Source organism: Acidovorax sp. FJL06 (assembly GCF_003852545.1).
Taxonomy (GTDB): domain Bacteria; phylum Pseudomonadota; class Gammaproteobacteria; order Burkholderiales; family Burkholderiaceae_C; genus Acidovorax.
Map to the genome: position 1 here is coordinate 1 of NZ_QAJR01000034.1, position 51,857 is coordinate 51,857.

The 51,857-nt window shown below is 65.7% G+C and carries 43 protein-coding genes, 2 tRNA genes and 1 other RNA gene; 25 read left to right on the top strand and 21 right to left on the bottom strand.

The window, feature by feature from the left end; genetic code table 11:
* Positions 1-247: 247 nt before the first annotated feature.
* The 6 genes from DBV10_RS18435 to ompA all read right to left on the bottom strand — a co-directional run bounded on the left by DBV10_RS18435 (position 248) and on the right by ompA (position 5,930).
* The gene (locus DBV10_RS18435; RefSeq protein ID WP_124515061.1) at positions 248-1,579 is read right to left on the bottom strand and encodes a hypothetical protein; all 1,332 of its coding nucleotides are present in this window, start codon (positions 1,577-1,579) and stop codon (positions 248-250) included.
* 358 nt (positions 1,580-1,937) lie between these two features.
* On the bottom strand, positions 1,938-3,197 hold the full coding sequence (locus tag DBV10_RS18440; protein WP_124515062.1) for a site-specific integrase: 1,260 nt from the start codon (positions 3,195-3,197) through the stop codon (positions 1,938-1,940).
* Positions 3,198-3,415: 218 nt separating this feature from the next.
* Positions 3,416-3,802, bottom strand: a transfer-messenger RNA (tmRNA) gene (gene ssrA, locus DBV10_RS18445).
* A gap of 12 nt (positions 3,803-3,814) precedes the next feature.
* Positions 3,815-4,480, bottom strand: coding sequence for an HAD family hydrolase (locus DBV10_RS18450; RefSeq protein WP_124515063.1), 666 nt, complete (start codon positions 4,478-4,480; stop codon positions 3,815-3,817).
* Between the two features lie 10 nt (positions 4,481-4,490).
* Entirely contained in the window at positions 4,491-5,201 is a 711-nt protein-coding gene (gene ubiG / locus DBV10_RS18455; RefSeq protein WP_124515064.1) for a bifunctional 2-polyprenyl-6-hydroxyphenol methylase/3-demethylubiquinol 3-O-methyltransferase UbiG, read from the bottom strand.
* Between the two features lie 90 nt (positions 5,202-5,291).
* Positions 5,292-5,930 carry an outer membrane protein OmpA gene (gene ompA / locus DBV10_RS18460; protein ID WP_124515065.1) on the bottom strand — a complete coding sequence of 213 codons (639 nt, stop codon included), beginning with the start codon at positions 5,928-5,930 and terminating at the stop codon, positions 5,292-5,294.
* A 224-nt stretch (positions 5,931-6,154) separates the two neighbouring features.
* Between ompA and gyrA the strand changes: the two genes are divergently transcribed.
* The 16 genes from gyrA (at position 6,155) to mnhG (ending at position 25,199) form a co-directional block, all read left to right on the top strand.
* On the top strand, positions 6,155-8,830 hold the full coding sequence (gyrA, locus tag DBV10_RS18465; RefSeq protein ID WP_124515066.1) for a DNA gyrase subunit A: 2,676 nt from the start codon (positions 6,155-6,157) through the stop codon (positions 8,828-8,830).
* Positions 8,831-8,936: 106 nt separating this feature from the next.
* Positions 8,937-10,046 (top strand): 3-phosphoserine/phosphohydroxythreonine transaminase, encoded by a 1,110-nt coding sequence (serC, locus tag DBV10_RS18470; RefSeq protein WP_124515067.1) that lies wholly within the window; start codon positions 8,937-8,939, stop codon positions 10,044-10,046.
* 54 nt (positions 10,047-10,100) lie between these two features.
* Positions 10,101-11,198 (top strand): prephenate dehydratase, encoded by a 1,098-nt coding sequence (gene pheA, locus DBV10_RS18475; protein ID WP_124515068.1) that lies wholly within the window; start codon positions 10,101-10,103, stop codon positions 11,196-11,198.
* A gap of 12 nt (positions 11,199-11,210) precedes the next feature.
* Positions 11,211-12,083 (top strand): prephenate dehydrogenase/arogenate dehydrogenase family protein, encoded by an 873-nt coding sequence (locus tag DBV10_RS18480; RefSeq protein WP_124515069.1) that lies wholly within the window; start codon positions 11,211-11,213, stop codon positions 12,081-12,083.
* Between the two features lie 134 nt (positions 12,084-12,217).
* Complete coding sequence (locus DBV10_RS18485) at positions 12,218-14,254, top strand: bifunctional 3-phosphoshikimate 1-carboxyvinyltransferase/cytidylate kinase (protein ID WP_124515070.1); 2,037 nt, start codon at positions 12,218-12,220, stop codon at positions 14,252-14,254.
* Positions 14,255-14,433: 179 nt separating this feature from the next.
* Positions 14,434-16,134 carry a 30S ribosomal protein S1 gene (rpsA, locus tag DBV10_RS18490; protein WP_305010437.1) on the top strand — a complete coding sequence of 567 codons (1,701 nt, stop codon included), beginning with the start codon at positions 14,434-14,436 and terminating at the stop codon, positions 16,132-16,134.
* 112 nt (positions 16,135-16,246) lie between these two features.
* A complete protein-coding gene (locus DBV10_RS18495; protein WP_370451200.1) occupies positions 16,247-16,597 on the top strand; it encodes an integration host factor subunit beta in 351 nt (116 codons plus the stop codon).
* 120 nt (positions 16,598-16,717) lie between these two features.
* The gene (locus tag DBV10_RS18500) at positions 16,718-17,056 is read left to right on the top strand and encodes a lipopolysaccharide assembly LapA domain-containing protein (protein WP_124515071.1); all 339 of its coding nucleotides are present in this window, start codon (positions 16,718-16,720) and stop codon (positions 17,054-17,056) included.
* Entirely contained in the window at positions 17,046-18,203 is a 1,158-nt protein-coding gene (gene lapB / locus DBV10_RS18505; protein WP_124515072.1) for a lipopolysaccharide assembly protein LapB, read from the top strand. The genes DBV10_RS18500 and lapB overlap by 11 nt, the downstream gene beginning before the upstream one ends.
* Positions 18,204-18,246: 43 nt before the next feature.
* A complete protein-coding gene (locus DBV10_RS18510; RefSeq protein WP_124515073.1) occupies positions 18,247-18,696 on the top strand; it encodes a helix-hairpin-helix domain-containing protein in 450 nt (149 codons plus the stop codon).
* A gap of 116 nt (positions 18,697-18,812) precedes the next feature.
* A complete protein-coding gene (locus DBV10_RS18515; protein WP_124515074.1) occupies positions 18,813-21,776 on the top strand; it encodes a monovalent cation/H+ antiporter subunit A in 2,964 nt (987 codons plus the stop codon).
* Positions 21,767-22,132 (top strand): Na+/H+ antiporter subunit C, encoded by a 366-nt coding sequence (locus DBV10_RS18520; protein WP_124515075.1) that lies wholly within the window; start codon positions 21,767-21,769, stop codon positions 22,130-22,132. Before DBV10_RS18515 ends, DBV10_RS18520 begins: the two co-directional genes overlap by 10 nt.
* A 160-nt stretch (positions 22,133-22,292) precedes the next feature.
* On the top strand, positions 22,293-24,008 hold the full coding sequence (locus DBV10_RS18525) for a monovalent cation/H+ antiporter subunit D (RefSeq protein ID WP_124515076.1): 1,716 nt from the start codon (positions 22,293-22,295) through the stop codon (positions 24,006-24,008).
* Entirely contained in the window at positions 24,005-24,535 is a 531-nt protein-coding gene (locus DBV10_RS18530) for a Na+/H+ antiporter subunit E (protein ID WP_124515077.1), read from the top strand. Before DBV10_RS18525 ends, DBV10_RS18530 begins: the two co-directional genes overlap by 4 nt.
* The gene (locus DBV10_RS18535; protein WP_124515078.1) at positions 24,532-24,810 is read left to right on the top strand and encodes a K+/H+ antiporter subunit F; all 279 of its coding nucleotides are present in this window, start codon (positions 24,532-24,534) and stop codon (positions 24,808-24,810) included. Before DBV10_RS18530 ends, DBV10_RS18535 begins: the two co-directional genes overlap by 4 nt.
* The gene (gene mnhG, locus DBV10_RS18540) at positions 24,807-25,199 is read left to right on the top strand and encodes a monovalent cation/H(+) antiporter subunit G (protein WP_124515079.1); all 393 of its coding nucleotides are present in this window, start codon (positions 24,807-24,809) and stop codon (positions 25,197-25,199) included. Before DBV10_RS18535 ends, mnhG begins: the two co-directional genes overlap by 4 nt.
* Before the next feature lie 51 nt (positions 25,200-25,250).
* Here the strand turns inward: mnhG and DBV10_RS18545 are convergent, their stop codons facing one another.
* Together DBV10_RS18545 and DBV10_RS18550 are read right to left on the bottom strand one after the other, a co-directional pair.
* Entirely contained in the window at positions 25,251-28,901 is a 3,651-nt protein-coding gene (locus DBV10_RS18545; RefSeq protein ID WP_124515080.1) for a hydantoinase B/oxoprolinase family protein, read from the bottom strand.
* Positions 28,902-29,015: 114 nt separating this feature from the next.
* Positions 29,016-29,546, bottom strand: coding sequence for a winged helix DNA-binding protein (locus DBV10_RS18550; protein ID WP_124515081.1), 531 nt, complete (start codon positions 29,544-29,546; stop codon positions 29,016-29,018).
* 439 nt (positions 29,547-29,985) lie between these two features.
* Between DBV10_RS18550 and DBV10_RS18560 the strand changes: the two genes are divergently transcribed.
* From DBV10_RS18560 to DBV10_RS18580, 5 genes are all read left to right on the top strand, one after another.
* The gene (locus DBV10_RS18560; RefSeq protein WP_124515082.1) at positions 29,986-30,969 is read left to right on the top strand and encodes a TRAP transporter substrate-binding protein; all 984 of its coding nucleotides are present in this window, start codon (positions 29,986-29,988) and stop codon (positions 30,967-30,969) included.
* Between the two features lie 27 nt (positions 30,970-30,996).
* Positions 30,997-31,506 (top strand): TRAP transporter small permease, encoded by a 510-nt coding sequence (locus DBV10_RS18565; protein ID WP_124515083.1) that lies wholly within the window; start codon positions 30,997-30,999, stop codon positions 31,504-31,506.
* Between the two features lie 21 nt (positions 31,507-31,527).
* Positions 31,528-32,832, top strand: coding sequence for a TRAP transporter large permease (locus DBV10_RS18570; protein WP_124515084.1), 1,305 nt, complete (start codon positions 31,528-31,530; stop codon positions 32,830-32,832).
* Between the two features lie 276 nt (positions 32,833-33,108).
* Positions 33,109-33,492 (top strand): fluoride efflux transporter CrcB, encoded by a 384-nt coding sequence (gene crcB, locus DBV10_RS18575; protein WP_124515085.1) that lies wholly within the window; start codon positions 33,109-33,111, stop codon positions 33,490-33,492.
* A 127-nt stretch (positions 33,493-33,619) separates the two neighbouring features.
* Entirely contained in the window at positions 33,620-34,483 is an 864-nt protein-coding gene (locus tag DBV10_RS18580; RefSeq protein ID WP_124515086.1) for a TIGR00730 family Rossman fold protein, read from the top strand.
* 61 nt (positions 34,484-34,544) lie between these two features.
* On the opposite strand, the gene DBV10_RS18585 is transcribed toward DBV10_RS18580, so the two are convergent.
* The 9 genes from DBV10_RS18585 to DBV10_RS18625 form a co-directional block, all read right to left on the bottom strand.
* On the bottom strand, positions 34,545-35,507 hold the full coding sequence (locus DBV10_RS18585; protein WP_199740179.1) for a FecR domain-containing protein: 963 nt from the start codon (positions 35,505-35,507) through the stop codon (positions 34,545-34,547).
* 62 nt (positions 35,508-35,569) lie between these two features.
* Entirely contained in the window at positions 35,570-36,907 is a 1,338-nt protein-coding gene (locus DBV10_RS18590; protein ID WP_124515087.1) for a surface lipoprotein assembly modifier, read from the bottom strand.
* A 51-nt stretch (positions 36,908-36,958) separates the two neighbouring features.
* Positions 36,959-38,158 carry an MFS transporter gene (locus tag DBV10_RS18595; RefSeq protein WP_124515088.1) on the bottom strand — a complete coding sequence of 400 codons (1,200 nt, stop codon included), beginning with the start codon at positions 38,156-38,158 and terminating at the stop codon, positions 36,959-36,961.
* Positions 38,155-39,879 (bottom strand): DNA recombination protein RmuC, encoded by a 1,725-nt coding sequence (gene rmuC / locus DBV10_RS18600; RefSeq protein ID WP_124515089.1) that lies wholly within the window; start codon positions 39,877-39,879, stop codon positions 38,155-38,157. Before rmuC ends, DBV10_RS18595 begins: the two co-directional genes overlap by 4 nt.
* Before the next feature lie 72 nt (positions 39,880-39,951).
* Positions 39,952-40,941: a D-glycerate dehydrogenase gene (locus DBV10_RS18605; protein WP_124515090.1), complete on the bottom strand. Its 990-nt coding sequence runs from the start codon at positions 40,939-40,941 to the stop codon at positions 39,952-39,954.
* Positions 40,942-41,098: 157 nt separating this feature from the next.
* A complete protein-coding gene (locus tag DBV10_RS18610) occupies positions 41,099-42,511 on the bottom strand; it encodes a sodium:proton antiporter (protein ID WP_124515091.1) in 1,413 nt (470 codons plus the stop codon).
* Positions 42,512-42,584: 73 nt separating this feature from the next.
* Positions 42,585-43,805, bottom strand: a complete 1,221-nt coding sequence (gene pncB / locus DBV10_RS18615; protein ID WP_124515092.1) for a nicotinate phosphoribosyltransferase — start codon at positions 43,803-43,805, stop codon at positions 42,585-42,587.
* Between the two features lie 172 nt (positions 43,806-43,977).
* Positions 43,978-44,469, bottom strand: coding sequence for a thioesterase family protein (locus DBV10_RS18620; RefSeq protein ID WP_124515093.1), 492 nt, complete (start codon positions 44,467-44,469; stop codon positions 43,978-43,980).
* Complete coding sequence (locus DBV10_RS18625) at positions 44,466-45,404, bottom strand: histone deacetylase (protein ID WP_124515094.1); 939 nt, start codon at positions 45,402-45,404, stop codon at positions 44,466-44,468. The genes DBV10_RS18620 and DBV10_RS18625 overlap by 4 nt, the downstream gene beginning before the upstream one ends.
* Before the next feature lie 199 nt (positions 45,405-45,603).
* On the opposite strand from DBV10_RS18625, the gene DBV10_RS18630 reads away from it, so the two are divergent.
* From DBV10_RS18630 to DBV10_RS18640, 3 genes are all read left to right on the top strand, one after another.
* Positions 45,604-46,152 (top strand): phasin family protein, encoded by a 549-nt coding sequence (locus DBV10_RS18630; protein ID WP_124515095.1) that lies wholly within the window; start codon positions 45,604-45,606, stop codon positions 46,150-46,152.
* Positions 46,153-46,482: 330 nt separating this feature from the next.
* A complete protein-coding gene (locus DBV10_RS18635; protein WP_124515096.1) occupies positions 46,483-47,535 on the top strand; it encodes an extracellular solute-binding protein in 1,053 nt (350 codons plus the stop codon).
* A gap of 137 nt (positions 47,536-47,672) precedes the next feature.
* Entirely contained in the window at positions 47,673-48,431 is a 759-nt protein-coding gene (locus DBV10_RS18640; protein ID WP_124515097.1) for a 3-hydroxyacyl-CoA dehydrogenase, read from the top strand.
* Positions 48,432-48,557: 126 nt separating this feature from the next.
* On the opposite strand, the gene DBV10_RS18645 is transcribed toward DBV10_RS18640, so the two are convergent.
* Positions 48,558-49,814: an MFS transporter gene (locus tag DBV10_RS18645; protein ID WP_124515098.1), complete on the bottom strand. Its 1,257-nt coding sequence runs from the start codon at positions 49,812-49,814 to the stop codon at positions 48,558-48,560.
* Positions 49,815-49,825: 11 nt separating this feature from the next.
* Entirely contained in the window at positions 49,826-50,461 is a 636-nt protein-coding gene (locus DBV10_RS18650) for a GNAT family N-acetyltransferase (protein WP_124515099.1), read from the bottom strand.
* 75 nt (positions 50,462-50,536) lie between these two features.
* On the opposite strand from DBV10_RS18650, the gene DBV10_RS18655 reads away from it, so the two are divergent.
* Positions 50,537-51,415, top strand: coding sequence for a LysR family transcriptional regulator (locus DBV10_RS18655; protein WP_124515100.1), 879 nt, complete (start codon positions 50,537-50,539; stop codon positions 51,413-51,415).
* Positions 51,416-51,621: 206 nt separating this feature from the next.
* Here the strand turns inward: DBV10_RS18655 and DBV10_RS18660 are convergent.
* Together DBV10_RS18660 and DBV10_RS18665 are read right to left on the bottom strand one after the other, a co-directional pair.
* A tRNA-Asp gene (locus DBV10_RS18660) sits at positions 51,622-51,698 on the bottom strand.
* Between the two features lie 53 nt (positions 51,699-51,751).
* Positions 51,752-51,827: transfer RNA gene (locus DBV10_RS18665), tRNA-Glu, on the bottom strand.
* Positions 51,828-51,857 lie beyond the last annotated feature (30 nt).

Sequence of the window (51,857 nt, forward strand, 5' to 3'; positions counted from 1 at the left end):
TGCACTGGCGCTAACAAGCCGGGCGATTCATGCGGACACATACGCCTCGCGCACAAGTACGCCAATGTCGGCAGTTCGTGCACGGCCGGACAGCGGGTCGGTCGACCAATGCACCCAATGAGCGACCGAAACCTGAACGACATCGTGATCTCGCCATTTTAAGTCGACCGACGGCCTCCGCTGCATGGCGGCAAATCGCTGTGCGTTAGAGACCAAGGCTGATCTGCGTCATGTGCGGCGACGGCGATTAGCACTTGCGTAAAGCCACATAGGCTCGAAGGAGCGCGGCAATGGCCGGTGGTTTTACGGTCACAGCCATTGAATTCATCGCTGCGGCAAGAAACTTAGATAGATCTTCGATGTTCACGCCATCAACGGCAGAGCATGGCACCGCTGCTGCAGGCAGCGGTGCTTCGACTGCCTGCACTGCTTCCGCCAACGGAATTTCTACGGCCAGCGCATCAGGGGGTCTTACATCCAATGTAAAAGGCGCTAGGAGGCCATACAGCCACGCATCCTCATGCAATGCATAGGCCTGCACAGCAGCCTCTAAGGCATCACCTCGTTCAAGGGCTGCGTCTAGCTTCGCAACTCGCTGCTCAAATTGACCGCCCCAGTGCTGGTAAAACGATCCCGTGGGCGAGTCCATGATGATATGTTTATCCACCCCAGCCTGATGTATGACCTTCTCTGCCAGCGTAGGGTGTGAATGGTCTCTAGGCCATTGCCTGCCAACCTTTGCAGCGTGGAGTTCAGTGGCGAGGATCGGTTTGTGCATTAGGAAGATGCTGAAGCCCCTATTCTTCGCAGGGCGGCTCGTGGTGATTTCCAGCTGAACAGCCGATGCGAACTGCGTCAGCTCTGCTTTGATCCTGTTTCGAAGCAACGGTATTTGCTGCCTCAATGCGCCGAGCAGACGCTCGCGCCTGTCCGCCATGTACGGGTGCTGATCCGCAGTAGCGGGACTGCGCTTGACCCAACTTCGAATTTCGACCTCTGACGCCGGCGTCAACACCTCTGATCGCGGAGAGTCCGACAACAAGAGATCTCTATATCGACATGCCTGGCATACGATTTCCCATCGTCGGGGCGCTCTCGTGCCATGGGCCTCGCCACGTAGGTGAACGGAGATACATGCTGCGGCTCCGCAGTTGGGGCATTCGATCTCCGCGACGACGGGGCATTGAGCAAGACCCTCGTCTATCCACGCCTTCCTAGCTAAGTTCTTCGCCTTTCCTCGCAGTTGCAATTCGCCCGCAAAAACGAAGAACGCCACAGCAGCCCCCCACGACGGCTTGCTTCCCGGCATTGTTCGTTCAACCAAATCCCGTAGAGCGTTCGCCCCACTTAAGGAAAAGGACTTCGCTAAGGCCTCGAGTCCTTGCTGGAGAGTTGGGTCAAGCCTTGCCAACAGCTTCGTCGCCTCGCTCTGAACCAACGCCTTGAAGGCCGATGAATCCATCAGCGCATAAATCTGATTTTCCGTTGCCTCGTCAGCGATGAATCCCGCAACACGCTTCTCAGTTTCACTGGCCAAGTAACCGTCGTGGTTTGGGGTGTAGAGGATCTTGATAGCCACGCGGTCGGTGGACCTTGCCTCCACCCGAGGGGAACCTGCGCTTGAAAGGGGCCGCCTTGACTGCTTCATCGATCGCTCCACCTAATGTTGGCCGCCAGATCGTGGCCAGAGTATGCGCGTGAATTATCCGCTCTCGGTATAGCTCACTCACCTGAAGTTCAGGCAGGCAGCGCCGGTTGAGTGGCAGCTTTTGAGCGGCGATTTCTGTTTCTTGACTGGCAGCAATCGCCCTGCAGAACGGCCTTTCACACCGCCAAGCTCACACTCTTTGCCGACAGGGTCTCAACATCAGTTGGAGAGAAACTGCCATCGATTCATGGCAAACCACCACAGCGACCAAGCCCGGCGAAACGGCAGATCAGGTATTTGCATTGCCAAGAGTTTTGGAAGACGTCTTGCCTGCTGCTTTGCCTTCCCTCAGCCTATCCAGATAGTCTGCCCACCGCTGCATCATTTTCGTCCGATGGGCTAGGTACTGGGTCCTGTTGTAAGCGCGCCCATTTGCATCCTTCACGGCGTGAGCCAGTTGCGCTTCGATGACCAGCGGGTCAACATCCAATCGCTCCGCCAACATGGTTCGCGCCGTGGCTCGAAAGCCATGCCACGTCTGGATCTCCGGCGTATAGCCCATGGTGATGAGCGCGGTGCGCACCGAGTTCTCTGAAATAGGCCGACTGTAGTTGCGCTCACCGGGAAACACCAAGGCGCTGTGGCCCGTCAACGGATAGAGCTCCCGCAACACTCTTACAGCCTGGGTTGAAAGAGGCACCAGATGTGGATCCCCGTTTTCCTTCCCGTCTTTGCCCCGCTTCATCCGGGCAGCCGGAATCGTCCAGAGGGCAGCATCCAGGTCCACTTCGGCCCAAGCCGCACCGCGCAATTCGCCGGGTCGCTGGAACAGCAAGGGCGCCAACTGCAATGCTGCCCGCACAATGGGCCCGCCCTTGTAAGCTTGGATGGCCCGCAGCAACTCAGCCAGCTTGACCGGTTCGGTGATAGCGGCAAAGTGCTTGCCGCGATACGGAGACAACGCGCCTTTGAGGTCTCCCGTGATGTCCCGCCCTACCCTGCCTGTCGCGACGCCATAACGCCAGACCTGGCGAGCCAGCATCAATCCACGATCAGCAGTCTCTACAGCCCCGCGCTCTTCTACCTTGCGCAGTGTTGCCAGCAATTCCACCGGCTCAATCTCAGCTAGGCGACGCCCCCCTAGCCACGGAAAGAGATCACGTTCGAACTGGCGCAGCGAGCGCTCAGCATGAGAATCACTCCATAGAGGCTTCTGTTTGTCGTACCACTCCAGAGCGACAGCTTTGAAGGTATCCCCGGCACTGGCAGAAGCCTTCAGCCTTTCCATCTTTCTGGCATGCACAGGATTTACTCCTGTCGATTTCTGCAGCCTGGCGGTATCACGAGCCTTGCGAGCTGCCGTCAGGCTGACCGAGGGATAGCTGCCCAGAGCCATGCGCCCTTCCTTGCCCTCATGCCGATACTTCCAGAACCAGCGCCTCGATCCCCCGGGAGCGACCTCCAGGTACAAGCCTCCCGAGTCCGACAAACGCTCCCGCTTCGATGCGGGGGAACAGACGGCATTGCGGCACTGTGCATCGGTCAACATAGGGGAACACCTTCAGAGGTTTCACAAGGGTTTCTCCTCGGAAACGGGGGAACAAATGCCGCCAGTCTACCCTTTTCGGATTTTGTTCCCCCGTCTGTTCCCCCGCCTCAGCCTGGCTGCCAGGAGATCGCTCCGGACGCCCCCACACCGTAACCCATTGATTTACCAAAGAAAAAGGGCGTTCACCGGATTTTGGTGAACGCCCTTGGACGTCGTAATGGTGGAGCTGGCGGGAATTGAACCCGCGTCCGTAAGCCTTCACCGGGCAGATCTACATGTTTAGCGGTCTGATTTGAATCTCACCGCCTGTGTCGCGCAGTCGCACGCTACACAAGCCGCCAGCACCCTATTTTCTTACCCCAACCCAAGGTACCCGGATCGAAGCCAGCCCATGTAATTATCCTTGCAGCCGGGAGGCCCTGATTGCTCAGAACCCCCTTGCCCAGCCCATCGGCCAACTGTTGCAAGGCTCACTGGCAATTAAGCAGCGAGTGCGAAACGTTCGTCGTTTGCAGTTAGTTTGTTAAATCGAGATTTACGAGCGTGACTCAAGCTCGACATGCACCACACCGATTCCGAACCCACGTCGAAACCAGGACAGCCCCAGACTCTCTATTTTAGGTGCACGCCAGCAATTGCAAGAGCTCGGAGGGAGATTTAATTGCAGCATGCGCACCCCACGCACCGGGATCGGTCTTGGCGCCAAGGTAACCATATGTAGCAGCGACCGTGCCCATGCCCGCAGCCAGGCCCGCAGCGATGTCCCGTTCGTCATCGCCCACGTAGATGCACTGCCCCGGGGGCAGCTTCAAGCGGGATGCCGCCTCCAGCAAAGGGGCGGGATGGGGCTTTGCATGGGGCGTGGTGTCACCACTGACCACGGCTCCCGCCGTCTCAAACAGCGGAATCGCCCGGGTCAGCGGTTCGGTAAACCGCGCGGCCTTGTTGGTCACCACCCCCCACAACAGGTTGCGCTGCAAAAGCTGGTGCACCAGTTCGGGAATGCCTTCAAAAATGGTGGTGCGCTCCGTCATCCGCGACTCATAGTTCACGAAGAACTCTTCGCGCCAGACCGCAAAATCAGGGTGGTCCGGGGTCATGCCAAAGGCCTCCCCCAGCATGCCACGCGCTCCCGCACCCGCCATCGGCCGGTAGCGGGCCAGGGGCAAGGAGGGCAAACCTCGATCAGTGCGCATCTTGTCGGCGGCGGCGCCCAGATCGGGTGCGCTGTCGATCAACGTTCCATCCAGGTCAAACAGGACTGCACGAATGTCATGAAACATGGGCACCGCCTCAACCCGCGCGCCGCGTGGCGAACAAGTAATTCACGCTGGTGTCTTCACTCAGCCAGTAGCGCTTTGTCAGGGGGTTGTGCTCAAGCCCCTTGGTATGAAGAACATCCAGTTGGGCGCTGCGGCAACTGGCCGCCAATTCGCTGGGGCGAATCATCTTGGCATATTCGTGGGTGCCCCGGGGCAGCATGTTCAGCACATACTCCGCGCCCACAATGGCCAGCATGAAGGCCTTGGCGTTGCGGTGGATCGTGGAGAAAAACACCCACCCGCCCGGTTTGACGAGCTGGGAACAGGCGCGGACCACGGAGGCGGGGTCCGGGACATGCTCCAGCATTTCCATGCAGGTCACCACATCAAAACTCGCCGGCTGCTCCTGCGCCAGCGCCTCCACGCTGATTTCCTGGTAGCGGATATTGGGGGTACCAGCCTCCAGTGCGTGCAATTGCGCCACACGCAACGCCTTCGATGCCAGATCAATGCCCAACACGTCCGCGCCTTTGCGCGCCATGGAGTCAGCCAAAATACCGCCCCCACAACCGACATCCAGCACCCGCTTGCCAGGCAACGCACACAAGCCATTGATCCAATCCAGCCGCAGCGGGTTGATCTGGTGCAGTGGACGAAACTCGCTGTCCGGGTCCCACCAGCGGTGGGCCAACTCTGAAAATTTGGCCAGTTCGGCCGGATCTGCATTGACGGTGTCGCTCATGCTGGCAATTGTCCCTGAACCTGGTGAATGAAAGACTCCAGACGCAAAAAAGCCCCGTCACCGGGGCTTTTTTGTGAAGCAATCCGAAGATTACTTGGAAGCGCGGGTACCGACCACTTCGATTTCCACGCGGCGGTTCTTGGCGCGGCCTTCGGCGGTCTTGTTGTCAGCCACGGGTTGCTTTTCGCCCTTGCCTTCGGTGTACACGCGGTTCTTTTCGATGCCCTTGGACACCAGATAAGCCTTCACGGCTTCGGAACGACGCACCGACAGCTTCTGGTTGTAAGCGTCAGAGCCCACGGAGTCGGTGTGACCCACAGCAATGATGACTTCCAGGTTGATGCCCTTGACCTTGGAGACCAGGTCGTCCAGCTTGGCCTTGCCTTCTGCCTTCAGCACCGACTTGTCGAAGTCGAAGAATGCGTCAGCGGCGTAGGTCACCTTGGTGGCCACGGCAGGAGCGGGAGCGGGAGCGGGAGCTGGTGCAGGAGCGGCGGCAGGAGCGGGAGCAGCGGCTGGAGCAGGAGCGGCAGCAGCAATAGCGCCATCGCAGCCAGCGGCGGCCGTAGCAGGCGTCCAGTTGGCATCGCGCCAGCAGTATTCGTTGGTGCCGTTCTTCCAGACCAGATCACCGCTGGCATTGCGCCAGTTGTCAACGGTTTGTGCGCCAGCGGCGGTTGCGAGCGCTGCAGAGGCAAACAACATCGCCACTTTGTTCAGTTTCTTCATGGTTCTCCTCTTGGGGAAAAAGCCGCAGCCGCGCTGCGAATCAGGACGCTTGGGATGACCACCACCCGAAGCGTTCAAACAATTGTGCCATACGTAACAGGGCAAAAGCGGTGGTGACGCGCCGAGGCCCGTAGGACAAAACCGGAATTGCTTCGATATGTTGCGCGGTCGCTACACGGTCTTAGCCCTAAAATGACCCTCCTTTGCCGCCACCGCAGCCCCCAATGACCCAGTTTGCCAAAGAAACCCTGCCCATCAGCCTCGAAGAGGAGATGCGGCGCAGTTATCTCGATTACGCGATGAGCGTGATCGTCGGCCGGGCCCTGCCCGACGCGCGCGACGGCTTGAAGCCTGTGCACCGCCGAGTGCTGTTTGCAATGCACGAGCTCAACAACGACTGGAACCGGCCTTATAAAAAGTCGGCCCGTATCGTGGGCGACGTGATCGGTAAATACCATCCGCACGGCGATTCGGCGGTGTATGACACCATCGTTCGCATGGCACAGGATTTTTCACTCCGCCACATGCTGGTGGACGGCCAGGGCAATTTCGGATCGGTGGATGGCGACAACGCCGCAGCCATGCGGTATACCGAAATCCGCTTGGCCAAAATCGCCCACGAAATGCTGGGCGACATCGACAAGGAAACCGTCGATTTCGGACCCAATTACGACGGCAGCGAAAAAGAACCGCTGGTATTGCCCAGCAAACTGCCCAATCTGCTGGTCAATGGCTCGGCCGGTATTGCGGTGGGCATGGCCACCAATATTCCACCGCACAACCTCAACGAGGTGGTGGATGCCTGCCTGCACATGCTGCGCAACCCCGAGACCACCATCGACGAGTTGATGGAAATCATCCCGGCACCCGACTTCCCTACTGCCGGCATCATCTACGGCATCAATGGCGTGAAGGACGGCTACCGCACCGGCCGCGGCAAGGTCGTGATGCGCGCGCGCTGCCATTTCGAGGACATCGACCGTGGCCAGCGCCAGGCGATCATCGTGGACGAGCTGCCTTACCAGGTCAACAAGAAGACGCTGCAGGAGCGCATGGCCGAGCTGGTGCACGAAAAGAAGATCGAGGGCATCAGCCACATCCAGGACGAGTCGGACAAATCCGGCATGCGCCTGGTGATCGAGCTCAAGCGCGGCGAAGTGCCCGAAGTGGTGCTCAACAACCTGTACAAGCAGACGCAGCTGCAGGACACCTTTGGCATGAACATGGTGGCGCTGGTCGATGGCCAGCCGCGCCTGTGCAACCTCAAGGACCTGATCGTCGTCTTCCTGCAGCACCGTCGCGAAGTGGTGACGCGCCGCACGGTGTTCGAACTGCGCAAGGCGCGCGACCGGGGCCATGTGCTGGAAGGCCTGGCCGTGGCCCTGGCCAACATCGACGACTTCATCGCCATCATCCGCAACGCGCCCACGCCACCCGTGGCCAAGGCCGAGCTGATGGCCCGCTCGTGGGACAGCAAGCTGGTGCGCGAGATGCTCACCCGCACACGCGCCGACGGGGGCGTGATCAACGCCGACGATTACCGCCCCGAGGGCCTGGAAGTCGAGTTCGGCATGGGCCAGGACGGCCTGTACCGCCTGTCGGAAACCCAGGCCCAGGAAATCCTGCAGATGCGCCTGCAGCGCCTGACCGGCCTGGAGCAGGACAAGATCGTGGCCGAGTACAAGGAAGTCATGGCGGTCATCGAGGACCTGCTGGACATCCTGGCCAAGCCCGAGCGCGTCTCGACCATCATTGGCGAAGAACTCACCTCCATCAAGGCCGAGTTCGGCCAGCACAAGCTGGGCGCACGCCGCAGCGTGGTGGAGTACAGCGCCCAGGACCTCTCCACCGAAGACCTGATCACGCCCACCGACATGGTGGTGACGCTCTCGCACACCGGCTACATCAAGAGCCAGCCCCTGTCCGAATACCGCGCCCAGAAGCGCGGTGGGCGCGGCAAGCAGGCCACGGCCACCAAGGAAGACGACTGGATCGACCAGCTCTTCATCGCCAACACGCATGACTACATCCTGTGCTTCTCCAACCGGGGCCGCCTGTACTGGCTCAAGGTCTGGGAAGTGCCCGCCGGCTCACGCGGCTCGCGCGGCCGCCCCATCGTCAACATGTTCCCGCTGCAGGACGGCGAGAAGATCAATGTGGTGCTGCCGCTCACGGGCGACATGCGCACCTTCCCGGCCGACCGCTACGTGTTCATGGGCACCAGCATGGGCACCGTGAAGAAGACCGCGCTCGATGAATTCAGCAACCCGCGCAAGGGCGGCATCATTGCCGTGAACCTGGACGATGGCGACTACCTGATCGGCGCTGCTTTGACCGATGGCAAGCACGACGTGATGCTGTTCAGCGACGGCGGCAAGGCCGTGCGCTTCGACGAAAACGACGTGCGCCCCCTGGGCCGCCAGGCGCGTGGCGTGCGCGGCATGATGCTGGAAGACGGTCAGAGCGTGATCGCCATGTTGGTGGCCGAAGACGAGACCCAGAGCGTGCTCACCGCCACCGAAAACGGCTACGGCAAACGCACCAGCATCGTCGAGTACACCCGCCACGGCCGGGGCACCAAGGGCATGATCGCCATCCAGCAGAGCGAGCGCAACGGCAAGGTGGTGGCCGCCACGCTGGTGCATGCCGACGACGAGATCATGCTCATCACCGACAAGGGCGTGCTGGTGCGCACCCGCGTGTCCGAGATCCGCGAGCTGGGCCGTGCCACGCAGGGCGTGACGCTGATTGCGCTGGACGAAGGCGCCAAGCTCAGCGGCCTGCAGCGCATCGTGGAGAACGACGCCAACGTGGCCGATGCCGATGCGGAAGGTGATGGCGGCAGTCCGTCTGGCACGTCTTCTGGCGCCTCCGACTCTGCGGAGCCCTCCGACGCCTGATCGCCGCTTCCCGGGCGGGGTGTGACACACCCTGCAAATTGCTATTGAAAGTGAAGCTGCTAGCGCTTGCCCTGTAAGCGCCAGCAGCATTTTTGACAGACAGACCATGACCCGCCCCTACAACTTCTCGGCCGGCCCGGCCGCCATCCCCGCCGAAGTGCTGGAACAAGCCGCCGCCGAAATGCTCAACTGGCACGGCAGTGGCATGGGTGTGATGGAGATGAGCCACCGGGGCAAGGAATTCCTGTCCATCTACGAGCAGGCCGAAGCCGACCTGCGCGCACTGCTGGCCGTGCCTGCCCACTTCAAGATCCTGTTCATGCAGGGTGGCGGCCTGGCCGAAAACGCCATCGTGCCGCTGAACCTCTCGCGGGCTGGCGCGGTGGACTTCGTGGTCACGGGCAGCTGGAGCCAGAAGTCGCAGAAGGAGGCGCGCAAGTACGCCTCCGAGGTGAACATCGTGGCGTCGGCCGAAGACACCGGCTTCACCACCCTGCCCGACCCGGCCTCGTGGACGGTGAGCCGGGGCGCGAGCTACCTGCACATCTGCAGCAACGAAACCATTAACGGCATCGAATTCCACCAGCTGCCCGACCTGAAGGCGCTGGGCAGCGATGCGCCTTTGGTCATCGACTTTTCATCCCATGTGGCGTCGCGCCCCGTGGACTGGAGTCGCGTGGGCCTGGCCTTTGGCGGCGCGCAAAAGAACCTGGGGCCCGCCGGCCTCACGCTGGTCGTGGTGCGCGAAGACCTGCTGGGCCACGCCCTGCCCGCCTGCCCCAGCGCCTTCGACTACAAAACCGTGGCCGACAACCAGTCCATGTACAACACGCCGCCCACCTGGGGCATCTACATCGCGGGCCTCACCTTCCAGTGGCTCAAGCGCCAGACCGAAGGCGGCCTCACCGGCGTGGCCGCCATGGAACAGCGCAACATCGCCAAGGCCGCCCTGCTCTACAACGCCATCGACAGCTCGCAGCTGTATGTGAACAAGGTGGCCGCCAACTGCCGCTCGCGCATGAACATCCCGTTCTTCCTGCGCGACGAAAGCCGCAACGACGCGTTCCTGGCCGGAGCCAAGGAACGCGGCCTGCTGCAACTCAAGGGCCACAAGTCCGTGGGGGGTATGCGCGCCAGTGTCTACAACGCCATGCCGATCGAGGGCGTACAGGCGCTGGCGGACTACATGCGAGAATTTGAACAGAAGCACGCCTGAACGCACACCGGCCTTCCCCGTTCGTTCACGCGCCCGCGCACACAGACCCCATCCATGAATACTCCGCAAGCCTCACCCGATCTCGCCAGCCTGCGTGTGCAGATCGACTCCATCGACCAGCAACTGCTCACGCTGCTGAACCAGCGCGCGCTGGTGGCCGAGCAGGTGGGTGAAGTCAAGAAGCGTGAAGGCACGCCCTTCTTCCGCCCCGACCGCGTGGCGCAGGTCATCGACAAGATCACCCACGCCAACCCCGGCCCGCTCAAGGGCGCGCATGTGGCAGCCATCTGGCGCGAGATCATGTCCGCCTGCCTGGCGCTCGAATCGCCCCAGCGCGTGGCCGTGCTCGGCCCCGAGGGCACGTTCTGCGAGCAGGCCGCCATCGAATTCTTCGGCGGTGCGGCCGACCTGATGTACTGCGCCAACTTCGACGAGGTGTTCCACGCCACGGCCGCAGGCAGTGCCCAATATGGTGTGGTGGGCGTGGAGAACTCCACCGAAGGCGTGGTCACGCGCTCGCTCGACCTGTTTTTGCACACACCCACCCATGTGGTGGGCGAGGTCAGCCTGCTGGTGCGGCACAACCTGCTGCGCACCACCAATTCGCTCGACGGCATCGAGGCGGTGCTGGCCCACCCCCAGGCCCTGGCCCAGTGCCAGGCCTGGCTGTCCAAGCACCTTCCGCATGCCGAGCGCCGCCCGGTGTCGAGCAATGCCGAAGGCGCCCGCCTGGCCACCACCAACCCCGCCTGGGCGGCCCTGTCGAGCGAACGCGCGGCCACGCAGTTCGGGCTGCACATCGTCTCGCACGCCATCCAGGACGACGCCTATAACCGCACGCGTTTTGCCATCATCTGCCTGCCCCACACGCTGCAGACGCCGCCGCCTTCGGGCAAGGACTGCACCAGCCTCGTGGTCTCGGTGCCCAACCAACCCGGCGCCGTGCACGACCTGCTGGTGCCGCTCAAGACGCATGGCGTGTCCATGACGCGCTTTGAATCCCGCCCCGCACGCACCGGCCAGTGGGAGTACTACTTCTACATCGACCTCGACGGCCACCCTGCGCAGCCCCATGTGGCGCGCGCGCTGGAAGAACTGCGCAGCCTGTGCGCGTTCTACAAGGTTCTGGGCACCTACCCCGTGTCGTCCTGAGGAGCCGCCAAGATGTTTGAACAATTGGGACTCATCGGCTGCGGGCTCATGGGCGGCTCGTTTGCCCTGGCCATGAAGAAGGCCGGCCTGGTCAAGCGGGTGGTGGGCTACAGCAAGTCACCCTCCACCACCGACCGCGCGCGCCAACTGGGCGTGATCGATGTCGAAGCGCCCTCGGCCCTGCTGGCCGTGGCCGGCGCTGACATCGTGCTGGTGGCCGTGCCCGTGGCCGCCACCGAAGCCACGCTGAAGGCCATCAAGCACCTGGTCACGCCCCAGATGCTGATCATGGACGTGGGCTCGACCAAGGCCGATGTGGTGCAGGCTGCGCAGCGCGCCCTGCGCGACCAGGTAGGATCGTTTGTGCCGGCGCACCCCATCACGGGGCGCGAGGTGTCGGGCGTGGAGCATGCCGAGGCCGACCTCTACAGCGGGCGCCAGGTGATCCTGACGCCCACCGAGCGCACCCTCACGGTCCACCTGCAAAATGCAGAAAAGATCTGGAATGCCCTGGGCTGCCGCGTGACCAGCATGGCCCCCGAATCGCACGATGCGGCCTTTGCAGCCGTCAGCCACCTGCCCCATGTGCTGGCCTTTGCGATGATGAACAGCATCACCGGGCAGTCGCATGGCGACGACTTCCTGTCCCTGGCCGGGCCCGGGTTCCGGGATTTCACCCGCATCGCGGCCAGCGACCCCAAGGTGTGGCGCGACATCCTGCTGTCCAACCGGGAAGAACTTATTGCCCAGTCCAAGCTGTTCCAGCAGGCCCTGCGCAACATCGAGCAGGCCATGAAAGAGGGCAACGCCCAGGCACTGGAAGACATGCTGACCCTGGCCAGCGAAACCCGCGCGCACTGGCGCATGGGCGCAAAACGCAAGTAACCCCCTGAGTCGCCTTCGGCGCCTTCCCCCAAGGGGGACGCCACCCGTGGCCTGGCAAAGCCAGCTCCACGGTGGCACTGGCCTCGGACGCGCCAGTTGCGTCGGACACTTGCGCAAATGGACGAAAGACACTGATGTACAGCACCGCATTCCTTGACCTGCCTCCCTTGCAAGCCGCTGCGGGTGAGGTCCACCTGCCCGGCTCCAAGAGCATCTCCAACCGCGTGCTGCTGCTGGCCGCGCTGAGCAACGGCACCACCACCGTGCACGACCTGCTGGCGTCCGACGACACGCGCGTGATGCTGGATGCCCTGCGCCAGATCGGCTGCACCGTGGATGAATCGGCAGGCAGCAGCACCGTGCGCATCACCGGCCTGGGGGGCCGCATGCCGCAATCGCCCGCGAAACTCTTCATGGGCAACGCCGGCACGGCCATGCGCCCGCTCACCGCGGCGCTGGCGTTGCTGGGCGGCGAGTTCGAGTTGTCGGGCGTGCCGCGCATGCACGAGCGCCCCATCGGCGACCTCGTCGATGCCCTGCGCCAGCTGGGCTGCCAGATCGACTACCTGGGCAACGAGGGCTACCCGCCGCTCAAGATCGCCCACGGCCAAGGGGTGCCAGCCCTGGCGCTGAACGAGCCCATCCGCGTGCGCGGCGATGTATCGAGCCAGTTCCTCACCGCCCTGCTCATGGCGCTGCCGCTCGCGGCGGGTGCACAGGCCATCGTGATCGAGGTGGTGGGCGAGCTGATCTCCAAGCCCTACATCGCCATCACGCTCCAGTTGCTGGCGCGGTTTGGCATCGTGGTCGAACACCAGAACTGGCAGCGCTTCACCATCCCGGCGGGCTGCCGCTACCAGTCGCCCGGCAGCATCCATGTGGAGGCGGACGCCTCATCCGCTAGCTATTTCATAGCACTTGGGGCACTCGCAACGGGCGGTGAAGGCCCAAAAAGCATCAAGATCCAGGGCGTAGGCCTGGACTCCATCCAGGGCGACATCCGCTTTGTGGAGGCCGCACGTGCCATGGGGGCTGTGGTCACGGGCGGGGCCAACTGGCTGCAGATCGAACGCGGCGCGTGGCCTCTGAAGGCCATCGAGATGGACTGCAACCACATCCCCGACGCAGCCATGACGCTGGCCGTGATGGCGCTGTATGCCGAAGGCACCACCACGCTGACCAACATTGCCAGTTGGCGCGTGAAGGAAACCGACCGCATCGCCGCCATGGCCACCGAACTGCGCAAGCTCGGCGCCACAGTGGAGGAAGGCGCGGACTTCATACGTGTCGCACCCCCTGCCCAGGCGGCGGACTGGAAGCCCGCCAGCATCCACACCTACGACGACCACCGCGTGGCCATGTGTTTCTCGCTGGCCGCCTTCAACCCGGCCCACCTGCCGGTGCGCATCGAAGACCCCAAGTGTGTGGCCAAGACCTTTCCGGACTACTTCGAGGCGCTGTTCTCGGTCGCCCAGGTCGAGACCGCCCACATCCCGGTGATCTGCATCGACGGCCCCACGGCCTCGGGCAAGGGCACGGTGGCGGCTGCGGTGGCGCAGCGGCTGGGCTACCGCTTTCTCGACTCGGGGGCGATGTACCGCATCACCGCCCTGGCCGCGCTGCGTGCGGGCCTGGCCATCGACGCCGACCACGAAGCACGCATTGCCACCATGGCACAGACCCTGCCGGTGCGCTTTGAAGGCGGCCGGGTGCTGCTGGGCAGCGACGACGTGACCGACGCCATCCGCACCGAAGAAGCCGGCATGAACGCATCCCGCGTGTCCGCCCTGCCCGCCGTGCGCACGGCCTTGGTAGACCTGCAGCACAGCTTCCAGCGCCTGCCCGGCCTGGTGGCCGATGGCCGCGACATGGGCACCGTGATCTTTCCAGAGGCCCCGCTCAAGGTCTATTTGACGGCCAGCGCCGCCTGCCGCGCGGAGCGCCGTTATAAACAGTTGATTTCAAAGGGTTTTTCGGCTATTATCGAAGACCTTCGCGCGGATTTGGAGGCGCGTGACGCCCGGGACAGTTCCCGCAGCGTTGCGCCCTTGAAGCCCGCGCAGGATGCTCTGGTCCTGGACAACTCCACTTTGACGATTGATGAAGCCGTCGAACAGGTGTTGGCCTGGTGGCAAGAGCGCCAGCCCTTCGCAGCTGCTGCGCAGGGCTGAAACGTGGAGCCCATGGGCTCCAGGCAGTGCCGAAAGGCCATGCCACAGGCCCACGCAGCCCCTCTCGCGCGCCAGCGCACAGGTTGTGTGGATCGATAACCTAACCCGCGGCTCTGCCGCAAAAAACCACCGCAAGCAGCTATAAAAACGGTAGCAATAGTGCTGCCGGAATCCTGTTTGTGGCAAGGAAACACATGTCCGAATCTTTTGCCGCCCTTTTTGAAGAATCCTTGCAGCGTACGGAAATGCGCCCAGGCGAAGTCATCACCGCTGAAGTCGTGCGCGTTGAGCACAACTTCGTGGTCGTGAACGCCGGCCTCAAGTCCGAAGCCTACGTGCCGCTGGAAGAGTTCAAGAACGACAAGGGCGAAGTCGAAGTCCAAGTGGGTGACTTCGTGTCGGTGGCCATTGGCTCCATCGAAAACGGCTACGGCGACACCATTCTGTCGCGCGACACCGCCAAGCGCCTGGCTTCGTGGATGAGCCTGGAAAAGGCCCTGGAATCCGGCGAATTCGTCACCGGCACCACCTCCGGCAAGGTCAAGGGCGGCCTGACTGTCCTGGTCAACGGCATCCGCGCATTCCTGCCCGGTTCGCTGATCGATACCCGTCCGATCAAGGATCTGACGCCGTACGAAAACAAGACCATGGAATTCAAGGTCATCAAGCTGGACCGCAAGCGCAACAACGTGGTGCTGAGCCGCCGCGCTGTGGTGGAAGCTTCCATGGGCGAAGAGCGCGCCAAGCTGATGGAAACCCTGAAGGAAGGCTCCATCGTTCAAGGCGTGGTCAAGAACATCACCGAATACGGTGCGTTCGTGGACCTGGGCGGCATCGACGGCCTGCTGCACATCACCGACATGGCATGGCGCCGCGTGCGTCACCCTTCCGAAGTGGTGACGGCTGGCCAGGAAATCACGGCCAAGATCCTGAAGTTCGACACCGAAAAGAACCGTGTCTCGCTGGGTCTGAAGCAAATGGGCGACGACCCATGGATGGGCGTGAACCGCCGCTACCCACAATCGACCCGCCTGTTCGGCAAGATCACGAACATTGCCGACTACGGCGCGTTCGTCGAACTCGAACCCGGCATCGAAGGCCTGGTGCACGTGTCTGAAATGGACTGGACCAACAAGAACATCGCTCCCGCCAAGCTGGTTTCGCTGGGCGACGAAGTCGAAGTCATGGTTCTGGAAATCGACGAAGACAAGCGCCGCATCAGCCTGGGCATGAAGCAGTGCAAGGCCAACCCATGGCAAGAATTCGCGCAGGACACGAAGCGCGGCGACCGCGTCAAGGGTCCTATCAAGTCGATCACCGACTTCGGCGTGTTCGTGGGCCTGGCTGCCGGCATCGACGGCCTGGTGCACCTGTCTGACCTCTCGTGGAACGAACCCGGCGAAGCCGCCGTTCGCAACTACAAGAAGGGCCAGGAAGTGGAAGCGATCGTGCTGGCCGTGGACGTGGACCGCGAACGCATCTCGCTGGGCATCAAGCAGCTCGACGGCGACCCATTCACGACCTTCGTGACCGTGAACGACAAGGGCCAGACGGTGACCGGCAAGGTCAAGACCGTGGACGCCCGTGGCGCTGAAATCGACCTCGGCGAAGACATCGTGGGCTACCTGCGCGCTTCGGAAATCTCCCGCGACCGCGTGGAAGATGCCCGCAACGTGCTCAAGGAAGGCGACGAAGTCACGGCCGTGGTGGTCAATGTGGATCGCAAGACCCGCAACATCCAGCTGTCGATCAAGGCCAAGGACATGGCCGACCAGCAAGAAGCCATGTCTTCGCTGTCGCAACAGTCGGCCCGCGAAAGCGCCGGCACGACCAGCCTGGGCGCCCTGCTGCGTGCCAAGCTGGACAACTCGGAAAAGTAAAGCGCTGACCCGTTAAGGAGCGATTCCTTATACGGCCAGACAGCGGGCGCCTTGTGCGCCCGCTCTTTTTTCACGACAAAGAGACAACCCCCTGCCCACCCGCAGCCTGCCTATGTCCCAAGACTCCATGACCCGCTCCGACCTCGTTGAAGAACTGGCCGCACGCTTTGGCCAGCTCACCCACCGCGATGCCGAATACGCCGTCAAGACCATTCTGGACGCCGTGGGCGATGCCCTGGTGCGTGGGCACCGCATCGAGATCCGGGGTTTTGGCAGTTTCTCGGTCAACCACCGTCCGCCCCGCATGGGCCGCAACCCCCGCAGCGGCGAGGCCGTGGCCATCCCCGAAAAGCGGGTGCCGCATTTCAAGCCCGGCAAGGCCCTGCGCGAAGCCGTGGACAAGCGCACCGCCGAGATGGAAGAAAAGACCCAGGCCACGCCGGGCGTGCCAGATCAAAATTGATAGCTGATACCGCTTGATGGATGCGCCCAAGCGGCCTATTTGAGGGATACTGGAGCTGCGCAAACTTGCCGCAGGTCCTGCGCCCAAGCTCTTAGAATCGCCCCACCACTGGGGAGACCGATGAAATACCTCCTGTGGCTGCTCAAGGCAGCCATTTTTTTTACGCTCTTCGCCTTCGCGCTGAACAACCAGCAGGACGCGACCGTGCACTTCTTCTTTGGCACCCAGTGGCGCGCGCCGCTGGTGCTGGTGGTGCTGACGGCCTTCTCGGCCGGGCTCGCCGTGGGCGTGCTGGGCATGGTGCCCCGCTGGTGGCGCCACCGCACGGCCGCCCGCCGCGCCCAGGCGGCCGCCGCCGTCGCCGTGCCAGCCCCTGCGCCCACAGCGGCAGCCAACAGCAGCAATACGCCTCCCGCGCCCCCGCCACCTCCCGACCTGCCCTCGATCCATGGAATTTGACCTGAGCTGGATTCTGCTGGGCCTGCCCCTGGCTTTTGTGCTGGGCTGGCTGGCATCGCGTTTCGATCTGCGCCAGCTGCGCGCCGAAAATCGCCGCGCGCCCAAGGCCTATTTCAAGGGCCTGAACTTCCTGCTCAACGAGCAGCAGGACCAGGCGATCGACGCCTTCATCGAGGCCGTGCAGAACGACCCCGACACCTCCGAGCTGCACTTCGCCCTGGGCAACCTGTTTCGCCGCCGGGGCGAATACGACCGCGCGGTGCGCGTGCACGAACACCTGCTGTCGCGCGGCGACCTCTCCCGCACCGACCGCGAGCGCGCCCAGCATGCGCTGGCGCTCGACTTCCTCAAGGCGGGCCTGCTCGACCGCGCGGAAGACGCCCTGCACCGGCTGGAGGGCACGCCCTTCGAGGCCCAGGCCCGCCTGGCCCTGCTGGCCATCTACGAACGCTCGCGCGACTGGCCGCACGCCGCCACCATTGCCCGCAAGATGCACGACGCCGACCAGGGCGATTTCAGCACCCGGCAGGCGCACTACCTGTGCGAACAGGCGCTGGCCCTGACCACCCAGGGCGATCTGCCTGCCGCCCAGGCGCTGCTGGAACAGGCCGTGGCCGCCGCCCCCGAGGCCGCGCGGGCACGCATCGAACTGGCGCGGCTGCAGCGCCTCATGGGCCAACCGGCGGCGGTGCTGGCCACGCTCAAGGCGCTGGGCGAACGCAACCCCGCCGCCCTGCCGCTGGCGGCCCCGCTGATGGTCGAAGCCGCCACGGCCAGCGGGCGCACCACCGAGGTCCATGCCCTGCTGCTGGCCCACTACGCGCAGGCCCCTTCGCTCGACGTGCTGGAAAGCATCGTGGCCATGGAGGCCGCCGACGCCAGCACCAGCGGCTCTGCCCGGCAACGGTATGTGGAGCACCTGGACAAGGAACGCTCGCTGGTGGCGGCCGCCAAGTGGCTGGCCACCGAGAGGCTGGAGCACGAGGCGTTCCACCCCCAGATCCAGCGCGCGCTGGAGCATGCCGTGAAGCCCCTCACGCGCTACCGCTGCGCGGCCTGTGGCTTTGAGGCCCGCCAGCATTTCTGGCAATGCCCCGGCTGCCAGACCTGGGACAGCTACCCCGCGCGCCGCGTCGAAGAACTCTGACCCGCCCCTTCCAGGCCAAACCCCCACACCAAGGACACCTGCCATGTTGAAGAAACTGCTGACCCTGATCGCCACCCTGCTGCTGGCCACCGCCGCTTTCGCCGCAGTGGACGTGAACACCGCCACCGAGGCCGAGCTGGACGGCATCAAGGGCATCGGGCCCGGCCTGTCGGGCCGCATCCTGGAAGAGCGCAAGAGCGCCCCCTTCAAGGACTGGGCCGACTTCATTGGCCGCGTGGGCGGCGTGGGCAACAAAAGCGCCGTGAACTTCTCCAAGGAAGGCCTGACCGTCAACGGCAAGAAATACAGCGCGGCCGCCGCCGCCAAAGCCGAGGCCAAGAACCACAAGAAGCACGCCAGCGCCCAGGCCGCAGACCGCAAGCCCCGCAGCAACGCAGACAAGGACACAGCCACACCGGCTGCAGCGCCGACAGCAGCCCCGGCTGCAGCACCCGCAGCCCCAGCCCCGGCAGCCAGCGCTAGCAAAAACTAAGCACACTCCACAAGCAGCAAGCCCGCTCCAGCGGGCTTGTTTTTTTGTACCCATCACAAACGCGGCAGCAAGGGCTGGACAGGGTTTTTAGGGGCTGCCCCTAGAATCATTCACGCATGCCCCTGATCACGCTCATCCTTCTCCCCTTCATCGGCAGCCTGCTGGCGGCAGTGTTGCCCGCCAATGCCCGCAACACCGAGTCCACGCTCGCCGGGCTCATCGCCCTGATCTGCACAGTGCAGGCAGCGCTCTACTTCCCCGAGATTGCCGATGGCGCGGTGATCCGACAGGAGCTAGCCTGGCTCCCGGCCCTGGGCCTGAACCTCGTCATCCGCATGGACGGCTTTGCCTGGATGTTCTGCATGCTGGTGCTGGGCGTGGGCAGCCTGGTCGTGCTGTACGCGCGCTACTACATGTCGCCCGCCGACCCGGTGCCGCGCTTCTTCTCGTTTTTCCTCGCCTTCATGGGTGCCATGGCGGGCGTGGTGCTGTCGGGCAACATCGTCCAGATTGCATTCTTCTGGGAGCTGACCAGCCTGTTTTCGTTTTTGCTGATTGGCTACTGGCACCACCGCAAGGACGCGCGGCGCGGTGCGCGCATGGCGCTCACGGTGACAGGCACGGGCGGCCTGGCCATGCTGGCGGGCATGCTGGTGCTGGGCCACATCGTGGGCAGCTACGACCTCGACCATGTGCTCGCGGCCGGCCCGCTCATTCAGAACCACCCGCTGTACCTCACGGCCCTGGTGTTGATACTGCTGGGGGCGCTCACCAAAAGCGCCCAGTTTCCGTTTCACTTCTGGCTGCCCCACGCCATGGCCGCGCCCACGCCGGTGTCGGCCTACCTGCACTCGGCCACCATGGTGAAGGCGGGCGTGTTTCTGCTGGCACGGCTGTGGCCGGCGCTGGCGGGCACCGAACAATGGTTCTGGCTGGTGGGGGGCGCGGGCCTGTGCACGCTGCTGGTGGGCGGCTACGCGGCCATGTTCCAGAACGACCTCAAGGGCCTGCTCGCGTATTCGACCATCTCGCACCTGGGCCTGATTACCCTGCTGCTGGGCCTGAACAGCCCGCTGGCCGCCGTGGCGGCCGTGTTCCACATCATGAACCACGCCACCTTCAAGGCTTCGTTGTTCATGGCCGTGGGCATCGTGGACCATGAAAGTGGCACACGCGACATCCGGCGGCTCTCGGGCCTGCGCACCATGATGCCCATCACCGCCACCCTGGCCATGGTGGCCAGCGCCGCCATGGCGGGCGTGCCGCTGCTCAACGGCTTCCTGTCCAAGGAAATGTTCTTTGCCGAGACGGTGTACGTGAACACCACGCCGCTGCTCGAATGGCTGCTGCCCATCGCCGCCACACTGGCGGGCATGTTCAGCGTGGCGTATTCGCTGCGCTTCACCGTGGACGTGTTCTGGGGCCCCCCAGCCACTGACCTGCCCCACCAGCCCCACGAGCCCCCGCACTGGATGCGCGTGCCCGTCGAGCTGCTGGTGCTGGCCTGCCTGGTGGTGGGCACGCTGCCCGCCTGGTCGGTGGGCGCCTACCTGGCCGCCGCCGCCCGGCCCGTAGTGGGGGGCGATCTGCCCACCTACAGCCTCGCGGTCTGGCATGGCTTCAACACCCCGTTCGTGATGAGCCTGGTGGCGCTGGGCGGCGGCATGGCGCTGTATGCCCTGCTGCGCCGCCAGCGCGCCCGGGGCACGCTGGATGCGCCCCCGCTCATGCACCGCCTGAGCGGCCAGCGCATGTTTGAGCACACCCTGGCCGCCCTCACGCTGGCCGGCCGCAACGGCCGCCGCCTGCTGGGCACGGGCCGCCTGCAGTGGCAGATGCTGTGGCTGGCCGCAGCGGCCCTGGTGGCGGGCACCCTGCCCCTGTGGGCACGCGGCCTGCCGATTGGCGACCGGGTGCAACTGCCCCTGTCGCCCTCCTTTGCGCTGCTGTGGCTGCTGGGTGCACTGTGCGCCGTGGCGGCGGCCTGGCAAGCCAAATACCACCGGCTGGCAGCCCTCACGCTGCTGGGCGGGGCCGGGCTGTGCGTATGCCTGACCTTCCTGTGGTTCTCGGCCCCCGACCTCGCGCTCACGCAGATCGTGGTGGAGGTGGTGACCACCATCCTCATTCTGCTGGGCCTGCGCTGGCTGCCGCGGCGCGACGAGAGCCTGCGCGTGCCCACGCTGGCGCAAGAGCGCCGCACCCAGCTGCGCCGCTGGCGCGACCTGGCGCTGGCGCTGAGCGCGGGCGCTGGCATGGCGCTGCTGTCGTTTGCGATGATGAGCCGGCCCTTCCCCGACAGCACCTCCACCTTCTTCCTGGAGCACGCACTGGGGGAAGGCGGCGGCACCAACGTGGTCAACGTGATGCTGGTGGACTTCCGGGGCTTTGACACTTTTGGCGAGATCGTGGTGCTGGGCATCGTGGCGCTCACGGTCTACGCGCTGCTGCGGCGCTTCCGGCCCGCGCGCGAGGTGATGGACCTGCCGCCGCAGCAGCGCGCCCTGCCTGCCGACGTGGACACCGACCTGTCCAACCCGCGCCAGACCATGGACACCGCCGTGGGCTACCTCATGGTGCCCGCCGTGCTGGTGCGCTTGCTGCTGCCCTTTGCCACGCTGGTGTCCATGTACCTCTTCATGCGCGGGCACAACGAGCCCGGCGGCGGCTTTGTGGCCGGGCTGGTGTTCTCGGTGGCGCTGCTGCTGCAGTACATCGTCTCGGGCACCTCGTGGGTCGAGGCCCACCTGCCCCTGTACCCGCGCCGCTGGATCGGCGTGGGCCTGCTGGCGGCATTGGCCACGGGCCTGGGGGCGCTGGCCTGGGGCTACCCGTTCCTGACCAGCCACACGGCCCACCTGCACCTGCCCGTGGTGGGCGAGGTGCATGTGGCCAGCGCACTGTTCTTCGACATCGGCGTGTTCACCCTGGTGGTGGGCTCGACCATGCTCATCCTCACCGGCATTGCCCACCAGTCGGTGCGCAGCCACCGCTACCACCACGCGCGCACCGCCGGCGAAGCGCAGGAGCAGGCCACCACCACGGCGCCCACCGTCCGGGGAGAAACTCCATGGAACTGATTCTGGCCCTGGCCATCGGCGTGCTCACCGGCTCGGGCGTGTGGCTGCTGCTGCGGCCCCGCACCTTCCAGGTCATCATGGGCCTGTCGCTGCTGTCGTATGCCGTCAACCTCTTCATCTTCAGCATGGGCCGCCTGGGCCTGGCGATTGACAAGGAGCCCGTGCTGCAGCCCGGCACACCGCAGGACCTGGCCCACTATGCCGACCCCATGCCCCAGGCGCTCACGCTCACGGCCATCGTGATCGGCTTTGCGATGACCGCACTGTTCCTGGTGGTGCTGCTGGCATCGCGCGGCATGGCGGGCACCGACCATGTGGATGGCACCAAGGGCAAAGACGTGCAGGAAATGCCATGACTAGAGAACACCCCCCTGAGCGGCTTCGCCGCTTCCCCCCGCTCTCGCAGCGCTGCGCACTGCGGGCAGGGGGACGCAGCCCTCGATGCGGGGCGGCCCTTTCTCAGCTGCCCTGGCCTGGGGCGTGCCAGTTTCATGCGCAGCGTCTTGGACCAATCACATGACACTCATGCACATGCTGCTTGAGCGGCTGATGCCACACCTGATCCTCGCGCCCATTGCGCTGCCCCTGCTCACGGCCGGGCTCATGCTGCTGCTGCGCGAGGAACGCCAGCGCACCAAGGTCACGCTCAACATCACATCGACCCTGGTCGGCCTGGTGGTGGCTGTGTTGCTGCTGGTGCAGGCCAAGGAGCCCAGCGTGCAGACCAGCCTGGGCGTGTACCTGCCGGGCAACTGGCCGGCGCCATTCGGCATCGTGCTCGCCGTCGACCGGCTCTCGGCCATGATGCTGGTGCTGTGCAGCACCGTGGCGCTGGCCACCGTGCTGTTCTCGGCGGCGCGCTGGCACCGCGCGGGGGTGCACTTTCACCCGCTGTTCCAGTTCCAGCTCATGGGGCTGGCGGGCGCGTTTCTCACGTCCGACCTGTTCAACCTGTTCGTGTTCTTCGAGATCATGCTGGCCGCGTCCTACGGGCTGCTGCTGCACGGTTCGGGCCGCCCGCGCGTGTCGGCGGGGCTGCACTACATCGCCATCAACCTCGCGGCCTCGTCGCTGTTTCTGATTGGCGTGTCCATGCTCTACGGCATCACCGGCACCCTCAACATGGCCGACCTGGCGCAGAGCGTCGCCGGTGTGGCAGCGGCCGACCGGGGCCTGCTGCACGCAGCGGCGGCCATCCTGGCCGTGGCCTTCCTCATCAAGGCCGCCGTGTGGCCGCTCAACTTCTGGCTGGTGCCCGCCTACAGCGCGGCCACAGCGCCCGTGGGCGCGCTGTTCGCGCTGATGACCAAGGTGGGTGTGTACAGCGTGCTGCGCCTGTGGACGCTGCTGTTCGGCGCCGAGGCGGGTGAATCGGCCCAGTTTGGCAGCCAGTGGCTGATGGGCGGGGGCCTGCTCACCATGGCCTTTGGCGCCATCGGCATGCTGGGCTCGCAGCGCCTGGGGCACCTGGCGGGCTTCAGCGCCATCCTGTCGTCGGGCACTCTGCTGGCGGCCGTGGGCTTTGGGCAGACCCTGCTCACAGCCGGGCTGCTGTACTACCTGCTCAGCTCCACGCTGGCGGTGAGCGCCCTCTTCCTGCTGACCGACCTGATCGACCGCTGGCGCAACGATGGCGCGAGCCTTGCGCCCCACGCGCAGACCGACGATGCGCCCTTCCTCTCGGCCGACCTGGTGCCCACCGAGGGCATGAACCTCGACGACAAGGAGCAGGCCCTGATCGGCGAGGTGATCCCTGCGGCTGCGGCTTTCCTGGGCCTGGCCTTCATCGCCTGCACGCTGGTCATTGCGGGCCTGCCGCCGCTGCCGGGCTTTGTGGGCAAGTTCGCCATGGTCCATGCGCTGCTCAACCCGCTGGGGCTGGGCGCTTCCAGCGGGTTCCAGCTGGGTGCGGCGGGCTGGACGCTGGTGGCGCTGCTGGTGGCCTCGGGCCTGCTGGCGCTGGTGGCCCTGACCCGCGCGGGCATCCGCCATTTCTGGGCAGCGCCCGAGCGCTCGGCCCCCAAGCTGCTGGTGCTGGAGGGGCTGCCGATTGCCCTGCTGCTGGGCGCCTGTGCGGCCCTGGCCTGGCAGGCCGGCGCGGTGATGCGCTACACCCAGGCCACGGCCGACGCGCTGCATGCGCCCGCTGGCTATGTGCGCGCCGTGATGGCGGCCGAGCCCGTGCCCAACCCGCCCAAGCCTGCCACCACACCGGGGGGCAATCTGCCATGAAGCCAGAGCCTCTCCCTACTGCCACCTCCCCCCGGCCCTTCAAGCGGCTGGTGCCCGCGCCCCTGCTGTCGCTGGCGCTGCTGGGCCTGTGGCTGCTGCTCAACCGCAGCCTGAGCGCCGGCCACATCGTGCTGGGCACGGTGCTCGCGCTGGCGATTCCACTGCTCACGGCCGGGCTGCGCCCGCTGCCGGTGCGCGTGCGCAAACCCGGCGCGGTGCTGCGCCTGGCGCTCACGGTGGTGGCCGACACCACGCGCTCCAACGTTGCCGTGGCCCGCCTGCTGCTGGCGCCCGGCCGCAGGCGGCACCCGGCCGGGTTTGTGCACATCCCGCTCGATGTGCGCGACCCCAACGCGCTGGCCGTGCTGGCCATGATCGTCTGCATCACCCCCGGCACCGCCTGGGCCGAACTGTCGCTGGACCGCAGCATGCTGCTGCTGCATGTGCTGGAGCTGGACGACGCCGCCGCCATTGCGGCCAGCGTCAAGCAGCGCTATGAACGCCCTTTGATGGAGATTTTCGAATGACCCCGATACTGGATTGGGCCCTCCCCATCGCCCTGTTCATGCTGGCGCTCGCCATGGGCTGCGCGCTGGTCCGCCTGCTCAAGGGCCCTTCGGCGCAAGACCGCGTGCTGGCGCTGGATTGCATGTACCTGAGCGGCATGCTCGTGATGCTGGTGCTGGGCCTGCTGTATGGCAGCAAGAACTACTTCGAGGCGGCCCTGCTGCTGGCACTGTTCAGCTTTGTGGGCGCCATGGCCATGGCCAAGTTTTTGCTGCGTGGCGAGGTGATCGAATGACCGAAGCCAGCACCACCGCCGCTGCCGTGCTGCCGCTGTGGCTGGAAATCATCGTGGCCGTGCTGGTGCTGGCAGGCGCCGGGCTGGCGCTGCTGGGCTCTACCGGCCTGCTGCGCCTGCCCACGTTTTTCGAACGTGTGCACGCCCCCGCCATCATCGCCACGCTGGGCTGCTGGCTGATCATGCACGGCACGGTACTGTACTTCTCGGTGGCCGACCGTAGCCTGGCGCTGCATGCACTGCTGATCGCCGTGTTCGTAGCGATCACCGTGCCCATCATGTCGATCTTCTTGATGCGCGCGGCGCTGTTCCGGGCCCGGCAGGCCGGGCTGGATGTGCCGCCCAGCCTGAGCCAGCCCCAGGCCCCCGCAGAAGGCAAAGACTCCTGATTTGATAGCTGCGTGCGCTTTATGAATGCGCGCAAGCAGCCACTTTGATCACTATTTTTGGCCTGAAGACCCGAAGCCACCACCGCCCGGTGTGTGGATTTCAAACACGTCGCCCGGCAGCATTTCGGCTTGGCCAATATGGTCCAGCAGCTCCACCCGGCCATCGCTGCGCACCACCTTGTTGATGCCCACGGCCCCCGGCTGGCCGCCCGCCATGCCGAACGCGCCATGGTGGCGGCCGTTCGACAAAATGCTGGCCGTCATGGGCTCCAGAAAGCGCACGCGGCGGATGCCGCCATCGCCGCCCTTGTACTGCCCGGCGCCGCCCGAGCCCTTGCGGATCTCGTAGCCCTCCAGCCGCACGGGGAAGCGGAACTCCAGCACCTCGGGGTCCGTCAGGCGCGAGTTGGTCATGTGGCATTGCACAACGCTGGTGCCACCAAACCCGCCCACCCGTTGCCCGTTGGCATCCCACACCCCGCCCGCGCCGCTGCCGCCCGAGATGGTCTCGTAGTACTGGTAGCGCGTGCTGCCAAAGGTGAAATTGTTCATGGTGCACTGCCCCGCCGCCATCAGGCCCAGTGCGCCATACAGCGCATTGGTGATGCAGGTGGAGGTCTCCACATTGCCCGCCACCACCGAGGCCGGTGGGTTGGGGTTGAGCATGCTGCCGGGCGGGATGATGACCTTGAGCGGCTTCAGGCACCCGGCGTTGAGCGGAATGTCGTCATCTACCAGCGTGCGGAACACATACAGCACCGCCGCCATGCACACCGCCGTGGGCGCGTTGAAGTTGTTGGTCTGCTGCGGGCTGGTGCCGGTGAAGTCGATGGTGGCACTGCGGCTTGTCGCATCCACCTTCACGGCCACGCTGATCTGCGCGCCGTTGTCCAGGGGCAGCGTGAACGCACCGTCCTTCAGCCGTGTGATGACACGGCGCACGGACTCTTCGGCGTTGTCCTGCACATGGCGCATGTAGGCCTGGACGACGTCGAGGCCAAACTCGCCCACCATGCGGCGCAGCTCCTGCTGGCCTTTTTCGTTGGCCGCGATCTGCGCGCGCAAATCGGCCATGTTCTGCTGCGGGTTGCGGCTGGGGTATTCGCCGCTTGAAAGCAGCGCAACCATCTCCGCCTCGCGCAGCACACCGCGCTCCACCAGCTTCACGTTGTTGATCTGCACGCCCTCTTCCTCGATGCGCGTGGAGAACGGTGGCATGGAGCCCGGCGTGGTGCCGCCCACGTCGGCATGGTGGCCCCGACTGCCCACATAGAACGTGGGCTCGGCCTCGTCGGTGATGTAGATCGGCGTGATCACGGTGATATCCGGCAAATGCGTGCCGCCGTGGTACGGGTCGTTGAGCACGTACACGTCGCCGGGCTGCATCTTGCCCGCGTTCTCGCGGATCACGGTCTTGATGCTCTCGCCCATCGAGCCCAGGTGCACGGGCATGTGGGGCGCGTTGGCGATGAGGTTGCCTGCGGTGTCAAACAGTGCGCAACTGAAGTCCAGCCGCTCCTTGATGTTGACCGAGTAGGCCGTGTTCTGCAGCTGCAAGCCCATCTGCTCGGCAATGTTCATGAACAGGTTGTTGAACACCTCCAGCAGCACCGGGTCCACCGTGGTGCCCACGGCATGCTGCACGGCGCGCGCCACGCGGCGGTTGAGCAGCAGGTGGTCCAGGTCGGTCAGTGCAGCCTCCCAGCCGGGCTCCACGATGGTGGTGGCGTTCTTCTCGGCAATGATGGCCGGGCCGGGGATCACGTCGCCGGGGCGCAGGTCCTCGCGCACCACCAGCGCGGCGTCGTGCCAGGCGGCCACGCCATCTACGCCGCCGGTGTACATGCGCACGGTGCTGCGGCGCGGCACCTCGCGCGCGGGCTGCAGCGCGTGGCGCGGTTCCACGGGCGCGTCGCCGGGCACCACGGCCTCGACCGACACGGCTTCCACCACCAGGCCCTTGCCCTGCATGAGGAAGGCAAAGCGCTGGCGGTAGGCGTTCTCAAACGCAGCGGTGATCTCGGCCATCGAACCCAACGGCACGATGAGCGCCGAGTCGCTGCCCTCATAACGCACATGCACGCGGCGATGCACCACGGCGGTGCCACTGCCCGACTGCTGACGCTCCAGCTCAGTGCGCGCAGTGCTGGCCAGTTGCTCCAGCGTGGCTTCGATGCCTGCCAATGCCTCTGGCGCGAGCTTGGCTTCCACCGCCTGCTCACGGATCACGTTCTGGTCGGCCAGGCCCATGCCGTAGGCGCTGAGCACACCGGCCAGCGGGTGCACAAACACGCGCGTCATGCCCAAAGCGTCAGCCACCAGGCAGGCATGCTGGCCGCCCGCGCCGCCAAAGCACTGCAGGGTGTAGCGGGTCACGTCGTAGCCGCGTGCCACGCTGATCTTCTTGATGGCATTGGCCATCTGCTGCACGGCGATCTGGATGAAGCCATGGGCCACATCCTCGGCCTGGCGCCCGGTCTGCGTGGCCAGCGCACCAAACTTCTGCGCCACGGCGTCACCGTCCAGCGCCTCGTTGGCCGCGTGGCCAAACACCTGGGGGAAATGCGCGGGCTGGATCTTGCCCACCATCACGTTCGCATCCGTCACGGCCAGCGGGCCGCCCCGGCGGTAGCTGGCGGGGCCGGGGTTGGCTCCCGCGCTCTCGGGGCCGACGCGAAAACGTGCACCGTCAAAGCCGAGGATGGAGCCGCCACCGGCCGCCACGGTGTGGATGCTCATCATCGGCGCGCGCATGCGCACGCCCGCCACCTGGGTCTCGAACTCGCGCTCGAACTCACCCGCGTAGTGGCTCACGTCGGTGCTGGTGCCGCCCATGTCAAAGCCGATGACCTTGTCGTGGCCCGCCAGGCCTGCAGTGCGCGCCATGCCCACGATGCCGCCTGCGGGGCCGGAGAGGATCGCATCCTTGCCCTGGAACACCTGGGCATCGGTCAGCCCGCCGGACGACTGCATGAAGAACAGCTTCACGCCCGGCATTTCGCTGGCCACCTGGTCCACATAGCGGCGCAGGATGGGCGAAAGGTAGGCATCCACCACCGTGGTGTCACCCCGGCTCACCAGCTTCATCATGGGGCTGGTGGCGTGCGAGGCGCTCACCTGCGTGAAGCCGGCTTCGCGCGCAATGCGGGCAGCGGCTTCTTCGTGCGCGGTGTAGCGGTAGCCGTGCATGAACACGATGGCCGCGCTGCGCAGGCCCGCGTCGTAGGCGGCCCACAGGCGTTCTTTGAGGTGGTCCTCGTCCAGCGGCTCGATCACCTCGCCCCGCGCGCCCACGCGCTCCTGCGCTTCGATCACACGCTCGTACAGCAGCTCGGGCAGCACGATGTGGCGGTCGAACAGGCGCGGGCGGTTCTGGTAGGCGATGCGCAGCGCGTCCTTGAAGCCCTTGGTGGTGATGAGCAGCGTGGGCTCGCCCTTGCGCTCCAAGAGCGCGTTGGTGGCCACGGTGGTGCCCATCTTCACGCACTCCACCAGCGCCGGCGTCACGGGCTCGCCAGGCGCAAGGCCCAGCAGGTGGCGGATGCCCGCGACGGCCGCGTCCTTGTACTGCTCGGGGTTCTCGGACAGCAGCTTGTGCGTGACCAGGCTGCCGTCGGGCCGCTTGCCCACCACGTCGGTGAAGGTGCCTCCACGGTCGATCCAGAATTGCCAGCGGGAAGGGGTGGGTGTTGGGGCGGTCATAGGATTGCTACTCAATTTATAGCTGCATGCGCTTGACCAGCAAGCGCCAGAGCCATGTTCAATTCAAATCAAATCAAATGGGATCAATAAAAAACAAAACGGTGGAAGGCGGCGTTACAACGATGCCGCCGAACGCGCCGCCTGGTCGTACATGCCCGAGAGCACGCGCAGCAGGCGGGCCAGCTCGCCGATGTCGCGGTTCAGCGCATCGTCGGCGTTCAACGCATCGATGAGGCAGGACTCGCGGATCTCGCGGTAGCGCTGCACGTAGGCGCGGCCAGTGTCGGTGGCGGCGTAGGTGACTTCCTTGCCGTTCTTTTGCGAGGCCACCACGCCCAGGGTCTGCAGCTTCTTGAGTGAGTAGTTCACCAAGTGCGTGTCTTCCACATTCATGATGAAGCAGATGTCGGCCAGGCGCTTGTCGCGCGCCCGGTGCGTGACATGGTGCAGCACCACCACATCGAGCGGCGTCAGGTCCTTGAGGCCCGCCGCCGCCATGCAATGCACCACCCAGCGGTGGAACGCATTGCCCGCCACGATGAGGCCGAACTCGAACTCGCTCATCTCCGCGCTCTGCGCGGACACCAGGTGTGCAGACGACACGATGGGCCCGGATTCACCGGGCGCCTTGGCTGCAGATTTCATGGACTCAGGCCTTTGCGGATGGGAAGTGTTGGCACGGCTTGTGCATGCAAATATTGTAGGCAAGTCGATGATAATTTGTTGGTAATTTGTCAGCGTTTAGGCAAAACACCTATCGCAATTGGGTCGGCTTCCGATACAGTAATCAGAGCCTGTTTACGGTCTCCCAAGGGTCGCGCAGCGGTCTTGGCGGGTGGGATGCTAGGCGCGGTGCGCAGTGGATAGCCCGGCTATCCACAAGCTTTGCTCCGCCGCAGACCGCCCGCCAAGACCACTGCCCGAAGGGTTGGAGCGAAATCGGGTGATTGGACGCCCCGGCTGCTTGCATGGGCACGAGCCCATGCGGCGCACCCGAAGCATCCACTCATCCCGATTGCGCTCCAACGCGATCCCTTGCGAGACCGTAAGCAGGCTCTTACATCCAACCTTGCGGAGCTATTTCATGAAGCGTCGAATCTTCTCCACCGCCGCACTCGGCCTGTCCTTGGCTGCGGGCCTGTCTGTCACCTCGGCATTCGCCCAGACCAAGTGGGACCTGGCGGCGGCCTACCCGGCCACCAACTTCCACACCGAAAACATGGCGCAGCTGGCGAGCGATGTGGACAAGGCCACGGGCGGCAAGTTCAAGATCACGGTGCACGCCAACGCCGCGCTGTTCAAGGCCCCCGAAATCAAGCGCGCCGTGCAAGGCGGCCAGGCGCAGATGGGCGAAATCCTGCTGGCCAACTTCCAGAACGAATGGCAGCTGTTTGGCGTGGATGGCCTGCCCTTCCTGGCCGACAGCTACGACGCCTCCAAGAAGCTCTACGCCGCGCAAAAGCCCTTCCTCGAAAAGAAGCTGGCCGAACAAGGCATGGTGCTGCTGTACACCGTGGCCTGGCCACCGCAGGGCATCTACACCAAGAAGCCGCTGGCCAGCGCAGCCGACCTCAAGGGCATCAAGTGGCGTGCCTACAGCCCCGCCACCGCGCGCATTGCCGAGCTGGTGGGCGCACAGCCCGTGACGGTGCAGGCGGCCGAGTTCTCGCAGGCCCTAGCCACGGGCGTGGTCGAATCGACCATGACCTCGGGCGCCACGGGTGTGGACAGCAAGCTCTACGAGCACCTCAAGTTCTACTACGACACCCAGGCCTGGCTGCCCAAGAATGCGGTGCTGGTGAACAAGAAGGCCTTTGACGCCCTGGACAAGCCTCTGCAGGAAGCCCTGCTCAAGGCCGGTGCTGACGCAGAAGCACGCGGCTGGGCCAACAGCGCCAAGGTCAACACCGACACCGTGGCCAAGCTCAAGGCCAACGGCATGGACGTGGCCACCCCGCCCGCCGCATTGAAGGCCGACATGGCCAAGGTGGGCGACACCATGCTCAAGGAATGGCTGGACAAGGCCGGCCCCGAAGGCAAGGCCCTGATCGACGCCTACCGCAAGTAAGCGGACACGACCCTGAAGACCCTGTCCATGCGTCGTCTGCTTGATTTCTTGTACGACAGCGCCGCCGCCCTGGCGGCGCTTTTTATGGTCGGACTGCTGGGGATGGTGCTGCTGTCCGTCATCAGCCGCCAGTTCCACTTCCATGTGCCGGGCACCGATGCCTACGCGGGCTACCTGATGGCCGCAACCGGCTTTCTGGCACTGGCCCACACGCTCAAGCGCGGTGAACACATCCGCGTCACGCTGCTGCTGAACTTCCTCAAGGGCGGCGCCAAGAAGGCGTTCGAGGTCTGGGCGCTGGCCATCGCCACGCTGCTGGCCCTGCTGTTTGCGGCCTACAGCTGCAAGCTGGCCTGGCAGTCGCACGAGTTCCACGACATCTCCACCGGCAGCGACGCCACCCCGCTGTGGATCCCCCAGATCGCCATGGCCCTGGGCACGGTGATCCTGGCCATCGCCTTCATCGACGAGCTGGTGCTGGAGCTGATGGGCCAACGCACCGAAGCCCATCCCGGCGAAGCCCTGCGCAATGAATGAACCAACCAGGCACTACCAACCATGAGTGATCTCGCCATTACCGGCCTGCTCGTACTGTCGCTGTTCCTGATCTTGGGCAGCGGCGTGTGGATCGGGCTCACCCTCTCCGGCGTTGCCTGGATCGGCATGCAACTGTTTTCCGCGCGCCCTGCGGGCGATGCCATGGCCGTCACCATCTGGGGCAGCGCCTCCAGCTGGACGCTCACGGCCCTGCCCCTGTTCATCTGGATGGGCGAAATCCTGTTCCGCACCCGCCTGTCGCAGGACATGTTCAAGGGCCTCGCGCCCTGGGTGCAGGCCCTGCCGGGCCGCCTGCTGCACACCAACGTGGTGGGTTGCACCATCTTTGCTGCCGTATCGGGCTCCAGCGCGGCCACCTGCGCCACCATCGGCAAGATGACCCTGCCCGAGCTGACGCGCCGCGGCTACCCCGAGCACATGGTCGTAGGCACGCTGGCCGGGGCCAGCACGCTGGGCCTGCTGATTCCGCCCTCGATCATCATGATCGTCTATGGCGTGTCGGCCGAGGTCTCGATCTCGCAGCTGTTCATCGCCGGCGTGCTGCCAGGCATCCTGCTGGCGGCGCTGTTCTCGGGCTACATCATGGTCTGGGCACTGCGCCACCCCGAGCAGGTGCCCGCCGCCGATGTGCGCATGAGCTTCATGCAAAAGCTGTCGGAGTCGCGCAGCCTGATCCCCGTGGTGCTGCTGATTGCCGCCGTGCTGGGCAGCATCTACACCGGCTTTGCTACGGCCACCGAGGCGGCGGCCGTGGGCGTGGTGGGTTCGCTCGTGCTGTCGGCCGTGCAGGGCTCGATGAACTGGGGCACCTTCAAGGACTCGCTGATGGGCGCCACGCGCCTGTACTGCATGATCGCGCTGATCCTGGCGGGGGCCGCCTTCCTCACGCTGGCCATGGGCTACATCGGCCTGCCGCGCCACCTGGCGGAATGGATTGCCTCGCTGGGCCTGAACCAGGCCCAGCTCATCGTAGCGCTGGCGATCTTCTACATCGTGCTCGGGTGCTTCCTGGACGGCATCTCGATGGTGGTGCTGACCATGGGCGTGCTCATGCCCACGGTGCAGGCGGCCGGCATCGACACCATCTGGTTCGGCATCTTCATCGTGCTGGTGGTCGAGATGGCGCAGATCACCCCGCCCGTGGGCTTCAACTTGTTCGTGCTGCAAGGCATGACAGGCCGCCAGCTGCCCTGGATTGCCAAGGTGGCACTGCCCATGTTTTTGCTGATGTGCGGCGCCGTGGCCCTGATCTACGTCTTCCCCGGCATCGTGACCTGGCTGCCGCAGCAGATGTCGGCGCGCTGAGCCAGCCTGCAACAGACAAAGCGGGGCGGCCCCACCAAGGCCGCCCCGCTTTGTGCTTTAAGAGGCTGTTTTAAAAGTCGGCGCAAGGCGAGTCGCGACTAAAAATGCGGGGATGCAAGGCGCAAACCGGAGCCGGGCTGGTGGCCCGGCGAGGATTTGCAACGCCGCAGACCCGCGTTTTTAGCCGCGATCACGCCCGCGTCGGACTATTGAAACAGCCTCTCGGGGGACGGTGCGAGGCGATTCCGGGGCCTCAAATCCAGCGACAATGGCCCGATGTTGAACGTTCTTGCCATCTGCATCGGCGCCTGTGTGGGCGCGCTGGCGCGCTGGCGCCTGGGCCTGTGGCTCAGCCCCGGGGGCCTGATTCCCTGGGGTACCCTCACCGCCAACCTGGTGGGCGGTTACCTCATCGGCGTGTGTGTCGCCGTGTTCCACGCCATGCCCCAGCTCGACCCGGTGTGGCGGCTGGCCCTGGTCACGGGCTTCCTGGGCGCACTCACCACGTTTTCCAGCTTCTCGGCCGAGGTGGTCGAGATGCTGATGGTGCAGCGCTACGCGATGGCGCTGGGCACCACCGCGCTGCACCTGCTGGGCTCGCTGGGCCTCACGGTGCTTGGCATGCAAAGTGCTTCGTATTTCATAGCGTCACGCGCTTGACCCCTGGGCGCCAGCAAGCCATCACGTCACAAAACAACGCCATACTGCTCCAGTAGCCCGCCCCACCGGCAACGGCCTGCGCCGCCCCCTCCTTTCTCCATCCACCGACCTATCCGCGAGTCCTGCCATGGAATCCAACACCCAACTCAACGAACGCCGCCTGGCCGATGCCTGGGCGGAACTTCACGCCCACGCCACCAATGGCAACCCCCTGCAGGCCGACGCCTACCGCATGGCCTTTGCCGACCCCGAATTCCTGTTCCGCCGCGAAACCCGTGGCATCCGCTTTCAGCTGGAGATGCTCAAGCCCGACCTGGGCCAGACCGAGCAAGGCATCGAAAACACCATCGTGGTCTTTGGCAGTGCCCGCTTCATGGCCCCGGAAGATGCCGAGCAAGCACTCAAAGCCGCTGAAGCAGCGGGAGAGGCAACACAGATCGTGCGCGCCAAGCTCGCGGTGCGCAACGCCCGCTACTACGATCTTGCACGGCAGTTCGCCCAGCTGGTGGCGGAATACAGCGAGCGCCAGCGCCCGGCAGACCGCCTCTACATCTGCACGGGCGGCGGCCCCGGCATCATGGAAGCCGCCAACCGGGGCGCCCACGACATCGGGGCCCCCAACGTGGGTCTGAACATCGCCCTGCCACATGAACAAAGCGGCAACCGCTACATCACCCCCTCGCTGAGCTTCAAGTTCCACTACTTCGCCTTGCGCAAGATGCACTTCATGATGCGTGCCAAGGCGCTGGTGGCCTTCCCCGGCGGCTTTGGCACGCTGGACGAGCTGTTCGAGGTGCTGACCCTGGTGCAAACGGGCAAGGCCAAGCCCGTGCCCATCGTGCTGTGTGGCGTGGACTACTGGAAGCGCCTGATCAATTTCGATGTGCTGGTGGAAGAAGGCACGATCTCGGCGCAGGACCTCAAACTCTTCCACTACACCGATGACCCGCAGGAAGCCTGGGACCTGATCCGCGCGTTCTACCAGCTGTAAGGTGACGGCCAACGCCGCGCCGGGCCAGCCGCCACGGCGTGGCACCGCGCCCCCCCGGCCGCTACCGGATCACCGGGGGTGGCGGCGGTGGCGGGGGCAGCAGGATGATGGGCAGCACCGGGATGAACACGAACGGCGGCCGCACCGTGGGCGGCGGAGGTGCCGTGGTCGTGGGCGGTGGCGCCGTGGTGGCCGGAGGCGGGGGTGCCGTGGGCCGCGTGGGTGGCGGCGGGGTCGGCGCCGGGGGTTGGTAGTCGTCCACCGGCGGTGGCGGCGCCACCGGCACCGGTGGTGGCGGTGCGGTCACGGGCGGCGGTGGTGCCACCGGGATCGGTGCCGGGGTGGGCGCCGGCACCATGTACACAAACGCGCGGCGCCCCTGCACGTCCAGTTGCTCACCCACCAGCATCGGGGTCGGCAGCCCGGGCACCGGCAGCAAGGCGCGGGTGTGGGTATACACCGGCAGCTCCTGGTCGGACAGCACCAGCACGGCCTCGCCGGCCGTCACGCCCACGCAGCCCGCCTGGGTGCACACCTCAATCTCGTCCTGCTCACCCGACACCAGCACCTGGCCGTTGGCATCGATGGCCAGCATGAAAGCCGAGCCCCGGATGCCCACCACCGCCGTGGGCGTGACCACCTTGTAGCTGGCGGGGTTGCGCTTGCCGATCAGCCCCGTGAGCGCGCGCATGCCGCCGCGCAGCAGGTGGACCACGAAATGGTCTTCGCCCGTGCCCGCGCCGTCGGCATAGCGGGTCACGGTGAATTGCGAGCCCGGGTACAGGGCCACCAGCCCCCCGTCCGAAAAGCGGATCTGCGCCCGCCCCTCGCTGCCCGTGAGCACCACGTCGCCACCATCGAGCTCGGCCCCCTTGGCCAGGCGCGACAGGTTGTCGCCCCGGCGCAGCTGCACATCGCCGGCCGTGAACTGCACCAGCCCGGCGGCCGCCAGCCCGGTGAGTGGCCAGGCCGCCACCATGCCCATCAGCAGCGCCAGCCGGGCGCGTTTTTGGTCGGATGTCATAAGCACCTCCACGGTGTGCACGTCCACGGTGTCGCAGCGAAACCCCAGGGATGTGGCCGCATTCAGAACTCCCGGCGCACAAGGATGGAAAACACCCGCCGCTCATAGTCGGTGATCGGCAGCGTGGAGGCATTGCGCGTGAGCTGCCACTGCGGCGTCACGCGCCAGCCCGGTGCCGGGGTCCAGCTCAGGCCCAGCGCCACCTGGGCCTGGCGATCCGTGCGCGTCACGGCAAAAAACGGGTCTGGCCCACCGTAGCGCCGGTGCTCCCAGTCGGCGCTGGCAAACACGGCCCACTGGGGCGCCAGCGGCCACTGCCCGCCCACGCGCACACCCCACAGGTGGTGCCCCAGCGGATCGGCATTGCTGGCCTTGGGCTGTTCGCGCCCGCCATACACGCCCGCGTAGGCCGAGGCGCCATTGCGCAGCAGGTGCGAGTACGAGGTGCCCACCACGCTGCGCCGCACATTGCGCAACTCCTGCCCCGGGTAGCGCACCTCCAGCACCTGCAAAAAGCTGCCCCACTGCCGGAACCCGTCGATGCGGTAGATCCACTCGCCCAGCACACCGCCCATGGTGCGCAGGCGCGCGCCGTCGAGTGCGTAGTACGAGCCCTGCCCCGAGACAATCACCTCGTGCCGCTCGGCCCGCCAGGCCATGCCCAAGGCGCCATCCAGGGCCGTGTGGTCAAACCGGTCGGCCTGGCCCCCGTAGTGGCGCGTGGCCGCGAGCGCCGTGCCCACCACGGACCAGCGCGAATTGATCACCGCCCGGCCCCGCAGCCCGCCCTGCGCCACCACGTAGCGGCCCGATGTGGCCCGCGCCTCGGGCAACAGGGCCCAGGGCGGTGTGCCCGCCACCGGGGACTGCAGCTCGCTCACCACCGGGGCGGCATTGGCGTTGGAGTCGTGCCCCACGCCCAGCTCCACATAGCCCTTGAGCGAAGAGCGGCCGCCATACTCCGGGCGGTCGTAGGAATACAGGAACTGATCGAGGGTATGCCCCGCATCCACGGGGACCAGCAGGGCCCGCGCTTCGGGCGGCAGGGCCAGCACGCCCCGGCGGTCGCCCACCGCCTGCAGGGACTGCCCCAGCGCCACCTGGGCAGCCAGGTTGCCGGGCTCGGCCGCCAGCACCCGCTCACGGGCCAGGATAGCGCGCGTGTACTGGCCTGCGGCATGCGCCGCGTCGCCCATAGCGGCATCGAAGACGGGGTCGCCCGCGCGCTGGGCCTCGTGCGCATCGAGCAGTTGAAAGGCCTGCAAGGCCTGCCCCTGGCGCACCAGGGCGGTGGCCTGCTGGACCACCTCGTCGGCCCATGCCACAGAGGGCAGGCCCGCGCCCAGCGCCGAAGCCAGGCACCATGGCAACACGCGCCGTGACCAGAATCGAAGGTACATGACAGCCCCCCTCTTGGAACCCGCAGACGGATGGAGGCAATTTACACCTGTTTACGCTTTTTGGGACTCCTTGGGAACCCTGTCTGCAATGCGCCACGCGAGCCGCGAACCGCCCAGGCCTGCCGCGCCCACGGCCCAGAACAGGCCGCTCACCCCAATCACGGCCCCCGCCGACCCGAACATGAGCGGCATCAGCACGCTGGACGCGTTGATGGCCATCAGCCGCAGGCCCAGCGCCTCGCCCTGGCGGTGCGAGGGCGTGATCTGGTGCAGCAGGCTCATCACCATGGGCTGCCCCGTGCCCAGCGCCAGGCCCAGCAGCACCGAGCACAGGCCCATGGCCCAGGCGCTGTGCAGCAACGGGTACACCGCAAACAGCACGGCCGTCACCAGCATGGCCACCGCCATCACAGCCTGCTCGCGCAGGCGCTTGGCGAAAAAGGGCATCAACACGCGGATCACGGTGGCTGCAATCGCAAACGCGCCAAAAATGGTGCCGATGACGGCCGCCGACAGCCCGCGCTCATGCCCCAGCAGCGGCACGGCGAAGGCGTGCACATCCCAGCAGGAGGAGATCAGCCAGTTGACGACGAGCAGGCGCCGAAACGGCGCATCGCCCAGTAGATCCCAGGCCCGCTGGGGCGGGCCGCTGGCGGCGCCACCTGCGGCTGCGGCCACAGCCGGCAGCTCATGCACCCCCCGTACGCAGAACCAGCTGAGCAGGGGCAGCAGCGCCAGCAGCGCAAACGCCGCACGGTAGCCCTCCAGGCTGCCCGGAGCGCTGCCCGCCAGGTCGATGGCCAGCCCGGCCGCAAACGGACCGATGAAGTTGGACACCGCCGGGCCGATGGACAGCCAGCTGAACACCTGCTTGAGTTCGGTGGCATCGTGCACCGCCCGGCCCGCGTGGCGCTGCACCGCAATCGTGGCGCCCCCCGCGGCAGCACCGGTCATCAACGCAGAAACGCACAGCACGGAAAAGGTGGGAAACACCACCGCCAACCCCACGCCCACACACGCCACGGCCACCGAATAGGCCACCGGGCGCTTGAGCCCGTGGCGGTCGGCGTACCGGCCCGCAGGCAGGGCCAGAAACACCTGCGTGAGTGCAAACAGCGCCACCAGCAGGCCCACGGCCGCCGCACTGTGGCCCTCGCGCAGCGCCAGCAGCGGTGCAGCCAGGCGCATGCCGGCCATGCTGGCATGCACGCAGACCTGGCCAGCAATCAACCGGGCCAGTGTCCCGGTCACGGCAGATCGTCCTCGGGGTCCAGCCCGGGCAAGGCTGCCGTGCGAGCGCCTGCCAGCGGGGCGCGCGCCGCATCGGGTGCGGGCAGCTCCTGCACATCGCGCAGCTTGCGCTGGATGGCGCGGGTGCGCACGCCCACCTCGTCAAACTTCTTGGCGGCGGCGTCGATGGATTTCTTGGTGGCCTCGACCACATCGCCAAACTTGGCGAACTCGGTCTTGACCATGCCCAAAAGGCTCCACACCTCGGACGAGCGCTTCTCGATCGCCAGCGTCTTGAAGCCCATCTGCAGGCTGTTGAGCATGGCCGCCAGGTTGGCCGGGCCGGTGATCATCACGCGGCAGTCGTTCTGCACCGCTTCGACCAGGCCAGGGCGGCGCATCACCTCGGCAAACAGGCCTTCGGTGGGCAGGTACAGCACGGCAAAGTCGGTGGTGTGCGGGGGCGAGACGTACTTGGCGAAGATCTTCTTGGCTTCGAGCTTGATCGAGGTCTCGAACGCATTGCCCGCCGACAGGATGGCGGCCTTGTCGGCCGCGTCCTGCGCATCCAGCAGGCGCTGGTACTGCTCCACGGGGTACTTGGAGTCGATGGGCAGCCACACCGGGTGCTCGTCGTTCTTGCCCGGCAGGCGGATCGCAAATTCGACCAGTTCATCGCTGCCCGGCACCGTCTTGACGTTGCGCGCGAACTGCTCGGGCGTGAGCACGTTGTCGATAATGGCCCCGAGCTGCATTTCTCCCCAGGTGCCGCGCGACTTCACGTTGGTCATCACGCGCTTCAGGTCGCCCACGCTGCCCGCCAGGGTCTGCATCTCGCCCAGGCCCTTGTGCACCTGTTCGAGCCGGTCGCTCACCAGCTTGAAGGATTCGCCCAGGCGCTGCTCCAGCGTGGCGTGGAGCTTTTCGTCCACGGTGCGGCGCATTTCTTCGAGCTTGGTGGCGTTGTCGGCCTGGATGGCGGCCAGGCGTTCGTTGAGCGCGTTGCGCAGCTGCTCGGCGTTGTGCTGGCTGCCCTGCACCATGCCCGTGAGCTGCTGCGAGACCGCATCCTGCAGCACCGAGAACTGGTTGCGGATCTGGTTGCCGTTGGCTTCGAGCTGGTCTTTCAGCGCGGCGGACACGGCGCCCAGCTGCGTCTGGATGTCGGTCTTGAGCGAGTCGAGCGTGCCGCGCGTGGCAGCCGACAGGGCCTCGAAGCGCTCCTGGATGCGCTGCTCGAACAGCTGCGTGCTTTCGGCCAGTGCCTCGCGCGAGCGCTGGCTGTCGGACGCGAGCGACTGCGCGGTCTGCGTGAGCTCGGCGCGGAAGGCGGCCAGGGCATCGGACAGCTCCTTGCGCGCCAAAGCGGCCTCGGCCTGGCCCTGGGCCAGGCGCTGCTCCAGCTTGGCCTCGAACGCACCAAAGGCCGCCAGCAGTTCGGCGCGGCCCGTGCGGGACTCGCCCACAGCCTGGGCCAGCCGCTCGTCCACCGCGCCGCGCAGGGCCTCCAGCTGGTGCTGCGTGGCCTGCGTGAAGCCCGAGAGCTGTTTCGCCATCGCTTCCATGGCGCCGTCGTTGCGGGCCACGGCCAGCTGCGTGGCCTGGGCCGTGGCCTCCAGCGACTGCAGGCGCGCCAGCCACTCGGCAGGCAGCTCCACACGCGGGCGGCGCAGCAGCACAAGGCCCACGAGCACCACCACCAAGGCCCAAGCGGCCAGCAAGACAAGCGTATCGGTAGTCAAGGTATTTACTATTGTTTTGATAGCTTCTACCGCTTATCCGTCGCGCGGTAACGGCCCATTTTGTTCAAAAACCTAGCCCCGCAACCCGGCCTGGGGCTGGTTCACCGGCGTGAGCGGCCCTCGCCCCTCGAAGAAGGCGATCAGGTTGTCCGCCGCCAGGTTGGCCATGGCGCGGCGCGTGGGCACCGTGGCGCTGGCGATGTGGGGTGTGAGCACCACGTTGGGCACGGCGAGCAGGTCGGGGTGCACGCTGGGCTCGCCCTCGAACACGTCGAGGCCCGCCGCCGCGATGCGCTGCTCGCGCAGGGCCACGGCCAGGGCCGCGTCGTCCACGATGCCGCCGCGCGCAATGTTGACCAGCGTGGCCGTGGGCTTCATCAGCGCCAGCTCTGCCGCGCCGATGGTGTGGTGCGATGCCGGGGTGTAGGGCACCACCAGCACCACATGGTCGGCGGTGCGCAGCAGCTCTTCCTTGCCCACATAGCGCGCCTTGCACTCTGCCTCCAGCGCAGCAGGCAGGCGCGAGCGGTTGTGGTAGACCACCTTCATGCCAAAGCCGTGTGCGCCGCGCCGGGCAATGCCCTGCCCGATGCGCCCCATGCCGATGATGCCCAGCGTGCTGCCGTGGATGTCGCTGCCGGCGAACATGTCATAGCTCCACTTGGTCCATTGGCCGGCGCGCAGGTAATGCTCGCTTTCGGTCATGCGGCGGGCCGTGGCCATCAAGAGCGCAAAGCCGAAGTCGGCCGTGGTCTCGGTCAGCACGTCGGGCGTGTTGGTGCCCTGCACGCCAGCGGCGGTCATGGCGTCCACGTCGAAGTTGTTGTAGCCCACGGCCATGTTGGCCACGATGCGCAGGCGCGGCGCCGCCGCCAGCAGCGGCGCGTCGATGCGCTGGCTGCCGGTGGTGAAGGCGCCGTCCTTGTCGGCCAGGCGCTCGGCCAGCTCGGCCGGCGTCCAGATCACGTCTTCGGGGTTGGCCTCCACCTCGAAGTGCTGGCGCAGGCGGTCCACGATGTCGGGGAAGATCGCGCGGGCGACCAGGATGCGGGGCTTGCTCATGAGCGGGCGTTCTCCATATCGATGACTTGTCTACAACTTTGCGCGCACAGTCCAGGCAACTGGCGCGGGGCCATGCCAGCGCCCCCGTGCAAGGGCCGCCCCGCCGCACTGGGGGCGTCCCCCTTGGGGGATGGCGCGAAGCGACTCAGGGGGACTCTCATTTGAACCAGATGAAGGTCATGACGACAAACAGCGGCACCAGGATGCCCCCCGACCACAGCATGTAGCCGAAGAAGCTGGGCATCTTCACGCCCCGGTCTTCGGCAATGGCCTTGACCATCATGTTGGGCGCATTGCCGATGTAGGAGTTGGCCCCCATGAACACCGAGCCCGCCGAGATGGCCGCCAGCGTGGGGGCCAGCGTGGTCATGAGCGTGGCCGGGTCGCCGCCCGCCGTGTTGAAGAACACCAGGTAGGTCGGTGCGTTGTCAAGGAAGGAGCTGAGCAGGCCCGAGGCCCAGAAGTACATGGCCGGGTCGGGCGTGCCATCGGGCCGCGTCACCGCCGCCACCACGGCGCCGAACGGACCGTTGACGCCGGCCTTGAGCATGGCGATCACCGGGATGATGGTGAGGAAGATGCCGGCAAACAGCTTGGCCACTTCCTGCATGGGGCCCCAGCTGAACTGGTTGTCCTCATGCACTTTTTTCGGGGTGACGCGCAGCGACACCAGCGCCACCAGGATCAGGCCCACATCGCGCACGATGCCGGGCAGGCCCACCTCGGCCCCGGCGATGGTGAACGACACGGAAGACTTCCAGAGGCCGCTGAGCAGCACCAGCGCCACCACCACGCCCAGCAACGCAAAGTTGGCCTTGCCGTCAAAGCCGATGGATTTGGTGGTGGGCGTGGGGTCTACCTTGAGCACTTCTTCACGGCGGTGGTAGTACCAGGAATCCAGCACAAAGAAGATCACCAGCAGTGCGCCCACGAGGAACAGGGTCTCGGGGAAAATGTGGCTCACCGTCCAGAAAAAATCCACCCCCTTCAGGAAGCCCAGGAACAGCGGCGGGTCGCCCAGCGGGGTGAGCGAGCCCCCGGCGTTGGAGACGATGAAGATGAAGAACACCACCACATGCGCCACATGCTTGCGGTTGTCGTTGGCACGGATCAGCGGACGGATCAGCAGCATGGATGCGCCCGTGGTGCCCATGACGCTGGCCAGCACCGCCCCAATGGCGAGGATGGCCGTGTTGAGCACCGGACTGCCGCGCAGGTTGCCCCGGATGTAGATGCCGCCCGCCACGGTGAACAGCGCGGTGAGCAGGATGACGAAGGGAATGTACTCAGCCACCAGCGCATGCACAAAGCTGGCCCCTGCCGCACCGGGCCCGAACACCACGGCAAACGGCAGCAAAAACGCCAGCGCCCAGCCCGCCGCCACCTTGCCAAAGTGGTGGTGCCAGAAGATGGGCGCCAGCAGTGGCATGAGGGCAATCGACAGCAGGATGCCGGCAAACGGCACGCCCCACAGCACCGACAGCGCGCCGCCATCGATATCGGCCGCCATGGCCATGCCGGGCAGTGCGGCCAGGAGGCCGGCACCAGCCAGCCCGCGCGAAAATTTCATGGTTCTTGTCTCCATCACTTTTTTCAGAAAATCGGGGGCGCATCCATCCACAGGCGCCAGGGCACGCAGGGGCTCATGCCGGCGCGGGGATCTCAAACACCTGCCGCAGGTAGGCCAGGTAGGCCTCGTCATCGCACATGCCCTTGCCGGGCGTGTCCGACAGCTTGGCCACGGGCTGGTCATTGCAGCGCGTCATCTTGATGACGACCTGCAGCGGCTCGTGCGCGGGCGGGCTGCCCAGATCGTTGGTCAGGTTGGTGCCGATGCCGAAGGCGAGCTGGCAGCGCCCGCGGAACTGCTGGTACAGCTCGATGGTGCGCGGGATCGTGAGCGCGTCGCTGAAGATCAGCGTCTTGGTGAGCGGATCGACGCGGTTCTTGCGGTAATGCGCCAAGAGGCGCTCGCCCCAGGCAAACGGGTCGCCGCTGTCGTGGCGCGCGCCATCGAACAGCTTGCAGAAATACAGGTCGAAGTCGCGCAGGAAGGCGCTCATGCCGTACACATCCGACAGCGCAATGCCCAGGTCGCCCCGGTATTCCTTGGCCCACATTTCAAAGCCGAACACCTGGCTGTCACGCAGGCGCGGCCCCAGCGCCTGGCAGGCCTGCAAATACTCGTGCGCCATGGTCCCGAGCGGCGTCACGCCCAGCTTCATGGCATAGAGCACATTGCTCGTGCCCGCAAACTGGCCGGGGCCGGCCGGCGCGCCGGGACGGCGGTCGCCCGTGCCCAGGCGGGCCACCAGCACGCGCAGCACTTCCTCGTGCCACGCGCGGGAAAAGCGCCGGCGCGTGCCGTAGTCGGCGATCTTGAGGTCCGACAGGCCTTCGCCCTGCAGCAGCGCGATCTTGGCATCCAGGCGTTTGCGGCCCTCGGGGAAGTCCGGCACCTTCTGCGTGTTGCGGAAGTAGACCTCGTTGATGATGGCCAGCACCGGGATCTCGAACAGGATAGTGTGCAGCCAGGGCCCGCGGATGGAGATGTCGATCTCGCCGTTGTGCTGCGGCGTGACGGTGATGTATTTTTCGTTGAGCTTGAACAGCCCGAGGAAGTCCACGAAGTCGCTCTTGATAAAGCGCAGTGATCGCAGGTAGGTCAGCTCGGCGTCCTGGAACTGCAGGCTGCACAACGAGCGGATCTCGTCACGGATCTCGTTGGCAAACGGCGCCAGCTGCACGCCAGGGTTGCGACACTTGAAGCGGTATTCGACCTGCGCCCCCGGAAACTGGTGCAGCACCACCTGCATCATGGTGAACTTGTACAGGTCGGTGTCGAGCAGGCTGGTGATGATCATGGACGGGGCAAGCCTTGGAAACCGCCCACGCGATCCCCAGGCCACGGGCCAGGCAACAAAGCCGCAAAGTGTAGGCCATCGGGGCGCCTTGCGCCGGGCGCAGCCCATGGCGTCAGCGGGTATTCAGCCCGGGCCCCGCGCTATCAAATCCATTGCACCGGGGCTATGGGCATCAACCCGGTACCACCAGGGCCTGCAGCACGGTGCGCAGGGCCTCGGGCACGGGCACGGGCCGGCGCGTCTCGCGGTCCACATACACGTGGATGAAATGGCCGGCGGCGGCGGTGAGCGGCTCGCCCTGCGCAAACAGGCCCACCTCGTAGCGCACGCTGGAGCCCCCCAGGCGCGCCACGCGGATGCCAGCCTCCACGGTCTGCGGAAACGCCAGGGATGCGAAGTAGTTGCACTGGGTTTCGATCACCAGGCCGATGGTGGCCCCCGCGTGGATGTCGAGCACGCCCTGGTCGATCAGGTGCGCATTCACCGCCGTGTCGAACCAGCTGTAGTACACGACGTTGTTCACATGGCCATACACATCGTTGTCGGCCCAGCGGGTGGTGATGGGGCGGAACACGCGGTAGGCGCTGCGCGGCTGCGGGGCCGGACGGGCCGGTGCGGAAGGAGCAGAAGGCGCGGCGGACGGGGTGCTGGCGGCAGAGGTCATGGCCGCACATTCTGCCAGCGCTGGTGGTACTGCCAGGCCACGCGCCAGGTGGTGAGCTGGGCCTGGATCGTGTCCTCCAGATCATTGCCGTAGCCACCGGCCATCGCAAAGGCCAGCGGAATCCGCCGCTGCCAGGCCCAGTCGAACACGCGCCGGTCACGCGCCTCCAGGCCATCGTGGGTCACGGCCAGGCGCCCCAAGCGATCGCCCTCGTGCGGGTCGGCCCCGGCCAGGTAGAACACCAGGCCGGGGGTGCAGCGCTGGTCCAGCACCGCCAAGGCTTCGTCCAGCGCGTGCAGGTATTCCTCGTCCGCGCAGCCGTCGGGCAGCTCCACATCCAGGTCCCCCGCCTCCTTGCGGAAGGGGAAATTGCGCGCACCGTGCAGCGACAGCGTGAACACACTGTCATCGCCCTGGAAGATATGCGCCGTGCCATTGCCCTGGTGCACGTCCAGGTCGATCACGGCCACCGAAAGCGGCGGGGCGCCCCAGCCCCGCGCTGCGGCATGCTCGGACTGCATGCGCCGGGCGGCCACGGCCACATCGTTGAACACGCAGAACCCGCTGCCCTTGTCCGCATAGGCATGGTGCGTGCCGCCCGCGAGGTTGCCGGCCACGCCGTCACGCAAGGCCTGGCGGCTGGCCGCCACCGTGGCCCCCACCGAGCGCCGTGCCCGCTCGGCCATGGCCTCGCTCCAGGGAAAGCCGATCTCACGCTGCGCGGGGGCTGGCAGCGTGCCCTGCGCAATCGCCCCGATGTATCCCGGGGTATGGGCCAGCGCCAGGTCGTCATCGCCCGCAGGCTGCGCCACCTGCAGCTGCACGCCCGCCAACTGCTGTGCAATCCGGTCGCGCAGCATGCGGTACTTGGCCATGGGAAAACGGTGCCCTTCGGGCAGGGGCAGAACAAAGTGGTCGGCGTAATAGGCATGCATGACGCGATTGTGGCAAGCCAGGCTTTCTGGGGCGTTGTGCCTAATTTACTGCAGCGCAACAAAAAATCCTTGCAATACCGCAGCAAGTCCCTAAAATTCAAACCATGCTGCACTGCAACATGACTCTACCGGGTCAAGGTCAGCGCAGATGTCTGTAAGCCACCCTGGCCCTCTGGGTCCCATTTTTAGGAGATATGACATGACGCTGACCGCTGAACAAATCCTGGCCTCGCACAAAGCCAACATCGAAACCCTGTTCGGTCTGACGACCAAGGCCTTCGAAGGCGTGGAAAAGCTGGTGGAACTGAACGTGACCGCCTCGCGCGCCGCCCTGTCGGAAGCCGCCACCCACACGCAAGCCGTGCTGGGTGTGAAGGACGCACAAGAACTGCTGGCCCTGCAAGCCGGCCTGTTCCAGCCCCTGGCTGAAAAGACCGCTGCCTACAGCCGCCACCTGTACGACATCGCCTCGGGCACCGGCGCCGAATTCGGCAAGGCGTTCGAATCGCAAGCCACCGACGCGCAAAAGGCCTTCACCAACCTGGTGGACAGCGCCGCCAAGAACGCCCCCGCCGGTTCCGAAACCGCCGTGGCCGTGATGAAGAGCGCCGTCTCTGCCGCCAACAACGCTTTCGAATCCGTGCAAAAGGCCGTCAAGCAAGCGTCGGATGTGGCCGAAGCCAACTTCAACGCCGTGGCCAGCACCGCTGCCAACGCCGCCAAGACGGCTGCGCCCCGCAAGCGCTGATCGGGATATGGCGGTCTGGAGTGCAACCTCTAGGCCGCATTCAGGGAATACCCTGATAATCCATCCATGCGCTGCAACACAAACCCCGTGTGCAGCGCGCGAGTTGTCTCCTTGGATCCTCTCGAAACCCCCGTTTCAGGGATCCTTTTAAAGCCCGGTTTTACGACTGGGCTTTTTTTTGCCCGGCCGGCCAGCGCCGGCGCCTCCCCCCGCCCCTTGCGCTGCATCAAGCCGCCCCCTTGGAATTCCATTCCCGGTCCCGGCATTTATTAAGAATAATTCGCGTTTGCTTTATCATTGGGGGCAGTAACAACCCCGAAAGATGCATCCATGTCGAAGACTGTGAAAGCCTTGCTGAGCGTTTGTGCCCTGGCCGCCGCCGCAGGCGCCGTCCATGCCCAGGAACAGGTGGTGAACCTCTACTCGGCCCGCCACTACTCCACCGACGAAGCCCTGTACACCGGCTTCACCAAGGCCACCGGCATCAAGATCAACCGCGTGGATGCGGACGACGCAGGCATCCTGGCCCGCCTGAAGGCCGAGGGCACGGCCTCCCCGGCCGATGTGATCCTGCTGGTGGACGCCGCCCGCCTGTACAAGGGCGAGGTCGATGGCCTGTTCCAGCCCATCAAGTCCCCAGTGCTGAACGACGCCATCCCCGCCAACCTGCGCAGCACCCCCACGGCCGACGGCAGCATCGCCTGGTATGGCCTGTCCACCCGCGCCCGCGTGATCGTCTACAACAAGATCAAGGTGGACAAGGCGGATGTGGACACCTACGAGGAGTTGGGCGACCCCAAGAACAAGGGCAAGCTGTGCATCCGCTCCGGCTCGCACCCCTACAACCTGAGCCTGTTTGGCGCGGTGACCGAGCACCTGGGCGAACAAAAGGCCGAAGCCTGGCTCAAGGGCATGGTGGCCAACCTGGCCCGCCCTCCCAAGGGCGGCGACACCGACCAGATCAAGGCCGTGGCGGCTGGCGAATGCGACATCGCCGTCACCAACACCTACTACTTGGCGCGCATGATGCGCAGCAACAAGCCCGAAGACGTGGCCGTGGTGAACAAGGTGGGCGTGGTGTTCCCCAACCAGGAATCCTGGGGTACGCACCTGAACATCGCGGGCGGCGCCGTCGCCAAGAACTCCAAGAACCAGGCCAACGCCGTCAAGTTCCTGGAATACCTGGCCAGCCCCGAAGCCCAGAACTACTTCGCCAATGGCAACAACGAATGGCCTGCCGCCAAGGGCGTGGCGCTGGACAACCCGGCCCTCAAGGCCATGACCGGCGGCAAGCCGTTCAAGAGCGAGACCATTCCGATCAGCGCCGTGGGCGCCAACGTGACCAAGGTGCAGCAGATGCTGGACCGCGTGGGCTTCCAGTAAACGCTGCGGCCACCGCCCTCTTCTGGCCCCTGTGCCAGCCCCAGCAGCCCGGCCCCGCCGGGCTGCTTTTTTTGCGCCCGCAATTCCACATCGGCCATAATTGACGTTTACGTTAACGTCACTTACTGGAGGCACTCATGGAAATCAAGGGCAAGGTATTCATCGTCACCGGCGGCGCATCGGGCCTGGGCGAAGGCACGGCACGCATGCTGGCCGCCCAGGGCGGCACCGTCGTCATTGCCGACATGCAGGCCGAAAAAGGCGAAGCCGTGGCCAAGGACATCGGTGGCGCCTTCGTGAAGTGCGACGTCAGCAATGAAGCCGACGGCCAGGCCGTCGTGGCCAAGGCCGTGTCCCTGGGCAAGCTGATGGGCCTGGTCAACTGTGCCGGCATCGCGCCTGCCGAAAAGACCGTGGGCAAGAACGGCGCCCATGCGCTGGCCCTGTTCAGCAAGACCATCACGGTCAACCTGATCGGCAGCTTCAACATGATCCGCCTGGCGGCCGAGGCCATGGGCAAGAACGAGCCCGAGGCCACGGGCGAACGCGGCGCACTGATCTCCACCGCCAGCGTGGCGGCCTACGACGGCCAGATCGGCCAGGCAGCCTATTCGGCCTCCAAGGGCGGCGTGGTGGGTATGACCCTGCCCATCGCCCGCGACCTGGCGCGCAACGGCATCCGCAACATGACCATCGCCCCCGGCATTTTCGGCACGCCCATGCTGTTCGGCATGCCCCAGGAAGTGCAGGACGCTCTGGCCGCGGGCGTGCCCTTCCCCAGCCGCCTGGGCACGCCGCAGGACTATGCCAAGCTCGTACAGCACATTTTCGAGAATGACATGCTCAACGGCGAGGTGATCCGCCTGGACGGTGCGATCCGCCTGGCCCCCCGGTGATTGCTATCTAATTTATAGCATCTTGCGCTTGTTCATCAAGCGCTGGCGGCCTTTTTTCTCGTATTCAAGCCCTGGGCCTGCCCCAGGGCTTTTTTCCTGGAGCGCAGCCTTGTCCGCTGCGACCCCTCATCCAGCCCCAGCCTGTGCGCGGCCGCCTCGCGGCGCAAAGCACAGCCACAGCACCCAGGCCGCAGCGCCCGCCAGCGCCGCCACCCCGACCGACAGCCACATCGCTGCGGCGGCCCCTGCATGATCGATCAGCATGGCGTACACCACCGGGGCGCCCGCCGAAAGCAGGAAACCCGGCGCCACCAGCCACCCCACACAGGCGCCATAGCTGCGGTGATCGAACAGCACCAGCGGCAAGGTGCCACGGGTGATGGTCAACAGGCCGTTGCCCGCCCCGTAGGCGAGCGCGAACCCCCACGCAGCGGCCAGCGCCTGCCCCGACCACAGGCCCGCCAGAACCGCCGCCGGAAGCAGCAGCGACGCCAGTGCGCCCAGCACCAAGGGGGACACCTGCGCACCCCAGAGCACCTCCGCCAGGCGCGCCGATGACTGGCCGACCCCGCGCAGCGATGCCACGCCCACGGCCAGCGGCAGTGCAAGCCCCAACCCTGCCAGCAGGCCCACCATGTGCGCCGACATGCCCGCATTCAGGAAATTCACCAGGGTGGTCAGCGTGGCAAACAGCGTGCCGGCCAGTGCGCGCTGTGCTGCGGTGCGGGCCAGTGGCCCAACCTCTGCGGGCAGCACAGTCTGCACCTGTGGGGCCCGCTGCAGGCCTGCGGAGCGGCGTGGAATGCCCAGGTGCAAGAGCACGGTGCAACATGCCAGCACCGCATACACCAGCACCGCGCCGCGCCACCCCAGCGCATCGGCCAGCACATGCCCCAAGGGCCAGAAAGCGGTGGAGGCCAGCCCGCCCAGCAGCGTGACCTGCGCCATGGGCCGCCGCGCGCGCGGGCCCGCCAAATGGGCCAGCGTGGCAAACGCTGCGTCATACAGCGTCAGCCGCATGGCCAGGCCCATCACCGCCCACGCGCCGCAGTACGACCACACCCCCTGCGCAACCGCGATGCCCACACAGCCCGCCACCAGCAGCAGCGAGCCCGCCACCATGGCGCCACGCCCACCCCAGCGGTCCACCCAGCCGCCGGCGGCGCCCGACACCCCGCCCATCACCAGCAAGGCGCCGGCAAAGCCGCCGTACACCAGCGTGCGGCTCCAGCCCGTGTCCCGAATAATGAACTCTCCGATGGCCCCCACCAAGTAGTACGAGATTCCCCAGCAGATGAACTGCGAGGCACTCAGGCACAGCACCACGCGGCGGGGCAGGCCCGGCCCTTGCGCCCTTGCTGCGGCTTCCGTGGCGGGCGGCATGGACAGGCCGCTCACCTTGGCTGGCCCACCGGGATGGACACCGGCAAGGTGGCGCTCCCGGCCCCCAGCGGGCGTTGCATGAGCCCGGTGTCCAGCCAGCGCCCCTTCTTGAAACCGACCGAGCGCAACGCACCGATGCGCTCGAAACCCATGCGCTCGTGCAGAGCCATCGAGCCGGCATTCTCGTCGCCCTGCCCCACCACCGCCAGCATCTGGCGCCAGGGCCCCGCCTCGCACCACCGGATGACTTCGCCCAGCAGCGCCGCGCCAATGCCTCGCCCTGCCCAGCCCGGGGCCACGTACACGGAGTCCTCCACGGTGTGGCGGTACGCCGACCGCGCCCGGTACAGCGACGCATAGGCAAAACCCACCACCTGGCCATCGATCTCGGCCACAAGATACGGCAGGCCGGCCGCCTGCACGGCCGCCAGCCGCGCACGCAGTTCGTCCACATCCGGCGGAATTTCCTCGAACGAAGCCAGGCCCTGCAGCACATGGTGGGCGTACAGCACCTGGATGGCGGGCAGGTCGGCCGGGTCCGCAAGGCGCACGGGAGGCACATGGGGCGCATGGCCCGCAGAACGCAGAGGGTGGACGGAGGATGCGCCGACGTGGGCGGCCGGGGAAGGTGGTGCGAAGGTCAACATGGCCGCCAGTGTGGCCGCGTTCTTTTTATAAAAGAAGCTTTCTCCATTTATGCAAAGTATGAGAAATTCTTTGCCATGGAACGCATCAACCTCGATCAGCTTCATGGCTTCGCCACCGCCATGGAGATGGGCAGCTTTTCTGCCGCAGCGCAGCGCCTGGACCTGACCCAACCCGCTGTCAGCCTGCAAGTGCGCCAGCTGGAAAGGCGCTTGGGCACCGTTTTGATCGAGCGTGTCGGCCGGACACTGCGCCCCACGGCGGCAGGCGCCGAGTTGCTCGCGCATGTCGGCCGCATCGACGCTGCGGTGTCCGAGGCCATCGCCGCCGTCTCCCGGCATGCCGATGGCGCCACGGGCCGCGTGCGCCTGGGCACCGGCGCCACGGCCTGCATCTTTTTGCTGCCACCGGTGCTGCGATCGCTTCGGCAGCGTTTTCCGGGCCTCGACATCACAGTGAGCACGGGCAACACGGCCGACATCGTTCAGGCGGTGGAAGACAACACACTGGACCTGGGCCTGGTCACCCTGCCGGCCAGCGGGCGCATGCTCGAAGTGACGCCCCTGCTGGACGATGCGTTTGTCGCCATCGCGCCGCAGGGCACGGCGCTGCCAGCGCGGGTCAGGGCCAAGGACCTGGCTCGCCACCCCGTACTGCTTTACGAACCTGGCGGGCAAACCCGTCGCATTGCCGACGCCTGGTTCGCCCGCGCCGGCGTGGCGCTGCAGCCCGCCATGTCACTGGGGAGCGTGGAAGCCATCAAGGAACTGGTCGCGGCGGGCCTGGGCTGCGCCGTGTTGCCTGGCATGGCCGTGCGCGAAGAGCACCGCAACACGCTGGAAGTGCGGCCGCTGTCCCCTGCGCTGCGTCGGACACTGGCCATGGTGGTGCGCCGCGACAAGCGGCTGCATCTGGGGCTGCGCGAAACGATGGCCGCGCTGCGGGCATTGAAGTAAATCGCCCACGGGGTGCCCCGGTGGGCTGGTATCGCAGAAAAGCAAGGCCGCTGTGCGGCCGGTATGCCATGGCACGAATGAAACCGCGCCTCCCCACAGTGATTCTACCGATTCGGAGCGGAAAAGAAAAAAGGACTGCAGCACAACATGCTGCAGTCCTTGGATCTGCTTTTCATACCGCCAAAAATATGGCGACACAAACAAACTGGCGGAGTGGACGGGACTCGAACCCGCGACCCCCGGCGTGACAGGCCGGTATTCTAACCAACTGAACTACCACTCCTGGCAGGCAGCTTTTCGCTTGCATTTATCAATACAAGCCAAGTGCTACAAACTTGGCGACCCTACGGGGATTCGAACCCCGGTACTCACCGTGAAAGGGTGATGTCCTAGGCCTCTAGACGATGGGGTCAAAACCTTGGAACTAACCGTTATCGGACTT

Coding starts and splice junctions, on each gene's coding strand:
- DBV10_RS18440 (WP_124515062.1), bottom strand. CDS start 3,197: ATGTTGACCGATGCACAGTGCCGCAATGCCGTCTGTTCCCCCGCATCG.
- DBV10_RS18450 (WP_124515063.1), bottom strand. CDS start 4,480: ATGTTTCATGACATTCGTGCAGTCCTGTTTGACCTGGATGGAACGTTG.
- ubiG (WP_124515064.1), bottom strand. CDS start 5,201: ATGAGCGACACCGTCAATGCAGATCCGGCCGAACTGGCCAAATTTTCA.
- ompA (WP_124515065.1), bottom strand. CDS start 5,930: ATGAAGAAACTGAACAAAGTGGCGATGTTGTTTGCCTCTGCAGCGCTC.
- gyrA (WP_124515066.1), top strand. CDS start 6,155: ATGACCCAGTTTGCCAAAGAAACCCTGCCCATCAGCCTCGAAGAGGAG.
- serC (WP_124515067.1), top strand. CDS start 8,937: ATGACCCGCCCCTACAACTTCTCGGCCGGCCCGGCCGCCATCCCCGCC.
- pheA (WP_124515068.1), top strand. CDS start 10,101: ATGAATACTCCGCAAGCCTCACCCGATCTCGCCAGCCTGCGTGTGCAG.
- DBV10_RS18480 (WP_124515069.1), top strand. CDS start 11,211: ATGTTTGAACAATTGGGACTCATCGGCTGCGGGCTCATGGGCGGCTCG.
- DBV10_RS18485 (WP_124515070.1), top strand. CDS start 12,218: ATGTACAGCACCGCATTCCTTGACCTGCCTCCCTTGCAAGCCGCTGCG.
- DBV10_RS18495 (WP_370451200.1), top strand. CDS start 16,247: ATGTCCCAAGACTCCATGACCCGCTCCGACCTCGTTGAAGAACTGGCC.
- DBV10_RS18500 (WP_124515071.1), top strand. CDS start 16,718: ATGAAATACCTCCTGTGGCTGCTCAAGGCAGCCATTTTTTTTACGCTC.
- lapB (WP_124515072.1), top strand. CDS start 17,046: ATGGAATTTGACCTGAGCTGGATTCTGCTGGGCCTGCCCCTGGCTTTT.
- DBV10_RS18510 (WP_124515073.1), top strand. CDS start 18,247: ATGTTGAAGAAACTGCTGACCCTGATCGCCACCCTGCTGCTGGCCACC.
- DBV10_RS18515 (WP_124515074.1), top strand. CDS start 18,813: ATGCCCCTGATCACGCTCATCCTTCTCCCCTTCATCGGCAGCCTGCTG.
- DBV10_RS18520 (WP_124515075.1), top strand. CDS start 21,767: ATGGAACTGATTCTGGCCCTGGCCATCGGCGTGCTCACCGGCTCGGGC.
- DBV10_RS18525 (WP_124515076.1), top strand. CDS start 22,293: ATGACACTCATGCACATGCTGCTTGAGCGGCTGATGCCACACCTGATC.
- DBV10_RS18530 (WP_124515077.1), top strand. CDS start 24,005: ATGAAGCCAGAGCCTCTCCCTACTGCCACCTCCCCCCGGCCCTTCAAG.
- DBV10_RS18535 (WP_124515078.1), top strand. CDS start 24,532: ATGACCCCGATACTGGATTGGGCCCTCCCCATCGCCCTGTTCATGCTG.
- mnhG (WP_124515079.1), top strand. CDS start 24,807: ATGACCGAAGCCAGCACCACCGCCGCTGCCGTGCTGCCGCTGTGGCTG.
- DBV10_RS18545 (WP_124515080.1), bottom strand. CDS start 28,901: ATGACCGCCCCAACACCCACCCCTTCCCGCTGGCAATTCTGGATCGAC.
- DBV10_RS18550 (WP_124515081.1), bottom strand. CDS start 29,546: ATGAAATCTGCAGCCAAGGCGCCCGGTGAATCCGGGCCCATCGTGTCG.
- DBV10_RS18560 (WP_124515082.1), top strand. CDS start 29,986: ATGAAGCGTCGAATCTTCTCCACCGCCGCACTCGGCCTGTCCTTGGCT.
- DBV10_RS18565 (WP_124515083.1), top strand. CDS start 30,997: ATGCGTCGTCTGCTTGATTTCTTGTACGACAGCGCCGCCGCCCTGGCG.
- DBV10_RS18570 (WP_124515084.1), top strand. CDS start 31,528: ATGAGTGATCTCGCCATTACCGGCCTGCTCGTACTGTCGCTGTTCCTG.
- crcB (WP_124515085.1), top strand. CDS start 33,109: ATGTTGAACGTTCTTGCCATCTGCATCGGCGCCTGTGTGGGCGCGCTG.
- DBV10_RS18580 (WP_124515086.1), top strand. CDS start 33,620: ATGGAATCCAACACCCAACTCAACGAACGCCGCCTGGCCGATGCCTGG.
- DBV10_RS18585 (WP_199740179.1), bottom strand. CDS start 35,507: ATGACATCCGACCAAAAACGCGCCCGGCTGGCGCTGCTGATGGGCATG.
- DBV10_RS18590 (WP_124515087.1), bottom strand. CDS start 36,907: ATGTACCTTCGATTCTGGTCACGGCGCGTGTTGCCATGGTGCCTGGCT.
- DBV10_RS18605 (WP_124515090.1), bottom strand. CDS start 40,941: ATGAGCAAGCCCCGCATCCTGGTCGCCCGCGCGATCTTCCCCGACATC.
- DBV10_RS18610 (WP_124515091.1), bottom strand. CDS start 42,511: ATGAAATTTTCGCGCGGGCTGGCTGGTGCCGGCCTCCTGGCCGCACTG.
- pncB (WP_124515092.1), bottom strand. CDS start 43,805: ATGATCATCACCAGCCTGCTCGACACCGACCTGTACAAGTTCACCATG.
- DBV10_RS18620 (WP_124515093.1), bottom strand. CDS start 44,469: ATGACCTCTGCCGCCAGCACCCCGTCCGCCGCGCCTTCTGCTCCTTCC.
- DBV10_RS18625 (WP_124515094.1), bottom strand. CDS start 45,404: ATGCATGCCTATTACGCCGACCACTTTGTTCTGCCCCTGCCCGAAGGG.
- DBV10_RS18630 (WP_124515095.1), top strand. CDS start 45,604: ATGACGCTGACCGCTGAACAAATCCTGGCCTCGCACAAAGCCAACATC.
- DBV10_RS18635 (WP_124515096.1), top strand. CDS start 46,483: ATGTCGAAGACTGTGAAAGCCTTGCTGAGCGTTTGTGCCCTGGCCGCC.
- DBV10_RS18640 (WP_124515097.1), top strand. CDS start 47,673: ATGGAAATCAAGGGCAAGGTATTCATCGTCACCGGCGGCGCATCGGGC.
- DBV10_RS18645 (WP_124515098.1), bottom strand. CDS start 49,814: ATGCCGCCCGCCACGGAAGCCGCAGCAAGGGCGCAAGGGCCGGGCCTG.
- DBV10_RS18650 (WP_124515099.1), bottom strand. CDS start 50,461: ATGTTGACCTTCGCACCACCTTCCCCGGCCGCCCACGTCGGCGCATCC.
- DBV10_RS18655 (WP_124515100.1), top strand. CDS start 50,537: ATGGAACGCATCAACCTCGATCAGCTTCATGGCTTCGCCACCGCCATG.